At 37.5% G+C, this 42,213-nt stretch carries 39 protein-coding genes (1 of these 39 cut by a window edge); 35 read left to right on the forward strand and 4 right to left on the reverse strand.

From position 1 onward, the window contains the following. The 11 genes from I2484_RS09200 to I2484_RS09240 all read left to right on the forward strand — a co-directional run. On the forward strand, positions 1 to 1,830 hold the 3' portion of the coding sequence (locus I2484_RS09200; protein ID WP_207150743.1) for an ADP-ribosylglycohydrolase family protein. It extends 270 nt beyond the left edge of the window; the window shows 1,830 of its 2,100 coding nt (coding positions 271-2,100); its start codon lies beyond the left edge, outside the window; it ends in the stop codon at positions 1,828 to 1,830. Between the two features lie 251 nt (positions 1,831 to 2,081). After that, positions 2,082 to 2,840, forward strand: coding sequence for a Cof-type HAD-IIB family hydrolase (locus I2484_RS09205; protein ID WP_207150744.1), 759 nt, complete (start codon positions 2,082 to 2,084; stop codon positions 2,838 to 2,840). A gap of 114 nt (positions 2,841 to 2,954) precedes the next feature. Next, entirely contained in the window at positions 2,955 to 3,083 is a 129-nt protein-coding gene (locus tag I2484_RS21470) for a hypothetical protein (RefSeq protein WP_255551259.1), read from the forward strand. Positions 3,084 to 3,246: 163 nt separating this feature from the next. Then, on the forward strand, positions 3,247 to 3,960 hold the full coding sequence (locus I2484_RS09210) for a ZinT family metal-binding protein (protein ID WP_207150745.1): 714 nt from the start codon (positions 3,247 to 3,249) through the stop codon (positions 3,958 to 3,960). A 774-nt stretch (positions 3,961 to 4,734) separates the two neighbouring features. Continuing rightward, the gene (locus tag I2484_RS09215) at positions 4,735 to 6,330 is read left to right on the forward strand and encodes an aspartate:alanine exchanger family transporter (protein ID WP_207150746.1); all 1,596 of its coding nucleotides are present in this window, start codon (positions 4,735 to 4,737) and stop codon (positions 6,328 to 6,330) included. 215 nt (positions 6,331 to 6,545) lie between these two features. Beyond that, positions 6,546 to 6,848 carry an ArsR/SmtB family transcription factor gene (locus tag I2484_RS09220; protein WP_207150747.1) on the forward strand — a complete coding sequence of 101 codons (303 nt, stop codon included), beginning with the start codon at positions 6,546 to 6,548 and terminating at the stop codon, positions 6,846 to 6,848. Positions 6,849 to 7,294: 446 nt separating this feature from the next. Beyond that, the gene (locus I2484_RS09225) at positions 7,295 to 8,314 is read left to right on the forward strand and encodes an aldo/keto reductase (RefSeq protein WP_207150748.1); all 1,020 of its coding nucleotides are present in this window, start codon (positions 7,295 to 7,297) and stop codon (positions 8,312 to 8,314) included. Position 8,315: 1 nt separating this feature from the next. Further along, positions 8,316 to 8,735 carry an SRPBCC family protein gene (locus tag I2484_RS09230; RefSeq protein WP_207150749.1) on the forward strand — a complete coding sequence of 140 codons (420 nt, stop codon included), beginning with the start codon at positions 8,316 to 8,318 and terminating at the stop codon, positions 8,733 to 8,735. A 525-nt stretch (positions 8,736 to 9,260) separates the two neighbouring features. Further along, the gene (locus I2484_RS21825; protein WP_346014173.1) at positions 9,261 to 9,431 is read left to right on the forward strand and encodes a hypothetical protein; all 171 of its coding nucleotides are present in this window, start codon (positions 9,261 to 9,263) and stop codon (positions 9,429 to 9,431) included. Next, entirely contained in the window at positions 9,361 to 10,638 is a 1,278-nt protein-coding gene (locus I2484_RS09235) for a PepSY-associated TM helix domain-containing protein (RefSeq protein WP_346014172.1), read from the forward strand. The genes I2484_RS21825 and I2484_RS09235 overlap by 71 nt, the downstream gene beginning before the upstream one ends. A gap of 27 nt (positions 10,639 to 10,665) precedes the next feature. Continuing rightward, complete coding sequence (locus I2484_RS09240; RefSeq protein ID WP_207150750.1) at positions 10,666 to 11,136, forward strand: FixH family protein; 471 nt, start codon at positions 10,666 to 10,668, stop codon at positions 11,134 to 11,136. 87 nt (positions 11,137 to 11,223) lie between these two features. Here I2484_RS09240 and I2484_RS09245 read toward each other — a convergent pair whose 3' ends face one another. Together I2484_RS09245 and I2484_RS09250 are read right to left on the reverse strand one after the other, a co-directional pair. Then, positions 11,224 to 11,391 (reverse strand): hypothetical protein, encoded by a 168-nt coding sequence (locus tag I2484_RS09245; RefSeq protein ID WP_207150751.1) that lies wholly within the window; start codon positions 11,389 to 11,391, stop codon positions 11,224 to 11,226. 165 nt (positions 11,392 to 11,556) lie between these two features. After that, on the reverse strand, positions 11,557 to 12,774 hold the full coding sequence (locus tag I2484_RS09250; protein WP_207150752.1) for an eIF2A family protein: 1,218 nt from the start codon (positions 12,772 to 12,774) through the stop codon (positions 11,557 to 11,559). A 387-nt stretch (positions 12,775 to 13,161) separates the two neighbouring features. Between I2484_RS09250 and I2484_RS09255 the strand changes: the two genes are divergently transcribed. The 3 genes from I2484_RS09255 (at position 13,162) to I2484_RS09265 (ending at position 14,802) form a co-directional block, all read left to right on the forward strand. Continuing rightward, on the forward strand, positions 13,162 to 13,611 hold the full coding sequence (locus I2484_RS09255) for a hypothetical protein (protein WP_207150753.1): 450 nt from the start codon (positions 13,162 to 13,164) through the stop codon (positions 13,609 to 13,611). Between the two features lie 190 nt (positions 13,612 to 13,801). Beyond that, positions 13,802 to 14,539 (forward strand): hypothetical protein, encoded by a 738-nt coding sequence (locus I2484_RS09260; protein ID WP_207150754.1) that lies wholly within the window; start codon positions 13,802 to 13,804, stop codon positions 14,537 to 14,539. A gap of 80 nt (positions 14,540 to 14,619) precedes the next feature. Continuing rightward, on the forward strand, positions 14,620 to 14,802 hold the full coding sequence (locus I2484_RS09265; RefSeq protein WP_207150755.1) for a hypothetical protein: 183 nt from the start codon (positions 14,620 to 14,622) through the stop codon (positions 14,800 to 14,802). A gap of 388 nt (positions 14,803 to 15,190) precedes the next feature. Here I2484_RS09265 and I2484_RS09270 read toward each other — a convergent pair whose 3' ends face one another. Next, the gene (locus I2484_RS09270) at positions 15,191 to 16,129 is read right to left on the reverse strand and encodes a catalase family peroxidase (protein WP_207150756.1); all 939 of its coding nucleotides are present in this window, start codon (positions 16,127 to 16,129) and stop codon (positions 15,191 to 15,193) included. A 414-nt stretch (positions 16,130 to 16,543) separates the two neighbouring features. On the opposite strand from I2484_RS09270, the gene I2484_RS09275 reads away from it, so the two are divergent. From I2484_RS09275 to I2484_RS09335, 13 genes are all read left to right on the forward strand, one after another. Next, complete coding sequence (locus tag I2484_RS09275) at positions 16,544 to 17,632, forward strand: endospore germination permease (RefSeq protein WP_207150757.1); 1,089 nt, start codon at positions 16,544 to 16,546, stop codon at positions 17,630 to 17,632. A gap of 33 nt (positions 17,633 to 17,665) precedes the next feature. Next, positions 17,666 to 19,123, forward strand: a complete 1,458-nt coding sequence (locus I2484_RS09280; RefSeq protein ID WP_207150758.1) for a spore germination protein — start codon at positions 17,666 to 17,668, stop codon at positions 19,121 to 19,123. Further along, positions 19,116 to 20,267: a Ger(x)C family spore germination protein gene (locus I2484_RS09285; protein WP_207150759.1), complete on the forward strand. Its 1,152-nt coding sequence runs from the start codon at positions 19,116 to 19,118 to the stop codon at positions 20,265 to 20,267. Before I2484_RS09280 ends, I2484_RS09285 begins: the two co-directional genes overlap by 8 nt. A 265-nt stretch (positions 20,268 to 20,532) precedes the next feature. Further along, positions 20,533 to 21,684 carry a Ger(x)C family spore germination protein gene (locus I2484_RS09290; protein ID WP_207150760.1) on the forward strand — a complete coding sequence of 384 codons (1,152 nt, stop codon included), beginning with the start codon at positions 20,533 to 20,535 and terminating at the stop codon, positions 21,682 to 21,684. Positions 21,685 to 21,956: 272 nt separating this feature from the next. Beyond that, entirely contained in the window at positions 21,957 to 22,322 is a 366-nt protein-coding gene (locus tag I2484_RS09295) for a hypothetical protein (RefSeq protein WP_207150761.1), read from the forward strand. 182 nt (positions 22,323 to 22,504) lie between these two features. After that, positions 22,505 to 22,957, forward strand: a complete 453-nt coding sequence (locus I2484_RS09300; protein WP_207150762.1) for an SRPBCC family protein — start codon at positions 22,505 to 22,507, stop codon at positions 22,955 to 22,957. A gap of 972 nt (positions 22,958 to 23,929) precedes the next feature. Further along, positions 23,930 to 25,168: an ABC transporter substrate-binding protein gene (locus I2484_RS09305; protein ID WP_207150763.1), complete on the forward strand. Its 1,239-nt coding sequence runs from the start codon at positions 23,930 to 23,932 to the stop codon at positions 25,166 to 25,168. Between the two features lie 77 nt (positions 25,169 to 25,245). Beyond that, complete coding sequence (locus I2484_RS09310) at positions 25,246 to 26,208, forward strand: carbohydrate ABC transporter permease (RefSeq protein WP_207150764.1); 963 nt, start codon at positions 25,246 to 25,248, stop codon at positions 26,206 to 26,208. Then, positions 26,186 to 27,007 carry a carbohydrate ABC transporter permease gene (locus tag I2484_RS09315; RefSeq protein ID WP_207150765.1) on the forward strand — a complete coding sequence of 274 codons (822 nt, stop codon included), beginning with the start codon at positions 26,186 to 26,188 and terminating at the stop codon, positions 27,005 to 27,007. The genes I2484_RS09310 and I2484_RS09315 overlap by 23 nt, the downstream gene beginning before the upstream one ends. Before the next feature lie 44 nt (positions 27,008 to 27,051). Next, entirely contained in the window at positions 27,052 to 30,108 is a 3,057-nt protein-coding gene (locus tag I2484_RS09320; protein WP_207150766.1) for a glycoside hydrolase family 2 TIM barrel-domain containing protein, read from the forward strand. Between the two features lie 57 nt (positions 30,109 to 30,165). Then, positions 30,166 to 31,830, forward strand: coding sequence for an amylo-alpha-1,6-glucosidase (locus tag I2484_RS09325; protein WP_207150767.1), 1,665 nt, complete (start codon positions 30,166 to 30,168; stop codon positions 31,828 to 31,830). A 12-nt stretch (positions 31,831 to 31,842) separates the two neighbouring features. Beyond that, positions 31,843 to 32,721: a DMT family transporter gene (locus I2484_RS09330; RefSeq protein ID WP_207150768.1), complete on the forward strand. Its 879-nt coding sequence runs from the start codon at positions 31,843 to 31,845 to the stop codon at positions 32,719 to 32,721. Between the two features lie 115 nt (positions 32,722 to 32,836). Beyond that, positions 32,837 to 33,835 carry a LacI family DNA-binding transcriptional regulator gene (locus I2484_RS09335; RefSeq protein WP_207150769.1) on the forward strand — a complete coding sequence of 333 codons (999 nt, stop codon included), beginning with the start codon at positions 32,837 to 32,839 and terminating at the stop codon, positions 33,833 to 33,835. Between the two features lie 361 nt (positions 33,836 to 34,196). Here the strand turns inward: I2484_RS09335 and I2484_RS09340 are convergent, their stop codons facing one another. Next, positions 34,197 to 35,174, reverse strand: coding sequence for a tRNA dihydrouridine synthase (locus I2484_RS09340; protein WP_207150770.1), 978 nt, complete (start codon positions 35,172 to 35,174; stop codon positions 34,197 to 34,199). A 250-nt stretch (positions 35,175 to 35,424) separates the two neighbouring features. Here I2484_RS09340 and I2484_RS09345 point away from each other — a divergent pair, with 250 nt between their 5' ends. From I2484_RS09345 to I2484_RS09380, 8 genes are all read left to right on the forward strand, one after another. Further along, on the forward strand, positions 35,425 to 35,796 hold the full coding sequence (locus tag I2484_RS09345) for an ArsR/SmtB family transcription factor (protein ID WP_255551261.1): 372 nt from the start codon (positions 35,425 to 35,427) through the stop codon (positions 35,794 to 35,796). 20 nt (positions 35,797 to 35,816) lie between these two features. Beyond that, positions 35,817 to 36,314 (forward strand): SRPBCC family protein, encoded by a 498-nt coding sequence (locus tag I2484_RS09350; protein ID WP_207150771.1) that lies wholly within the window; start codon positions 35,817 to 35,819, stop codon positions 36,312 to 36,314. 70 nt (positions 36,315 to 36,384) lie between these two features. Beyond that, entirely contained in the window at positions 36,385 to 36,783 is a 399-nt protein-coding gene (locus I2484_RS09355) for a VOC family protein (RefSeq protein ID WP_207150772.1), read from the forward strand. A 434-nt stretch (positions 36,784 to 37,217) separates the two neighbouring features. Beyond that, on the forward strand, positions 37,218 to 37,925 hold the full coding sequence (locus I2484_RS09360; RefSeq protein WP_207150773.1) for a hypothetical protein: 708 nt from the start codon (positions 37,218 to 37,220) through the stop codon (positions 37,923 to 37,925). 787 nt (positions 37,926 to 38,712) lie between these two features. Next, positions 38,713 to 39,354, forward strand: coding sequence for an HD domain-containing protein (locus I2484_RS09365; protein WP_186673401.1), 642 nt, complete (start codon positions 38,713 to 38,715; stop codon positions 39,352 to 39,354). Positions 39,355 to 39,528: 174 nt separating this feature from the next. Then, positions 39,529 to 40,038 (forward strand): YfiT family bacillithiol transferase, encoded by a 510-nt coding sequence (locus I2484_RS09370; RefSeq protein WP_207150774.1) that lies wholly within the window; start codon positions 39,529 to 39,531, stop codon positions 40,036 to 40,038. 226 nt (positions 40,039 to 40,264) lie between these two features. Continuing rightward, positions 40,265 to 40,972 carry a hypothetical protein gene (locus I2484_RS09375; protein WP_207150775.1) on the forward strand — a complete coding sequence of 236 codons (708 nt, stop codon included), beginning with the start codon at positions 40,265 to 40,267 and terminating at the stop codon, positions 40,970 to 40,972. A gap of 701 nt (positions 40,973 to 41,673) precedes the next feature. Continuing rightward, entirely contained in the window at positions 41,674 to 42,183 is a 510-nt protein-coding gene (locus I2484_RS09380; protein WP_207150776.1) for a sigma-70 family RNA polymerase sigma factor, read from the forward strand. Positions 42,184 to 42,213 lie beyond the last annotated feature (30 nt).

Consider the following 42,213-nt stretch of genomic DNA (forward strand, 5'->3'; position numbering starts at 1 on the left):
TATTCTCGTGAAGGAATTGGGATGTTTTGGTGGGGCGGCGAGGGAATTAGCACTGAACATACAGCATACTTAAACCTAGAAAAGGGGATTCCAGCTCCCCTTTCTGGTTCTTCTGAAACGAACGGACTTGTGATGTCTGAACAAATTGGTGGACAGATATTCATCGATACTTGGGGGCTGTTATTCCCGAATAACCCAAGTAAGGCGGCAGATTATGCTGAAATTGCCGCAAGTGTATCACATGATAAAAATGGTTTATATGGTGCCAGGTTTATTGCAGCATGTATAGCTAGTGCTTTTTCAGCTACCACTATAGCAACAATTATTGAGGAAGGGTTAAACGTAATTCCTCAGGACTCAACCTATGCCGCCGTCGTTCGAAAAGTTCAAGAATTTCACGGTGAATATCCGAATGATTTTTTGAAGTGTAGAAATTATCTAGAGCAAGAATGGGGATATGATAAATATACTGGCGTATGTCATATCATTCCTAACGCGGGTGTATGTGTATTATCGCTTCTCTACGGGAATGGCAATCTTGCACGTACAATAGAAATTGCAACAATGTGTGGATGGGACACTGATTGCAATGCGGGAAATGTAGGAACTGTTGTAGGTGTTTTTGTAGGCATAAATGAAATTCCTGATAACTACCGAAAACCTATAAATGATTTTATTGCTACCTCTAGTGCCTCAGGTTATTTAAATATAGTAGATATTCCTACTTTCGTAAAATCACTCGCTTTATTAGGCTATAGCCAAGCAAAAGAGCAAGCTCCAGCATCTTTAGTAAGCAGTTATAAAGAAGAAGAAGTATATTTTGATTTTTCTCTCCCTGGATCTACACATGGATTTAAAACTAATTATTCATTTAAAACCTTTTTGAAACACAATTCGAGACAAGGTTATAAGACGCCTGGGGTATTAGAAATATTTTTAGACCGAATGATTAAAGGCGAAAAAAGTAGAGTGTATTATAAGACATTTTACCGTAGAGAAGATTTTAATGATGAAAAATATAAACCAACATTTGCTCCTATAGCATATAGTGGTCAAACTGTTTCAGCGAAGGTTTTAACTGAACGTTTTCGAGGAGAAGAAATTCAGATAACACCATATGTGCGTAATACCTATACAAAGGAAATAATAGAACTAAATAAAATGGTTCTAATCGATAATGAATGGCAAACAATTGAATTTATAATACCTAAAACAGATGGGACTTTTGTGGATGAAGTAGGGTTTATTTTTGAAAGTCCTTCCACGCTAACAAATAGAGCATTTGGCAAAGTCTATTTAGATGAATTTCATATATATGGTACACCAGACTATTCAATTAACTTTTCAAAGCAATCCATAGAATTCTTAAGTGTAACTCCTTTTTCTCATCATAGAGGGAATTGGGGATTGCAGGATGATGCGATGGTGGTTGAAAGTGAGACAGACTGTGCTTCCTTTACAGGCCATTATTATATGAGAGATGCTACTATTCGAGCAACATTAACTCCGACTAAAGGTTACCATCATGCATTAATTTTTCGTGCAGAAGGTGTGAAGAGATATTATCAAATTGGGTTTGATGGAAAGGGGAAAGTATCTCTTTATGTACAGGACTTCGGACTATCTTTATTAAAGAGTGCTTCATATAACTGGGAATTAGGAGAAAGCTATAGATTTGAACTAACGTGTCGAGGAAATGATATAGGATTTTCCATAAACAGTAAGGAAGTCATGAATCATAGTGATTCAAGATATTCTCATGGCATGTTTGGATTTTCTCTGACTGAAAAAGGCGCAACTTCTTTTAAGAACATCGTGGTGAATCCTTAAAGTACTATTCTCTTATAAAGAGGTTGTTGATAAATTCAAGAGTTGTGAGGAATAAAGAACGTAGGTAAGTTGAACAAATCAATATCTATATGAAATGGGAAGAAGCATCTTTCAAGGAATTATTAATTCCGAATTTATAATTTACTTTTATTTAGTTTTTAGTAGGAGGATGAAAAAAGAGGCTAGAATGGTAATGTTCATAGAAAATATGTTTGAAATTCCAATGCCTCGTGGAGAAGGGATAAGATAGTATGGTGAATTATCGTTTGTTAGTTTTGGATTTAGATGGAACAGTACTGACTCGAGATGGTCAAATCACTGATGAATCAAAATTATGGATATCCCGAGCAATAGCAGCCGGGGTTGTAGTGATTCTTGCTACTGGTCGAGGTCTGCATCAAGAAATTGAAGCTTTCCGTGAAGCATTAGATTTAGATACCCCTATGGTATTGGCTAATGGAGGGGAAATTTGGGAGGGAACTGGAAAGATTTTAGAGCGATACTATATTAGTAAAGAAGATATTCGCATGTTGCACAGTATATCAATCGAAGCGAAGGCCGAATTTGGTGGTTACAGCGTTGAAAAAGGACCTGATGAAAAGGATATATGGACCGATGAAATGTTTGATTTTGATTGGATAACATTTAGTATTCGTCATGAAAATCCGAATGCATTAGACCATCTAAAAAAGCACGTTGAAAATTCAGCTACGTTGGAAGTCATTAGTTCTGCATCTGCCAATATGGATTTCTCATTAAAAGGGATCTCCAAAGAATCAGGTGTAAGAAGGGTTTGTGAGTATCTAAATATCGAGATGGAAAGTGTTATGGCAATAGGAGATAACCTTAATGACTTCAAATTAATTCAGTCTGCTGGATTAGGCATTGCTATGGGAAATGCTGATGATAAGCTAAAACAAGTAGCAGATCAGGTAACAGCTTCGAATGAAGAAGATGGAGTTGCGAAGGCAATTAAACGTTATTTATTCGAAGAAAAAGATGCGGTGTAATAGAAGAAGCTACTAAAAGTAACATGTGCAGGTTGATAAGAAACATAAAGATTAAAATGAGTCAAAAGTAATTCCGCCCATTGTAATAGAAATTACAATGGGGGGAATTTTAGTGTGCCCGGAAATTTTTTGATACAACAGGTAACTGAAATTAAAGCAACACAATACTTGAGCACTAAACAGTATGAATGGATACAAAAACCAAGCATTGCTGCATCTTTAAGTGAACGGATGGCGACGTAAAGTAGCATCGATTAAGTCATGGCTGAAACTAATCGCAGAGGAACTTAGCCATAATATACGTATTTTTTTAATAGTAATCATTACGATTTATATTGACGACAGCAAAAGTTGGATATATAATCGTAAAGCGGAATGATTACTATTTAGAGAAGAGGTATGAGGAATGAAGAGTACAACAGTAAAATGGGTAAGTATACTAACAGTGAGCTCGATACTTGTAGGGTGTCAAGCTGTAGATTCGAAAGAAGAGATTACTAGTAGCGAAGCGTTAACGACAACGCAAGACGTTGATAGTCATTCACATGAAAGTGAGCACAATCACGCACACGATGAAGAAACAGAAAAAATTCACGCTGGGTATTTTGAAGATAGCCAAGTACATGAGCGTTCGCTTTCTGATTGGGAAGGGGACTGGCAATCTGTGTATCCATATTTACTAGACGGAACGTTAGATGAGGTATTTGCTCATAAAGTGCAACAGAATGAAGCTATGACAGCACAAGAATATAAATCGTATTACGACGTAGGATATAAAACCGATACTGAGCGTATCGTTATTCAAGGAAATACTGTGACGTTTTTCAACAATGGAGAGGCTAATACAGGTGAGTATCAATCCGATGGATACGAAATTCTCACATATGAAGCAGGGAATAAAGGGGTAAGGTATATATTTAAATTGGTAGAACCAACGAAAGGGATCCCTCAGTATATTCAATTTAGTGATCATAGTATCTCACCAAATGATGCGGATCATTATCATTTGTATTGGGGTGATGATCGCAAAGATTTAGTAGAGGAAGTAATTAATTGGCCTACATTTTACCCGTCAGAATTGGATGGGCATGCGATTGCACATGAGATGATGGCACATTAATTTTACCGTTCATGGCAGTAGTCCATTTTAAAAGTATGTTTGAATCCTCAAAACATTGTACCGTAAAATAAAGACAGTTGATCCTACTGGACGCAGTGAATTACTTTTCACTGCGTAAATTCGGACAAAATATGCTGCGTAGTAAACAAAAGACATGGAAATTAATCATCGATTTTAGAAATGCTAAACGATCGTTTTGGTACTGCATTCACGCATACGTAAGTAGACTCTAGGATCCGCTGGAGGCCGCCCCTCTTTTTATAAAGAGGCTTTATTTTTTCCTCAACAATGGAATCGTCCATGTGATTGATACAATCAATGAGATCCACATTAATAGGTGCTGCCTGTGCGTGGGTTAATTAAGGTACAACTCAGAATTAATTCGAATTATGTGCTTTACAGGTAACTGGGATGAAACTATCGGTTCGCCGTGAACGGTGATATTGACCACTTAGCTATCCCGATTTCTTAACGGAACATACTAGACTTTATTATAGGTACAAGTTTCAAAATAGTATCCATCCCATTCTTTTAGGGTAGACTTTGTTTGAAATACAGAAAGCCATTGATAAGACGCGTGGATTTGCATCAATGATAAAACAAGCATCACCAGGATTTATCTATACTTTCCAAACCCCTTGAAATTACTAACTTCATATCCATTTCTATACCAAGCCTTCGTAATTCTGATTAAATCAAGTCCCTGAATCTAATTTCTCATAACAACAGCCTCCTGTTGTAAACAGGGGGTTAGGTCTTTTGGAGGTGCATGTCATGGAGTTCATACAATCATTGCTCGGCGAACCACTGATCCTACTGTTCGCTATTCTTTTCTTAGGTTCATGGTTCGGTATGCTCACCATACGCGGTCTTAGCCTTGGTGCAGCTGGTGTTTTGTTGGTTGCAATGATATTCGGACATTTCGGTTATGCAGTGTCGCCTATTGTGCAAAATCTTGGATTGAGTCTGTTCATTGTGGCAATTGGTTTACAAGCAGGGCCACGGTTTTTCCGGATGATGCGATCAAGCGGCCTGATTTTTGGTATTTTATCGCTTGTCATTATACTAATTTCCGTTGTGACAACCATTGTTGTCGCCAAAGTATTTCAGTTGTCTCCCGCGCTTAGCGTAGGGTTGATGACGGGTGCATTGACAAGTACACCTGGTCTTGCTGCAGCGTTACAGGCAACGCATGATCCACTTGCATCGGTAGGATACGGAATTGCTTATCCGTTCGGTGTTTTGGCGGTTGTGTTATTCGTGCAGCTATTACCGCGGATCGTCAAGGTTGATTTACACAAAGACTTGGAGGAAACGACGAATCCAATCAGGACAGTCGATTCCCCTGTTGTCAAGACGATTAACGTGACGAACCCTGTACTCCATAAGCGAATCCTAGGTGAGCTTGACTTCAGCGAGCATGCAGCCGTTGTAAGTCGTGTAATTCGCGGAAGCCATACGATGATTGCAATGAGCGATACAGTCGTTTTGTTAGGCGATCATCTGGTCGTAGTCGGTAACGTGTCTAAAATGGACGGTGTCATCGCATATGTAGGTAATTCAGTCGAGACAGATCTTGAAAATCCGGATAATATCCACTTGCGTAAAGTGACGGTTGACTCGGATGACGTCATCGGTAAAAGTTTAAGGGATATGCGATTAAGGAAGAACTATGGAACGACTGTGACACGAATTGTACGCGATGGCATTGAATTGAATCAGAACCCAAACTTGCCGTTATTACGGGGGGATGTACTGACGATTGTTAGTACAGAAAGACGTCTTGAGGAAGTGGAAAAACTGTTCACACGCAAAAAACATGCAGTGACGAACATTGATATCTTTTCGATTAGCATCACGTTATTGCTTGGAATCCTAGTCGGGATGGTGCCAATCCACCTTCCCGGACTTGGCACCATTAAACTAGGGGTTGCGGGCGGACCGCTTTTCGTAGCTTTAATCATCGGGCATTTCGGCAAACTTGGTCCAGTCCATGTGCGCTATTACGGGCCATCCAATCATGTCATAAGGGAACTGGGACTTGTTTTATTCCTAGCTGGCGCGGGTACAACTGCGGGCGCAGGCATCGTGGAAGTCATTCGGACGGAAGGTGTGAAGTTGCTGTTAGGCGGCACACTCATCACGATTATACCAATCTTTGTTGGTTACTTTTTCGCACGTAAGTTGTTCAAACTTAGCATCGTGCATTCACTTGGAGGATTATGCGGAGGTATGACAAGTACACCGGGACTTGGTGCGCTAAACCAACTGATTGATTCCGAGGATCCGGCGATTGCTTATGCCGCAGCCTACCCATTTGCCTTGATTTTTGTCGCAATTGCTTCACAGCTCATCGTTTTCTTCTTGTAGCATCCATGACTTCTACTATTCATAATCCCCTATCTATTTTATTCATAGGTGTTACCTGTGCATGGCGTAATTCAAACACAATTCAGAGTTAGTTGGCATTGCGTGGTACACAGTAAACGGGGATTGAAGGTCGTTCTCATGAAGACGAAGCTAGCTAGAAAATAAGTTAATTAAATACAACTTGACATATCGCGATATGACGATATAATAAGAGTATGAAACCAATTGATGTGTTTAAAGCATTGTCTAATGAAACAAGGTTGCAAATATTAGAATGGTTAAAAGAGCCCGAGAAACATTTTACGTCTCAGGAAGTAAATGATTTTCAAAATGTCGGAGTGTGTGTAACACAGTTCCATGAAAAATTAAAAGTTACACAATCAACGGCATCTCAGCATCTTTCCATTCTACATCGAGCTGGCCTTGTGATCACAAGTCGTCGTGGGAAATGGACATATTATAAGAGGAATGAAGAAGCTTTTCATCAACTTAAAGAGATGATTGGACATGAAATATAGGAGTTAATGGAGATCTCTATACGTATGTTAAGGATTTCTATTTTACTATCATATCGCATGTTCAATATCTCTTCTGTCCTTTATCTATTATGATTGCTGACTATAATTAGCGGTTTTCAATTCGGTTTTTTTTGCAACAACATATCGTCATTACCTTAAGTGACGATGTATACAATAGAGAGGTCTTCTTTTTTTGTGACGTCACATCGTCATTTCGCGTAATGTGTTAATGAGGATGTAAACTAGCTTGATCACGGAAACCTTTTTATTATTATTATGAAGTTTAAGGAAGTGAGCGATATGTAACGATATAAAAGAATTAAATCGACAAAGACTAGGTAATATTGAAAACCATTATTTCATGCGATTAAATGATATTTGTTCATTTAACAAGTGATCTTCTGAATTAATTCATACTATACAAATAGATTTAAGGAGGATTTTATATGAGAAATGTACTACAAGGGAAATTAGGTTTTGGTACTGCACCACTGGGCAATATGTTCCGCAATATTCCGGAAGAAGAGGCTATGGCAACTGTCGATGCTGCTTGGGAGAATGGGATTCGTTACTTTGATACCGCCCCCTTCTATGGAGCCGGTTTAGCAGAGATTCGCCTTGGAGAAGCATTGTCAAAACGTAATCGTGATGAATATGTGTTGAGTACAAAGGTAGGGCGAATCATTTTAGATGAAATGGAAGACCCAGCTGCGCGAGACTTGGGAGAAAAGGGAGGACTTTTCGAATTTGGCCGCAAGAATAAAATTATTAATGACTATAGTGCCGATGCAACCCTTCGTTCTATTGAGCAGAGCTTGAAACGTTTAAAAACAGATCGTCTAGACTTTGTTTATATTCATGATATCGCGCAGGACTTTTATGGTGACGAATGGCTTTCACAATTTGAAATCGCTCGAACGGGGGCATTCCGTGTGCTTACACGTTTACGTGAAGAAGGAGTGATTAAGTCTTGGGGGCTCGGAGTGAATCGCGTAGAACCGATTGAACTTATGCTAGATCTAGAAGAAGCGAAGCCAGATGTATCCTTACTAGCCGGTCGCTATACATTATTAGATCATGAGCATGCACTTCAACGAGTGATGCCTGCTGCATTAAAAAACAATGTCGACATCGTTGTTGGTGGTCCGTACAGCTCAGGTATCCTTGCTGGAGGTACCCACTTTGAGTATCAGAAAGCATCTCCTGAAATCATTTCAAAAGTCGAGAAAATCAAGGGTATTGCACAGCGTCATGGAATTAGCATCAAGGCAGCTGCCTTACAATTTTCGCTGGCTAATCCAGCAGTCGCTGCGGTCATTCCCGGTGCTAGCCGTCCTGAGCGAATCGCAGAAGACCAGGCAGCGTTAAATACCGTTATTCCCGACGCATTTTGGCAGGAAATGCGTGAACAAAAACTGGTGGCAGCTAATGCACCACTACCAATGAATTTGAAAGGGAGTAATTAATATGGCATATACTACGACAACAATTGAAATCCCAGCTTCACCTGATAAAGTATGGGGATTAATCGGAGGATTCGACTCGCTTCCCGATTGGCTTCCTTATATACCTAGCAGTGAACTAAGCCAAGGTGGACGCGTGCGTCATCTAGCTAATCCTGATGGCAATGCGATTGTAGAACGTTTGGAAGTATTCAACAACAAAGAGCGCTACTACACCTATTCCATTATGGAAGCACCATTTCCGATCACTGATTATCTATCTACAATCCACGTTCGCGAAATTGATGGTGACAGCAAAACAGCATTAGTAGAGTGGTCCGGTAGTTTCACACCTGTAGGGGTTAGTGACGAAGAGGCGATAAATCTATTCCATGGCATCTACGCAGATGGCTTAAAGGCATTAAAACAAACGTTTCCGAAATAAACCATTCGAACAAATTTGCTCTAGATCACTGATCTAGAGTTTTTTTGTTCGAACGGTTAGCGAAATAAGAAAGTTGTTTCATTTTGCAGGACGAATGATTGTGGGGTACCTATGCGTCACGCAAAGACAAGCAATTCTCACATTTGAATAAACACACAAAAAAAGCAGACGTTCTTCAGTTATTATTATAGTGGATTAGCTGACTAGTTCCACGCACAAGTACCTGAAATTAATAATCATCTTGACCATCAATGACTGCAATACGCCTATTTTCACCTCAACTCACACGGTAATTTGGTCCTTTCTTCGGCAACCCGTAACGAAGTAGTTTATTCAATAATAGCTCATATTTATTATAGGGGTCATTATCTTCTAAATTAATAATGACCTGAAGCCTTTGCTCTATTTATCTTTTTTGCTGTAACGCCTAAACTTCATTGAATTTACACAAGTCGCATATATTATCAAATAGTTATGATAGGAGAAATAATGGGACTATTCAATAGGAAAAGGGGTCATGCCTTAATGGAAGAAGTTAACGTAAAAGCTGCTAAGAAAAACCAAAAACAAACAAACAAACAGCTCACTGTACAAAACAGTGTGGAGATGGCATCTTTATGCTGGAATAATTTTTGCTCCGTTCCTTTTTATTCTAGCTGTTACTGGTTCAATCTATTTATTCAAACCACAGATTGAACAAATGATTTATCAAGACTACTATGAAGTGACTCCACAAGGCGAGAAAGTAGCTGCATCTGCGCAAATTGAGGAAGTGAAGAACTTATATCCTGATGCTATTATCAATAAATATCGTCCTGGAGAAAATACCATGCGTTCGAGTGAGGTAAGTATTACAGCTAACGATGAGTCCCTAACCATCTTTATAGATCCTTATACCGGTGAATTTATTGGAGAGCAAAATAGTAAAGACAAAATAATGAATAAAATTGAAGAAATACATGGCGAACTAATGGCAGGCACACTAGGTGATCGAATTGTGGAGTTAGCTGCTTGTTGGGCAGTTGTGTTAATTGTTACTGGTCTTTATCTATGGTTTCCCAAAAAGAATCAGAGGCTGTCTGGAGTCCTTTATCCCAGATTTAATAAAGGGAAAAAGATACTTAGAAGAGATTTGCATGCAGTACCAGCCTTTTGGGTAACAGCAGGAATGTTATTTTTAATAATGACAGGTTTGCCCTGGTCTGGATTTTGGGGCAGTAATTTTCAATCGATAGCGACTAATTCGGGTGCAGGATATCCACCATCTATTTGGTCGGGTGATGCTCCAACTTCCATAATTAAAACAAAAGACATAGCAGAAGTTCCCTGGGCCGCAGAAAACTTAGATGTACCCCTTTCGAAAATTCAAGGTTACATCCCTTTGCCAATTGATGATGTCGTAGCGATTGCCAATCGCGAGGGGCTACATCCAAGTTATACTGTATCCATTCCGCAAGATACAGTTGGCGTCTATACATTGTCTGCTTATCCACCGAAAGCACAAGATGAAGTGACCATGCATATTGATCAATATTCTGGTGCAGTTCTAGCTGATTATCGTTATCAAAATTATGGTTTAGTCGGAAAATCTGTCGCTTGGGGAATTACCTTACATAAAGGAACACAATTTGGTTTGATTAACCAATTAGTTAGCCTTCTTATTTGTTTGGGAATTATTCTTGTTACAGTTAGCGGTTTTTATTTATGGTGGAAACGAAAACCGAAAAAAGGATCAGGTGCTCCAAAAGCTCCTAGTCTAAAGAAAATGAAGTTTTTCCTAGTTCTGTTAATTGGTTTAGGGATTTTGTTTCCATTGGTTGGCTTATCGCTTATTGTTGTGTGGCTAATTGACTGGCTAATTATTCAAAGAATAGCAGTAGTAAAGAAATTTTTGAATGCATAATTCGAAATGTAAAGGATGGATTTTGCTGTGAAAAAAAGTATAGGTATTTCTTTGATTTTGATTTTTAGCCTATTGCTAGGTGCATGTTCGCTTAAACAGGATGTCGCTAATTTATACAAACAAGAAACACCACTTGAATCAGAAATAATTATACCAGAATCCATATCAGCTAATAAACAAGAGACGATTAAGGTTATTCTTACCCAAGATGGTAAGAAGGTCGAAGGTGCAGACTATGTTCAATTTGAAATATGGAAACAAGATGGATCTGTGAAATTTGATATGGAGCAAGCTGAAGATGAGGGAAACGGTACGTACAGTTTAAGTAAAAAAATTGATAGTGAAGGTCTTTATTATATTAAAGTGCATGCGAGTAACCATGGTTCTATAATCATGCCCCAAAAACAATTTGTTATAGGGGAGCTTTCTGAAAACGAGAAAAAATTCTTGCGAAAAGGAAAACCAAAACAACAGGAAAGTCATGAAAATCATCATTAAACACGAAAAATAAATTTCTTGATTCGCCTAGAAACCTTAGCCCTTTAAATTGCAAAGTTGCTAAGGTTTCTAGTTGAATGTGTTAATTTATTTTGGCGTACGCTGTGCGTGGCGTAAAGACAAGATATTCAGACGCATGGTACAAATATTTTCATCTTCTATAAATTCTAAATTTGAAGCACAAGGTTTTGAAGTTGTTAAAGAGTTTGATAATGAATTCGATTGCCTTATTATAAAAACCTTCATTTTATCCATTTCTAGTATCCTCCTTACCATTCATTTTGAGTATCAGGTTCTCAAATTATTATCCACTTCCAATTAGTCAATTATTGGGCAAGTTTGTGGGAAATCATAAGCCTAATTCCTCGTTCAAGATAGGGAGGGAAAAGGCTTATGATAATCAACATATTCTTAAGGGCTTTACTCCGGTGTAAAAAATGTTGGAGCGTAATCTACATTTTCAAGCCATATATACTCTTGACCATTTAATGTGTTTTTTACCCATACATCACCTTTCGTGTGCCCAGCCATCTTTCGAAACCAAGTAAGGTAAGGTCCAATAACTTGAGGATCTTCTTCAAGTTCATTCTTTCCCGGAAATGAGATTTGTTTTTGCGCTCCTGTTCTTATATTTATAGCGTAAAGTGATGTGAACATAGTCGGTGTAGGTCCTTCTTTCCACTCCGTGTTTTCTTTCGCACGAGCCACAATTACCAAATCCTTAGAGTACCATTCCAAATCAAGGTCTACAAATCCTTTAGGTGTGTATTCTTCCTGTTGTTTAAATGTTGGTATTTCGGCAATCGTCGTTTTCTTGTTTTTAACAAAAAATCTTCCTTCTCCAGAAATATAAGCCAATTGATTGGTAGAAGGAGCCCACTTAAACCAGTCTTGATACCCTAACATTTTTCCCACTGCTTGAAAGTGTTTTCCTTGTGATGATAAAACACTTAACGTATTGCTATCCATGGACCAAGAAAGGGTAGGAATAACTAAAAAGCTAACCCACTTCCCATCAGAACTCCACTTAAAATAATCAGCATCAGTCCCAAACAAGTCAGGTACTTTAGTTTGAATCGTATAAAAAGGCTGCATTTTATCTTTGGCGAGATTTGCATCTACCGGAATTCTATAAAGTGGGATAGGACTCCATCCTGTTGGGAGTAAGTTGGATTCTGAGGAAACAATAAATTCTTTTCCGTTTGGAAACCATTCAAAACCACTAACACCTAATGAAACATTTTCAAATCCTTGCGGCCGGCCATTCCTGATTTTTGTCACATTTAATACACCCCGATTAGTATAGGCCAACTGATTTTTGTTCGGGGACCATTTAAAGTCAGATGTTTCGACCCTTACGTAAGGTTGGTAGCTTTCTTTTTCCTTCGTATCATAAACGAATAGGTCTGATTTTTCTCCCTTCTCATCACCGTTAATATATCCAATGAAACGACCGTCATATGACCATTTCGTAGAATACACATATTGGTTCTTCGTAATTTGTATTTCTTGACCATCCTTTTTGAGCCATAACTGATTGTCACGGATAAACACAGCTGTTAGTGGGGCTTCTGCACTTGCTATCGAAGAAAAATGAAAACAGATGAGCGTAAGTAGTAATAAAATCCGAATTCTCACGTCAATCCCTCCTACTTAAAAGAGTTACCAAATCATATTTTGCCCAAATGACTAACAACTATCCTTATTCAACGATATGGCCAGTTTCCGGAAGATTTGATTTTGGGGTACCTATAATGTGTGTCGGAAAAAGACGAACAATTCACACACCCTCAATGAGCATATAAAAAAGTAGCCATTCGCCAATTTGCCTGATTTCCATTCTATTAGTATATAATTGTAGTGAGTTAACTAATTAGTTCCGTGCACAGATACCTAAAATTAAAGACCCTTTTTTGGATGGGGATTCATTTCGCAGGAAATATATTTTTGCGTAGGATAGACTAACAAGTTTTTTCCAATGAGAGGAGTTTTATTATCGAAATTATCACTAGTAGAACATTGTCATTGTCCCTTCTTATTTATGCTTCATTGGTCGTCATCCTCTTACTTTTTACAGCGAAAACCAATTTTAATTTAACTGGTTATTCGTATGACTGGAACGAAGAAACTATGGTTTTGACGATTGAAGAGGGCTTTTGGAAGAAGAAATCCTATGATGTGGAGATTAAAGATGTCGATTCAAAACAACTATTACAACCACTACGTGATGTGATGTTACCAATTAATCAAGCCCAAAGTATGTGGAAACGTGACATTCATATTATTTCTCTTTTTATTGCAGGACTTTTTGGCTTGTTTTATTCATCATTGAGACAACTGAAAAACGTTAAGCGGTATGTGACAGTATATATTCTGATTTTCGCCCTTTTAATTAGTTGGGAGATAAAAGCTTATCAGAATCTTTATGAAGATCTCCGTATATTGTCGGATTATACGAATAGTTTAAAGGGCTGAGATTTATAAAATTCAGCCCTTTTTTTATGAGTCACTTAATTATAAGAAAAGTTTGCAACTTTAGAAATCAGTGAATCGTCTAGATAACAGATCAAACAGCGTAAGCGGAGTTTAAATAAGGGTTTTAGATAATTATGGATAAAGTGATGGAATGCAATCCTTTAAAATACATTTTTGAGAGGTGAAAGATATGGCTCTAGCTATCATTATGACACTATCGTTAGTACTTGGAGCGGCGGTAGTATTGATTTGTGGGAAAGGTAATTTCAAGGGGATGACTGCACTGTTACTTATGCTATGGGCAGGCGATTTCTTGTTTCTGTATGCGAAATTTGTAGTGGGTGACCCCTTCTTAACGTCAATTATTTATTTACCTGCGATGGTTCTGGTTGGAATTCCCGTAATTGGATTGATTATTATTGTGGTGAAAAGTAATGGAGAAAAGGATAGCGAGAAAATAGTTCGTGCGATTGTATTTTCATTAACAATGACACTGATCATTGTTTTTGTCCCTTCCTTAAAGGCAGAAGGTAAATACAAATTATATCAAAATGATTTTAATGCTGTATCAGATGTGATTTTTCAAGCGTACGATGATGGTAAAGTGTCAGTTGGAGATCATTTTTCTTCATGGTCATCTAACACAAGTAATTTTGATAATCCGGATTCTATTTATTCTAGCAATGAAATTGTGAAGAAAATGGAGAAATTAGAAAAGTCCGCTGGCGTATATGGTTATGATTTGGTAGATAAAGATGTCATCTATTTCAGTTTCGGTGCTGTTTTCCAATCAATTAGCGGAATTGCGATATCTAGAAACGGTAAGGATCTTTCTACAGATGAAACACTGGAAACGAGACCCTATGATGGTGTTCCTACGTATAGGTATATAACGGATGGTGTCTATCATTTCACCGATGGATTATAAGCAGTTATTTTTTTGATGAATACTGGTCTTGTTTTTTTGACTATTTATTCGTTCTACTAAAAGTTAGGGGGGTTTTTTGTATGGAATTATTTTGGATTGTACTAGGGGCATTATTGGGAACAAGTGGTTACGTGTGTCAGTTGACGTATATGAAAAATTTACACGAAGGAAAGGATATAAAAAAACCAAGGTTGTTAGGGATTCTATCTGTATTTTTTGCCCTTGTCATCTTTATGATGTTTATTGTATTCGGGGTGATGTGATTAGTGACAAGATAGTTATCAAACTGGTAGTTATTGTTAACTATCAACTTAAACGTAACTGACCTTTAATTTTAAAATGAAAAGGGCTTTTAGCATTGTTCCGGTAATACACCCGGTAGTTAAGTACCTTTATTTGACTTTCTGTTTAAACATTCGTCACGAAATGGCGAATCGGGTTTTCAGCCTTTCGACATACCTAACAACCTCCTGATATTAGATGCAGTAACCACTCACCCCTATATAAATTCAATGCTTATTATAATCTTTCCTTCTTGTTTGGAAATAGTAGGTACTTGCCTGTGCGTGCTGCAATTCAGACGCAATTCAAAGTCAACCAGAACTGTGTGGTGAACAGGCGATACTGGTTTATTCTTATGAGTAATTTTGTTCACTCATCCATTATTTCGACAAAATGATGTCTTCGTTTTGCTGATTCCGCATAGGCTGCCCCGCGAAAGCGAAGGACAGGATCGTCTGAACATTGAATACCGTCAGGCACGACAGTTGGATCGAATACATGAGGTTCGGCATTATCAGTTCGTCTTTCAAGTATGGATAGTGAACCAATACAAATCTTTTCGCGATTGTCTGGCCATTCTTGTGTAGAGTCATTAATAGAATCTCCTGGTTGTGCCAGTTGTATCATTAAATTGAAACGAATTGGGCCATTCTTCAAGCGTTTCACTAGCTCATCCTCCATTGGATTTCCAGTATTAGATAGAGACTTGATACGGGGAGGGGCATTACTGCTATCTATAGGCTCCCATTCGAATTTTACCGCTTGGCGTTGGTTGTTTTCAGTGATCAAATAATATGCGTGAATGCTATAGTAGCGTGCTGTTGCAAAGCTTTTCGGTGGTATACTATTTTTTAAGATTTTCGCCGCTGCATGGAAATTCGGATTATTTTTTAGAGTGAAAAGTTTCTCGGTGAATGATAGTTTATCACCCTTAACGGCTTGCAGTAATTGTATGAAATCCTCAGGCGTTTTTGTAATGAAAACCGGTACGGTGGCCATTGTAAGATTGGTGACTTTCCCTTCTGGTAATTGAAATTGAACGGACATGCCTTTTACGGGTACTAATTGTTCAGTAGTGTTGGGATTTGGTGTGCTATGTGAAAATCGTACGATTGCGGTAGTTTTTTGCTGTAGTAGATGGATAGCCGTTGTGTATGGGGCGGCACAACCATTAGGAGAGAATGTTGCATCAAATCCAATGCCTTTTGCATGTGCCCGCCGATAGGCAGGAAATAGCCCTGCTACCTCTTCAATAGTATCAATGGCCTCTACGGATGTAAGGGGACAGTTTTTTTGAACTTCGGACATGGGTAAATCACTCCTATTCATGTAAGGGTTAGAATACCCGTTTATGGTCTTTTTAAGCTGGACACATCTAAATAATTTTGGGATACCACTGTGCGAAACACAAGTCAAACAATTCACACGCCTGAATAAATATACAGAAAAGCAGACATTCGCTAATTTGTCTGCTTTTTAATTTATTATTATTAATTTATAGTGGATTTCTTGATTAGTATTACACACAGCCTACCTGAAGTTCTAGTGGATTGACGACCGATAGAGTGGAAACTGGTAGTGGTTTTGAACTTCGCTTTTTACATCTTTCTTTGAGGCTGCTGGGTTACCTACATTCAATTCTTCATGACTAGTATTCCTTGCGAATAATTCCGCGTATTTTTGTCAAGGCTGAGCAATATTAAATAGTTAGAGGGTTTTCATGTGAATAAAGCCGGGTCTATAAGTGTTCTACATGTTATTTTCTTGTCGATGACAGTGATTGGTTTGAAAAATCACGTAACCATTATTCCATCGCTGTTAACTGGCGCGGGCAGAGATGGTTGGATATCTATTCTTATAGCTACAGCTGCTATTTTCCCTTGGGTCTTTCTGTTAATTTACATTCATAAGAAATCAAATCAAGAGCATCTTACAGATTGGTTGAAATTAAAAATCGGGAAGGTTGCATCTACAATTGTCCGTTATGTGATAGCCGTCTTTTTACTCATCCTTGCTGCATTTACAATGGCCGAGACATTGCAATGGGTGTCGTCAACATTCTTACCGACAACACCTATAGTGCTACTGTTAATTGTTTACACAGTTCTTTGCATCCTACTTGTCTCAACAAACTTACAAACAATTGCAATGGTTAACGTACTCATTCTTTTTATGGTAACATTCCTTGGTTTTTTTATTGCATTTACAAATTTACAAGTAAAAGATTATAGATTACTGCGTCCCTTTTTAGAACATGGTCTTCAGCCAGTTCTAACATCGGCAGTGTTTCCAGCATCCGGGTTTGTCGAGATACTGTTATTCCTTTTCATTCAACATAAAGTTAAAAGTCGCTTTAAATGGTACCACTTTGCAATTATGCTATTCATACTAATGGGGTTAACAATAGGTCCCACTATGGGAGCTATTACGGAGTTTGGTCCAGTTGAAGCTGCAAAACAAAGATATCCCGCCTATGAAGAATGGGGACTTGGGTCGATCGGAGAGTTTATTGAACACTTTGACTTTCTATCGATTTATCAATGGCTCTCGGGTGCGTTTATAAGAGTTGGCCTTTTGTTATTCATAGCGGCAGATTTATTGAATATGAACGGAGATAGAAAACGTATTAGGAGAATACTTGGTCCTGCCCTTTTCTTTATGACATTGCCGCTATTTCTTCTGAATGACCATCTATTTCTAAAAATTAAAGGAGATTATTTATTGGTAGGTACCTTTCTTTTCATGTTCTTACTATCACTACTTTTAGGTATAGTTGCCTTCGTTTCGGGAAAAACATCTAAGAAGGTCTAAGCATAAAATCTATACAGAAAATGGTGAAGAGATATGGAGTCAGCTGAAAAGGAAATGGATATAAACTCCTTAAAACAACTATTTCAAAAGTCCGCAGATGTTCAATTTCAACTGTATACATTTAATCAACATAAGATCGTATTCATTACGTGTGATGCAATGATTGACCAACAGCTATTAAATGAAGTCATTGTTCAACGCGTTCAACTTTTTATAGATAATTTGAAAGACGAACCTATAGACGAAGCGCTAGTAGAGCAATTACACATTCCAAGCTTGAAAAAAGTGGAGGAACTAAAGGACGTTATTGCACTCGTGTACACCGGCAATTTGCTGCTCTATTTTGAGAATGCAGGGCTACTGTTTTCAAGTAATATTGCTAAAAAGCCCAATCGAAATCCCGAGGAGACAAATATAGGAGTGCCCATAAGAGGGCCAAGGGATAATTTCATTGAGGATATTTCCGTTAATATCGCTTTAATTCGAAAGCGATTACCTACTAATTCTTTATGCGTGGAAAAATTCGAGATAGGTGAACGATCAAAAACAGCGGTAGCTCTTCTTTACTTTGATGATATTGCTAGCAAAAAGACTTTGAATACTATAAAAAAACAACTCGAAAAGATAGATGTAGATATAGTTTCCAGCGGAGACTTATTGATGGAGAGAGTAAACAAAAGTGCAAAGCTTTTCCCAAGAACTGATTATACGGGGAGACCGGATTTCGCTATTCAAGCGCTTGTAAGTGGACGGTTTCTAATTCTCGTTGATGGGGTAGCATATGCGATTGTTACACCAGTGAATTTGCTTTTACTGTTAAAAACAAGCGAAGATAATGAGACCCCCGTCATTTATAGTTCGTTTGAACGGTTATTACGTCTTTTTGGTATGGTAATTGGTTTGCTATTGCCGGCATTCTGGCTAGCCTTAACAACGTTTCATCAAGACCAGTTGCCATTACAATTATTAGCTACAATTGTACAAGCGAATACAGGGCTTCCGTTTCCTTCTTCACTTGAAATGTTACTCATGCTAATTATGTTTGAGTTATTTCGCGAAGCTGGATTACGTCTTCCATCTGCACTGGGAGGAACGATTGGTGTTGTTGGTGGGTTAATTATCGGTGATGCCGCCATTCGGGCGGGTATTACAAGTCCGGCTATGATTGTAATTATTGCTACTTCAACGATTGCGACTTTTACATTGGTCAACCAATCACTTGTGACGGCAGTAAGTATACTCCGTATTTGTTTCATTATCGCCACGTCTTTTCTGGGCTTGTTCGGATTCTTTATGTCCATCTACTTTACAGTTCTATATTTATCTAATATCAGAATATTTGGCGTTCCATACTTGAATATTGCATCGGATTTAAGTTGGAAGACAATCAAAAAAAACCTTCTACGTCTGCCAGCTGACCAATATAAAGAGCGTCCCGATATGTTGAACCCTACGGATAAGACGCGAAGTAAAGAGGAAAAAGATGAATAATAAAATACTTATTTTGCTGATGCTGCTAACAACAACTTTAACGGGGTGTTGGGATGTGAGTGAACCTGAAAGGATGCTTTATATCAATGCAATCGGTATAGACTTTAAAGATGGTGAATACGAGGTATACGCCCAAATTATTAATTTTGCAAATATCGCAAGATCCGATCAGCCCACTACTGATCAACCGCAGGCTGAAATTGGATTTGCTAAGGGGAAAACTGAGGATGAAGCACTTTCTAATTTGTATCGTTCTATCGACCAAAAGGTTTTTTGGGGACATTTTTCTTATATGGTTATATCGGAAGAAGCGATGAAAAACGTGAAATTTAGTCCAGTCATCGATAGTTTTATCCGTTACAGAGAAACACGGTATAAAATTTGGGTGTACGCTACAAAAGACCCAGTGCAAGAAGTTCTGTTAGTAAGACCAGTCCTCAATAAAGCCATTACGTTGTCCAAGCTAGGTGATCCAGAGAACTCCTTTAAACAGGAGTCATTTATTGAGCCACTAAATTTTCGCGAGTTAATTATCAGAATGGATGAACCAAGTCACGAAGCGATGATACCTTTAATTACCGTCGAAGAAAATTGGGAATCAATGAATGAGTCCATTAAAGCCCCGGTTATATCGGGTGTAGGGGTGGTTACGCCAAATGGCTTTAAGGGATTCATTTCAGGGGACAAAGCACGGGGGATTCAGTGGATGACGAATAAAACGAAAAGGGGAGAAGTCACATTTGAATCGGATGGGGGAGATTATGTCACGATGGTTATTGAAAAGGTGGAGGTGAAAGTGGATCCGATTGTCGATAAAGGGGGAGTAAAGTTCGACATTGATGTAAGGTTGAATGCGGCCGTTAGTACCGTTGAAGGAAAGGTGACGTATGATAGCCTTGCCAAGGGTATAAAAAAAGAAGTAGAAAAAGAAATTATGGTCACCTATGAAGAAGCGTTAAAAAAGGATATTGATATCTATCATTTATCAGAACAACTATATCGGAAGAATGTGAAAGCGTGGAAGAAATATCATATAGATGGGAAAGTAGAATTGACCAACGATTCAATTCGAAAACTTACTGTGCATATCGAGAAGTTGGATTCGGATAGAAAATCAATAAAAGAGGCAATTAAAAAGAAGTGAATTTCCGCCTAAAGAGTGTAAAGCGATAATAAGGGAAGAATAAACCTTTAGAAAATCAGTAGTTTTGGTTTCCTAACGTCAATCTACTTCACGGTTCTTTATTTATCAAGTATCCGAAAAGTTGGTGTTTCCTACATGAATATCGCAACGGATTTAAGCTGGAAGACAATCAAAAAACTCTTCTACGCCCACGGACGAAACAATATAAAGATTGTCCCAATATGTTAAATCCTATGGATAAGACGCAAAGCAAAGAGGGAGAAAAATGAATCAGACAAAACTTATTTTTCTGATGCTGATAACGACAATACTCACGGGGTGTTGGGATGCGAATGAGCCTGAAAGGATGCTTTATATCAATGGAATCGGTGCGGACTATAAGGATGGACAATATGAGGTATATGCCCAAATTATTAGTTTCACGAATATTGCGAAATCCGATCAACCCACTACTGATCAACCACAGGCCGAAATAGGCCATGCTAAAGGGAAGACATTGGATGAAGCAATCCATGAATTGTATCATTCAGTTGATCAAAGTATACTTTGGGGGAATTTAAATTACGTGGTTGTGTCGGAAGAATTGATGAAAAATGGGAAATTTAGTCCAGTTGTCGATATGTTTACCCGTTTTAGGCAAACACGGTATCGAATTTGGACATATGTTACAAAAGACCCTGTGAAAGACGTTCTATTAGTAAAACCGGTCCTCAATAAAGCTATTACATTGTCTAAGCTAAGTGATCCCAAGAACTCCTACAATCAGGAATCTTTTGTTGAGCCACTAAACTTTCGTGAGTTAATTATCGGGTTGGATGAACCAAGCTATGAAGTGATGATACCTTTAATTACCGTCGAAGAAAATTGGGAATCAATGAATGAGTCTATTAAAGCCCCTGTTTTATCCGGAGTAGGGGTGGTTACACCAAAAGGCTTTAAGGGATTCATTTCAGGGGAGAAAGCACGGGGGATTCAGTGGATGACGAATGAAACGAAAAAGGGGGAGGTCACATTTGAATCGGATGGGGGAGATTATGTCACGATGACTATTAACAAAGTGAACGTGAAAGTGGAACCGATTGTCGAAAAAGGCGAAGTGAAGTTCGACATTGATGTAAGGTTGGATGCGGCCGTTAGTACCGTTGAAGGAAAGGTGACGTATGATAGCCTTGCCAAGGGTATAAAAAAAGAAGTAGAAAAAGAAATTATGGACACCTATGAAGAAGCGATAAAAAAGGATATTGATATCTATCATTTATCAGAACAACTGTATCGAAAAAATGTGAAAGCGTGGAAGAAATATCATAAAGATGGGCAAGTAGAACTGACCGAGGATTCAATTCGAAAACTTACTGTGCATATTGAAAAATTGGAATCGGATAGAAAATCAATAAAACAGACAATTAAAAGAAGGTGAATGATGTACAAATGAATCACAACTAGTGAGAGGTACCTGTGTCGGGAAGAGGCGAACAATTCGCACATCTGGATAGACATAAAAAAAGCAGACATTCGCTAAAATGTCTGCTTTTTATTCTGTAATTAGTCAATTTTAATGAATTAATTGATTAGTGCCACGAACAGCGTACCTGAAATTATGTTAAAGTATTGCGAGTGAAGTCAGGTTCTTAACGAATTTATCAAGCATCAAGCAAAATAATTCAGAGACGAAGAGAGGGTAGTATGCACATGGAAAACATATCAAATGTAGTCAAATTGGAATCAATAAAATCCTTTCAATCGACAATCAGTAAATCCGAAAAGGCCTTGGCTTCGATGACCCAAAAAGGCGCAAATACAACCTTATTAAACAAACGACTCAAAGCTATTTACATCGGCTTAGCCATTTTGGAAAACGTTTGGAATAAAAAAACGCATCATTACACCTTGGAAGATTTAGCTGAAGCCCGCGATGTTCTTACTGGTTTATTTCCTTCAATTGAGAACACTTATGTTAAGTCAAAGGCAGGTAGTCCTCAAAGAACGCTTTTAGAAAGAAGAATTAAAGCATTGGAACTAGCTGTTCAAGCGATTGACGATTTTGCCGATGAATAATTTATCTCACTAAATAAATAGGTAAATGGTACTCATTGGATTCTGAATTAATTTAGAACCTGGAAATCGTTTTTCAACTTCTTTCGGAAAGGGTATTAAATGTGAATCTGTATAGTTAAAATGCTATTATGTTAGTGGTAGATTCACATTATTAATACATAAAGAAGGAAGTAGTGAAACGTATGGCAATAGCATCGCATGCTGTAATCATTCCAGCATCTGTTGAGAACGTATGGGAATACGTTAGTCAAATTGAAAACTGGGCAATAATGGTTCCTGCCTATAAGGAGCATGACCAAATTGATGAACAAAAGTCAGTTTGGACATTCGAAGGGAATAGTAAAGGATTTAAAAAGACTGTGAAAATGGAGTTAAACGTCACTGAATTTCATGAGCCATCGATGATTCGGTTCGAGTTAAAAGGGTTAACGGACAACTTTACAGGTAGTGGCAAGTTTACTGCTGAAGAAACGGCAGGGCAAACAACGATGACAGGGACAATTGAAGTAAATGCAGGCGGCTTAACAGGCGCTTTGTTGACACCAGTTATTAAAATGGTGTTGCCGAAAGTGACAACACGCTTAACAGAGAAAATTGCACGCCAAGTTAAACAGGAAAAGGTGCCAGTTCGCTAAAGAAGGTTTTGCTTATTGAGGTGACGGGCATTCCTGCAATCGTGAAAGTTTGAACAAACATGTTTGTTGGAGTGCCTGTGCTTTTATATAAAAGAGTTATTGTAGGAGAAGTTGAAGTGAGTGGTGCGCAGGTACTACCACAATTCGACTGGCGTGAATTGTGTCAATGCGAGGTACCGTTTAACCAATACCATGGAGAAAAATCAGGCATCAAACTACTGTAATAAAGCACATTATTCCAGCCGCTCATTTTCACTCTAATCCAGTGAAATAGCTGAAGTAATGTGCTTATTCTTTCGCACCTTGGTAAATCAAGTACGGAGATGCCACTAATAGCGCTACGGTCTTGCCAAAAAATTGCGTCGACAGTATTATGGCTGAATCCCCACCAGACCCTGCACAATTCCGGCATTTTGTTTTATATAATGTTTGGGTACCTGAAATTTTATTTGGCGGTCCTATTGGTATTGGACGATATTGATAGCACTGTTCATGGTGCAAATGATTCATTACACCTTACCGCAATGCAAAAGATTTTTGCCTAAGGTCATTGATGAACAAGATATATATGTTTTGCTTTAGTATTTTTTCTAAGCACGGGCTACTCTGCCGTGCTTTTTTTATTGCCCTTTCAAAGGTTTATAGTGTGTAAAGAACGAATGGACTGGCTATTTTAGTAAAACTGAATATCGGTGGACAATTCGAAACACTGAGCGTAACTCTTTTTCTGTTGACGAAGTAGAAAAACCCATACTTCAAATGAGGTGGTTGATTTCCGGTGGGATTTTAACGCTGGTGATCATACATAAAAAAAACAGTATCCATTATACGGATACTGTTTCTTTTGTGAAATAACGGCCACTGTAATCTGTCTTTAAAATCACGTACTTTACTAAAAATGACGAAAAAACAGTTTACTTTTAGTAAAATGCAGAATACAATGAAAGTGTTCGAAAAAAAGGGGGGTATATTATGAAGTTTGTAGAGTTTAAATCTGTTTTCTTTTTACTTATTGCAGTTATGTTGCTTTTAGTGGGTTGTAGTTCATCAGCTGGCGAGAAAAGCGATACCACGAAAGATGGGAAAGTTAAACTACGTTTTGCAACTTGGGACGTTGGGGATGACGTTACATTGCAACAAGATATGATTGACAAATTCAATGAGTCACACGACGACATCGAAGTCGTTTTAGAGTCTTACGGAAGTGAATATGATACAAAAATTACAGCCGGTATGGGTGCAAAGGATGCTCCAGACATTATGTATATGTGGAACTATCCGCAATATAAGGATGCACTAGAGCCACTCGATTCTTATCTTGAAAAAGAAGGCGATGCGTACAAAGATAATTTCTATGAAACACTGTGGAACTATAACTCAGCAGATGATGAAATTCTAGGATTACCAGTTGGCTACACGACACATGTTGTTTACTACAACAAAGCATTGTTTGATGAAGCAGGTGTCGACTATCCGAAATCGGGTTGGTCATGGGAAGATTTGCAAGACACTGCTAAGAAAGTAGCAAACAAAGATTCAAAAGTAAGCGGTTTCGCGTTCTCAGGAAAACCGGATCCATACGATTTCGAAATGTTCCTATGGAGCAATGGTACATCTTATGTGGATAAAGAAGGGAATTTGAAAGGTAACTTAAACTCAGAGAAATCAGTAGAAGTATTTGAAATGTTCCAGAACATGGCGAAAGATGGCTATGCTATTACGACAGAAGGCTCTGGAACAACAGAAATGAAATCTGGTAAAGTTGCGATGTTCGTCTACGGGGCATGGGGATTAACGCCGTTAAAAGAAGCGGGAATTGACTACGGTGTCGTAGAATTGCCAGCATTTAAAAGTGGGAAAAGCGTCAGTATCTTAAGTTCTTCTGGTATCTCAATCTCTAAAAACTCAAAACATAAAGATGAAGCATTCGAATTTATCAAATTCTGGACAAATGAAGATGCGAATAAGGAAAGAATTGGTTTCGAACTACCTGTTTTGAAATCAGTCGTAGAAAGCGAACAACTTGAACAAGATGAAGTGAAAAGTGTGTTCTATTCTATGCTTGAACAGAGTGATGGCTATACGCCAGCATCGTTCATCGTTGAAGACTGGAGTAAAGTATCCGAGAATTTGCAATATACGTTTGAATCGATGTTAAATCCAAGTACATTAATGAACCCGAAAGAGGCATTAAATAGTGCTGTCGAGTAAAAATAGTAATTTTTAATGCGGTAAAGCACTTTTTAAGTGCTTTACCCTATTTTCTAATCTGATGATGGGGGCATTTTATGCGAAATATAACAACGAAGAAAACGAAAAGCTATCAGTTAGTAAATAGAAAAGTGCCCTATTTATTTATTTTACCGTGGATAATTGGTTTTTTGGTATTCACCCTGGGACCACTGATTCTCTCATTAATTATGAGCTTTTATAATTGGCCAATTACAAGTGAACCAACATTTGTGGGGATCGATAATTACAAAACAATGTTCACTGCAGATCCGCAGTTTTATAAATCTATAATTATTACCCTTAAATTTGCTGCAATATTTGTACCCTTAAACTTAGCAATTGCATTAATTTTAGCGCTTCTCATTACTCAACCATTAAAAGGAATGAAATTTTTCCGTACGATTTTCTACTTACCTGCGGTTGTTTCAGGTGTTGCCATTTCGATTATTTGGGGTTGGATTTTCAACTCAGAGTACGGAATTTTAAATTACTTACTATCATTTCTTGGCATTGAAGGTCCAAGATGGCTTGTAGATCCGAAGTGGGCACTTCTCACAATTGTCATTGCGAGTGCTTGGGGCGTCGGAATTATGATGCTAATCTTTTATACCAATATAAAAGGGATCCCAGCTGAATTATATGAGGCGGCAGCGATTGACGGTGCTGGCCCGTTCCGTCAGTTTTTCAGTATTACGATTCCTAGTATTACGCCGACTATTCTGTTTAACGTCATTACATCAGTCATCGGAGCACTGCAGCAGCTGACCTTGGTCTTACTGTTAACCGGCGGTGGCCCCTTAAAGTCCACCTATTTCTATGGTTTGTACGTGTATAACAACGCTTTCAAACACCATCAACTGGGATATGCAAGTGCAAACGCATGGTTTATGTTCATCGTGATATTAGTCTTAACAATGTTAATCTTTAAGACATCATCTACATGGGTGTTCTACGAAAATGAAGTGAAAAAAGAAGGGAAGAAAGGGAGGAGAAAAAATGAAAATATCAAAAGGATATAAAATCATCATGTACAGCCTTCTAGGACTATTTTCACTTTACTTCGTATTACCATTTGTGTGGGTAATCCTTTCTGCATTAAAAACAGAAACCGAAGTGTTTAGCTATCCTCCAAAGATTTTTCCAGAAGTACTTCAGTGGAAAAACTTTGTTGATGCTTGGTCTAGTCAACCATTCGGCGTCTATTTAAAGAACTCCGTCATCGTTACAGTGATGACAACGATAGGTCAGCTACTATCCTGTTCATTAATTGCCTATGGATTTGCTAGATTTGATTTTAAATTTAAAAACACTCTTTTCGTCTTGATGCTTGCGACAATGATGATTCCTTGGGACGTCACAATGATTCCGTTATATATGGAATTCAAAATGTTTGGTTGGATTAACACATTAAAGCCATTGATTGTCCCATCATTTTTTGGATCGGCGTACTATATCTTTTTGTTAAGACAATTCCTTATGGGTATACCGAAGGATCTTGAAAGTGCAGCAAGAATCGATGGGGCAAATGAATTCCAAATCTTCTATAAAATATTCATACCGATTATGAAAGCTCCACTGATCTTAATCGCGGTGCTCAATATGTTATCAGTATGGAATGACTACCTGGGTCCATTAATCTATCTGCAAGATCAATCGAAATATACATTAGCACTAGGATTAGCAGCATTTAAAGGAGTTCATGATCTCCAAATCCTACCAATTATGTCGATTACTTTAGTCATGATCGTTCCACCAGTTGTGATATTCCTATTTGCACAGAAGTACATTGTTGAAGGAATCAGTGGTTCTGTTAAGTAAGAAATACCGAAATACCAATATAGTATTATATGGGGGAAGATAATATGCGTCGCGAAATGAAGAGGTGGGAAGATATCAGGATAACGGGTATCAATAGACTTCCCGCTCATGCTGATTTTTATAGATATGAAACGAAAGAAAATGCACAAACATTTACGAAAGAAAATAGTATAGGCTATACATTACTAGATGGCGTATGGAAGTTCTTATTTTTAGATGCACCTGAGCTTTCACCGAAAGGTTTTGAAAAAGAGGACTTTAGCATCGATAGTTTAGACGATATGGAAGTTCCTTCAAGTTGGCAAATTAAGGGCTACGGCAACATGCATTACACAGATGTTTTATATCCGTTTGCTATCAATCCACCGTTTGTACCACAGGAAAATCCAATGGGCATCTATTTTAGAGAGCTTGTTGTTTCTGACTTAGCAGATGGTGAAGCACTTATTTTAAAATTCAATGGCGTAGATTCTGCATTTGATTTATATGTCAATGGACAGCATGCTGGTTTTAGTAAAGTTTCAAGATTACCGTCTGAATTCGATATCACGGAATTCGTGAAAGTTGGCAGTAATCGTCTCACTGTTAGAGTCTACCAATTTTCTGATGGAACTTATATAGAAGATCAGGATATGTGGTGGCTGTCTGGTATTTTTAGAAGTGTTGAACTGTTTAAAATCAACAAAGAGACGCTTTGGGATGTCCATATTGAAACACTTCCCGATGAAAACTATGAGAATTTCACATTAAAAATAAGCGGGGCATTTTTAACAGACCAAGTAACAGATGTAGTTGCTACGCTTTACCATCACGACAATCAAGTCAACCAGTTTGACGTGGAAGTCGTTGACGGGAAATTCGAAGTGAGTAAAGTCCAGGAAAAACCGCTGCAATGGAATGCAGAGGAACCAAACCTCTATACACTTCACCTCGAGTATAGCTTGTTGGGTGATAAGGAAGTTGTGCCACTGCGCATAGGGTTCCGTGCCATTGAGGTGATTGACAATGAAATCCGTGTCAACGGAAAACGCGTTTTCTTTAATGGTGTGAATCGCCACGACGCACATGCGAAGACTGGTAGAACTGTTAACTACGAGGATATGCTTCAGGATATTAAAATGATGAAACAGTTCAATATCAATGCTGTTCGTACAGCGCATTATCCAAATAATGATGTATTCTATGATTTGTGTGATGAATATGGTCTTTACGTCATTGACGAAGCAGATCTTGAATGTCATGGTTTTGAAAATACCGGAAATTACAATTGGATTTCTGACAATGAACTATGGGAAAAGCAATATGTAGATCGAGCAGTTCGTATGGTACAAAGAGACCGTAACCATCCAAGTATCATCATGTGGTCACTCGGAAATGAATCAGGTGCTGGTAGAAACTTTACGGCTATGTACAATGCCATCAAGGCGATTGATTCTACTAGATTAGTTCATTATGAGGGAGACAGAAATGCTGCATACAGTGATGTGTACACAACGATGTACACTCGCTTAAACAAACTCGAAGAAATCGGTAAGGATACAGAAGGCAAGAAGCCTCATATTTTATGTGAATATGGACATGCAATGGGGACTGGCCCTGGAGGCTTAACGGAATATCAACAACTGATGAGAAAATACCCTAGATTGCAAGGTGGCTTCATCTGGGAATGGTGTGACCATGGCATTGAAACCACAAATAAAAATGGTGAAATCCTTTATTTATATGGTGGAGATTACGGCGACTTCCCGACAAACACCAACTTCTGTATTGATGGGCTTGTGTTCCCGGATAGAACGCCGTCACCAGGACTTTGGGAATATAAAAAAGTAATTGAACCAATTGTCACGGAGGAAGTAAACCTAGCTGAAGGTGAAATTCGTATTAACAATCTATACGATTTTAGAAACTTAAGCGGAGTAACCCTACGTATTGAAGTAAAATCAATTGGTACACTGATTGAATCACGAGACATGCAGTTACCAAGTATCGGAGCACATGAATCGTTGGTTATTACACTTCCAGTAGATGTAGTAAAAGCTGCCCAGCATGACGATGTTCGGATCTACTTAAGCTATCTGGAGACTGAAGATACTCTCTATGCGGGTAAAAATCATGAGATTACAAAAGAAAGCTTCTTATTAGCATCTACAAAAATTGAAAAAGAAGTGCGGTCTATCACTTCATTAGGATCTGACTTTGTCATTAAGGATGAAGGTGCTCTACTGATAGTTGAAAACGACCAGTTCGAGGCTGTTTTCTCAACTGTGTATGGCACACTAGAATCATTCAAATCTGAAGGGGAAGAAATTATTAACAAAGGACCTGAAGTAACCCTTTGGAGAGCGATTATCGACAATGATATGTACAAAAAGGACGACTGGGTTAATAAGTACTTCCTTAAAAATACCAAAGAACAATTAGCAGAAGTGACGTACGAAGTGACAGCAGATTATGTGGATATCATGATCACGAAGTTTTTATCTACTGTCAACCAAGCATGGGGCTTCCACCTAACATATCACTATCGTATGACGAAAAATGGTGCCTTAAACATTGATTTACAAGGTGAAAAAGTATTACGAGGTCATGAAATTCCGGAAATGCTGCCGCGCATCGGCGTAACTATGCATTTGAACGAGGATTACAACAAAGTTAGCTGGTATGGTCGCGGTGATTCTGAATCGTATCAGGATACAAAACGCAGCCAACCAATTGGTTTATACACTAAAACCATTCAAGACATGCATACCGATTATGTATACCCGCAGGAAAATGGTTCACGCTGTGATAGTTCTTTCCTAGCTGTAGCAAATGATGAGCAAGCATACTTGATTAATTTTAAAGAAACGTATGATTTTACAATCCATAATTACGAAACAAGTGCGCTTGAAGAGGCGAAACACCGCGGTAATATTAAGAAGTCGCCATTTACAGTGTTGACGATTGATTACAAGCAAAGTGGTGTGGGAAGTAATAGTTGCGGTGAGGAGCAGTTACCTCCATACAGAACAGTGATTGAGGACTTCCATCTTCAATTTGAAATTAGAAAAATAGACAAGAGCAGCCTAGTGGAAGAAAGTAAATTTTTCACGGTCCAGTAAGAAGTAAGCAGGGGAAACCCTGCTTCTTATTTCGTTAAAGAAAAGGAGCGGAATTCAATGAAATTAAATATAAAAGAAATCCCTTTTTCTCGATTTGGTTCTTATTTTTGTGTATTAAAGGAAAACGATACAAACGAAGTTTATATACGTGATGTTCATGGTGGAGATGATGCGCCATCAAAATTATTTAAATTGGAATTGTTACAGGATGGCGTTGAACAAGAATTTGACATCGCCGCTACAGAAACGTCCTTGCGCTTTTTTTTAGTAAAAGATACAGAGAAATATGCAGAAATCATTATTCCGGAGGAGGATGAACTTCATATTGAGGCAAAGGGGGTTGAAGTTCGTTTACAAGCTAATAAAGTGAAATACGATACCCTACACGAATATGAGGATGGCATGTATGAATATCATATCTATCCGAAGGAATTAAAGCTGATGATTAGCAAGCTTTCAGGCGAGATGACTGTTGACGCACCGTGGAATGTGATTGGCAATGACTATATCGACATTCGTATGAGTAATGGCCACTTTGTCATTGAAAGCTATCGCACTGTGTTTAAACCGAAAGAGTATGCAAGCTTTCAAGCTGGAAAAGAAAAGGTTGAGCAACTCTATCAGGAGTGGGTAGAAAATAATACGGAGAAAAATGAAGTATACCAAGCTTCAATTGATCGTGCGGCGTATATTACTTGGTCAAGCATTGTTCACCCGGATGGATTATTAAAAAATTATGCCATGTATATGTCAAAGCTTTGGATGTATAACATCTGGTCTTGGGACAATTGCTTTAATGCGTTACATATTGGTGCGAAGTATCCGGAGTTGTCCTATTCTCAGCTGAAGATCTTTATGGACACGCAGGATGAATCTGGCGCATATCCAGACTTTGTGAATGATAAATACGTGTCTTATAACTGTATTAAACCACCGGTCTTCGCATACGCATATGAAAAATTGATGGAAGTGAATGACTACTTTAAGGAAGAAAGTCGCCTGAGAGAAGTGTACGAGTCTACTAAAAAAGTAATGCTTTATTTCGATTTATACCGGACGTACGAAGGTCGACTTCCACATTATAAGCACGGTAATGACTCAGGTTGGGATAATTCCTCTTTGTTCCATAGCGGAATGCCGGTCGAGGCACCGGATCTTGCTAGCTTTTTAATTCGAACATATGATATTTTAACGAAATTTGCTGGTCTTCTTGGCGAAGAGGAAGAAGCAAAGCAATTTACTAAAAAAGCAGACACACTTTTCGCCTTATTAATGGAGCGCCTTCATGATGAAGATGGTTTCTTTGGTCGTGTTGGTAAGGATGCTAAGAAAATTGACATACGCTCCAGTCTAATTTTACGTTTACCGGTTTTAATCGGATATCGCTTAGAGAAACAAATCATGGACCAACTTGTAGATGACCTTGTGGAAAACTTTGAAACGAAATATGGATTTGCAACGGAAATGCCTTCAAGTCCATTATATAAGGAAAATGGTTACTGGCTCGGACCGATTTGGGCCCCTGTTACTTATCTTTTCATTGATTCATTAAAGAGTTTTGGCTACGGTGAGGTTGGAGAACGAATTAAAGAAAAATACCTAAATCTTACGCTTGTCGGTGGTATGGCAGAAAACTTTGATCCGCATAGTGGAAAAGGGCTCGTCGATACTTCCTTTACGTGGACATCAAGTGTGTTCCTATCGTTAATCGAAAGTAAGTAGGTGGAGGATAGTATGCGGAAATATTTTGGAGAACTAGGGCTTGCGGTTGTTGCAATTATTTGGGGAAGTGGGTTTGTTGCAAGTGCAGTGTCACTCGAGCACTTTACACCCTATCAAATACTTGCAATCCGTTTTCTTATTGGTATCATTTTGTTAAGTCTTGTCTTTTTTAAGAAACTAAAGAATATTAAAAAGAGTACAATTATTAATGGTTCCATCATTGGAATCTTTTTATACTTGGCATTTGCTCTACAAACGGTTGGACTGGTATATACGACACCTTCGAAAAATGCTTTTTTAACCGCTGTCAATGTAGTCATTGTACCATTTATTGCGTTTTTCATTTTTAAACGAAAAATGGACAAGTTTGAGTTGTTTGGCGCATTACTTGCGATCATTGGCATCGGTGTGTTATCACTAAAGCTTTCGGGTGGCATCAATTTTGGGGATGTACTTACATTATTATGTGCCGTAGCATTTGCGTTCCATATTTTTTACACAGCGCAGTTTGTAAAGAACGAAGACCCCGTACTGTTAACGGTGGTTCAAATGGCAGCTGCAACAGTGTTAGGTTTAATTGTAGTAATATTCAAAGGAGAAACGAATTTTACGGCAAATATTGAAGGAGTATCGGCTGTTTTATATTTGGGTGTATTCTCCACCACGATTGCATTTTTACTGCAGACAGTCGCGCAAAAGTTCACAAGCGAAACAAAGGCGGCAATCATTTTGTCGACAGAGGCATTCTGGGGAATGGTTTTCTCCGTCATTATTTTAAGCGAGGTTTTAACCGCCAAAATGGCTATCGGAGCGATACTAATCCTTGTAGCTATTATTATTTCGGAAACAAAGCTGAAATTCCTGAAAAAATACCGTAAAAAAGCAGTGTAGAAAAAGTCGTCATGAAGAACGGCTTTTGCGAACCAAAATGAAGTGTTGAAAGCAAGTCCGAGGAAATTGAAATTGATTTACATATAGAAGTAAAAAAACAAAGTAGGTATAAAAAATGGCGACGATTAAAGATATAGCATACTTAGCGCAGGTTTCTATGTCAACGGTTTCTCGAGTGTTAAATTATGATGAGACACTTAATGTGACCCCAGAGACAAGAAGACGAGTTTTCGAAGCGGCAGAGGAATTAAACTATGTTATCACCTCGAAACAGAAGAAGGCGAAAAAGAAAGGAAATATTGGGCTCTACTATTCGTATTCACTTGAAGAGGAATTGGTTGATACCTATTATCTTTCGATTCGGGTAGCGCTAGAAAAAAAGCTTAAGAGTATGGGGATGGACTATTTTAAAATTACCAAAGATGACACTAAAAGAAGTCTTCCGAAATTAGACGGGATCATCTGTCTAGGAACTTTTAAAAAAGTAGATATTGAATTGATAAAAAGCTTTGATAAACCATCTGTATTTGTAGACGCAAACCCCGATGAAAATTATTTTGACGCAGTAGTGATTAATTTTAATTCGGCAACGAAAAATGCGCTCAACTATTTAGTAGATTTAGGTCATGAAAATATCGGTTTTATCGGTGGCATAGAGACTGATATGTTTGGTAACCGATTCAAGGACTTACGACAGGACGTCTTTGAAGCCTATTTAATAGAAAAAGGAATTTTTAAAGAGGAATTCGTTAAAATTGGAGGCTACAATCCAAAGGATGGCTACCAGATTTTAAAGGAAATGCTTAGTCAAAATGAAAAACCAACAGCTTTATTTGTTGCAAATGATTCAATTGCAATCGGGTGCTACAAAGCGGCCTACGAACTGGGTGTTAAAATTCCAGAGGATCTCAGTATCGTTGGTTTCAATGATGTTGCATCTGCGCAATACATGGTCCCACCGCTTACCACAGTGAAGCTGTACACGGAAATCATGGGAGAATCCGCAGTCGACTTACTGCTAGAGCGCATTGCAACGAAACGGGAAATATGTAAGAAAATAACGATTCACACGAAGCTGATTGAAAGAGACAGTGCAACGAGAGTGAAGAAATAATCCAGAGAATCACGAGACATAAGTTTCGTGGTTTTTTTTGCGTATTTAATAAAAGTTTGCTAATGGTTTCATCAAAAAAAAAGTAACTTTAGATGATTTTTAAAGAATAGGGCGCGATTGTGAAGTAAACGTCATTCCTTTTATTCAACAAACGTAGGTTTTCGTTCAAGGAAAACCACAAAGTGGTAAACAAAAAAACGCTCAGAAGGAGCGTTTTTACTTGCCAATTAACTTGCTAATTTGCTATCTGAATCTATGCTGATTAGGGTGTTATTTACATTGTTTTCAGCATTTATCTCCCCATCACACGAACCCGTTATTTAACAACAAGTCTTATTAATCATGCATAGGTGGGTATGCCTCAATCTAATTCGTTATCTAAAACCTGATTTACTAAATGACGGACTTCATCAGTTGAATTTGTATTCATTAATTGGTTTCTTACCTCAGCTGCGCCTTCAAATCCACGAACATAGATTTTGAAAAAGCGATGAAGTTGCTTAAATGCACGCGGTTCGATTTCATTTGAATACTTATCGTGAAGATCTAAATGTAAATGTAATAAAGCGAGAAACTCTTTCACACTATGCTCTTTAGGTTCTTTTTCAAAAGCAAATGGATTCGTGAAAACGCCGCGGCCAATCATTACGCCATCAACGCCGTATTGTTCTACTAATTTTAAACCTGTTGCTCGGTCAGGAATATCTCCGTTAATTGTTAATAATGTATTTGGAGCGATTTCATCTCGAAGTTTTTTGATTTCAGGGATTAGTTCCCAGTGTGCATCTACTTTACTCATCTCTTTTTTGGTACGAAGGTGAATGGAAAGATTCGCGATATCTTGTTTCAATACATGTCCTAGCCAATCCAGCCACTCGTCAACAGATGTGTAACCCAATCTTGTTTTAACACTAACTGGTAAGCCACCTGCTTTTGCTGCTTGAATAATTTCTGCTGCATTTTCAGGATTTCGTATTAACCCGGCGCCTTTACCATTGGCTGCGACGTTTTGTACTGGGCATCCCATGTTTAAATCGATACCTTTAAACCCGAGTTTTTTCATATCAATACTCATCTGTTCAAAAAATGCTGGTTTATTGCCCCAAATATGAGCGACAATCGGTTGCTCATCTTCTGTGAACGTTAACCGACCACGTAGACTTTCTCTTCCTTCAGGGTGACAATAACTTTCTGTATTTGTGAACTCAGTGAAAAGTACGTCTGGTTTTGCTGCTTCACTAATAACGTGGCGAAACACAACGTCTGTGACATCTTCCATTGGTGCTAATATGAAAAATGGCTTCGGTAAATCAAGCCAAAAATTATGTTCGTTATTCATTCTATATCCTCCTATTGCAACATATAAAAACACTAATTTTCTATTGCAAAATCATTTACTCATCATACATAGTATCATTTCTTGTAGTTGGTTGCACTGATACACTTCCCAAATATGAAACCAAAAGAGAAGTCGTTTTTCAAATGGTGTTACAGTGTGCCGATCATGCTTATTGAAAGAAACGGCGACGTAGAGGGGTTAGCCGCTGTAATCAGTTGTATATTCATATCATTTAACTATATGGTTGAATATGAAAGAAGAAACTGATATATTATACTACATGGGTAACCAAAATGAAAATCAATTAAATGAAATATTTCATGCTTTAGCTGATCCAACAAGAAGAGAAATCATTCATATGATGGCTCAAAAAGAAAGGACAGTTTCAGAGTTAGCAGAGCCTTTTGATATGTCTTTAGCAGCTATATCTAAACATATAAAGGTTCTTGAACGAGCAAATTTAGTAAAGAGGAACATAACCGGAAGAACGCATATCTGTAGCATAAATGCAGAGTCACTGTCTCGAGCTTCTGAATGGCTCCGTTTTTATGAGAAGTTTTGGAGTAATCGTTTTGATATTCTGGAAAGTGAGTTATTGAAAGCCAAGAATAGAGAACACTAAATCATTGGAAGGGGAATTGTATGAACAACATCTCAACTAGAACATTAATAATGAAAAGAGAATTTAATGTAAAGCGTGAACGAGTTTTCGACGCATGGCTGAACCCAGAAATGATGAGGAAATGGTTTTTTACATTGGAAAGCACGAATAAGGTGACGCAAAATAATCCTCAAGTAGGCGGTACATGGGAGATTGTTGATCATCGAGATGGACAAGATTACCGTGCGATTGGGGAGTACCTTGAAATTGATCCTCCGAAAAAAATCGTGTTCACTTTTAAGATGCCACAATTCAGCGAATTAGAAGATACGATTACAGTTGAGCTAAAAGAACTCCAGCAAAGCTGTGAAATGACGTTCACACAAGTGATCCATGTGCCTCAAGAAGAGAATTGGACAGAGTCCGATATCGAAAAAGCTCTAGGCGAAATGCATGATGGCACTGAACATGGCTGGAATTATATGTTTATGGGACTTAAGGAATTAGTTGAGACAGGAAAAGTTAGCTATACAGGTTGAAAATCGTTTGATTAATTAGTTGAAACAGCGAGACTACAATAAAATTTATGTGAAGAAGGGAAAGATAAATATGAAAAACGTAACACCATTTTTAATGTTTCAAGGCGGTATTGCCGAAGAAGCAATGGAATACTACACATCACTCATCGAGGATTCAGAAATTAAAAGCATTGCTCGTTACGGAGCTGAAGGACCCGGTGAAGAAGGTACAGTTATACAAGCTGTATTCTCGTTAAAGGGGCAGGAGTTCATGTGTATCGACAGCCATGTTAACCATGAGTTTACGTTTACCCCATCCTTTTCTATCTATCTTACGTGTGATACCGAAGAGGAAATTGACAGCCTTTATGATAAAATGATGGAAAATGGCACAGCACTCATGCCTATCAATAACTATGGATTTAGCAAGAAATTCGGATGGCTGAGTGACCAGTTTGGGATATCTTGGCAGTTGAACTTGCCAGAGTAATCTAGTTGTAAATGATATGTGAGGTATTTCACAAACGGGCATGATTGAAATGATTTTGTGTCAGAAACGGGCCAGAATGTGGTATTCCGCTTACAAGGAAATAGCGATTAGCAATAATTGTATTTGAGCCACAGAGTTATTTTATATAACTTTATGGCTTTTTTGTTTTATTGATATATCCATTTTCAGTAAATCTGAGTAGCAAAGAGGAATACCTTGATTTTTCTAAGGGTAAACAATAAAAATAGGAAGTTGCTTATTCAATAAAAGTACGCTTTAGCTAAAAAAAATGTGCCGGAATCGGACTAGATTCTAAAAGAATGATGAGAAAGTTATTTGGTTTTCCGTGATTAGAATAGTGCGATGAGAAAGACATCTTGGTATGTAACGAAATGCCAACAGTTTTCGTCTAATGGATAAAGGGAGCGATATCAATGAAAAAACGGAGACTATTTATTTTCGTTTTTATTTTGCTATTATTAACCGGTTGTCGGTCAACACCTTTTGATGGTCAAAGTATAATTGAGTGGGTTGATTTTATTAAGTTGGATGGAAAAGAATACAATGGAATCCATTCTGGGGTATTGGCCGACAAGGATTATATAGGAGCAAAGATTGGCACGGTTAAATTTAAAGTGGCAGACAATGTAACCAATCATAGATATAAAATCAGAAACGGTGATGCTGCTTTCCATGAGAAGGGAACTGAGATTTTTAGTATTAACGATCATCCAGATTTGATAGCCGTTAAGGATACTGATTCCATAAATGGATATAAAGTATACTTTTTAAGAGATGATATCGAATACCAATGGCATTTTAAAGATATGCCTATTGAAAAGGTCAAGGCTATTGAGATTTACCAAGCTAATCCACCAGAAGGTAATAAACTGATGTCTGAATTGACAAAGGATGAAGAAATCAAGAGCTTCCTTGAACTATTAGTAAATAGTGAAGAAAATCCCAGTTACCAGCCTAACATAGAAAAAGCAGATCCTATATTTTACGAAATGATTTTTTATACAGGAGACCCAATTGCCTACAAATATAACATGCAGTTCGATGGAGACACCTATTTTTGGCATCCTTGGGATACATCTATCTTATCTGATGATATAAAAATGTTTATTAGTGGGAATTAAAAATTTGATTTAAACATAAATTGCAAGTTGGGATTATGCGATGAATTATCAGTTGCTTTTTTCACTAGAATATTCTTACCGGAATAAAAATCTTTATATTGATCTTGAACAATAGGTCGCACGTATTGAATAAGTCAGTGTGCCTTTTTAAAATAAATTTATAATAAATTTTCTAAACGGGGGACTTGCAAAAATTAATGTTCTGTCTTGTAAATGCTGATCTGTTATTTGGTTGTTTTTTCTTAAATAACTTTCAATAAAATGGGATGAACGTTTGAAGGAAACGAAAAAAAAGCCACGACATTGAATCCTGAACAGACTTGCCCTTCCTGTGGAGAAAAACAATAGTAAACACAAATATCAAAAATAGAGGTTGGCCTTTTAGCTACTATTGTTTCAATAGTATTCCTTGAATCCTAGGGGCTGTTAATCTTCATGACGATAACGATTTATCGTCATGAAAATTAATGGTCTTGTTGTATTTATGAAAAGGAAACAATCCAGATGCCTCAGTTATTCATTTTATTGAGAAGTAGCTGTACGGACTACCGAAATACGTCAATGTGACTAAATTGAGTAATTAAATTCTTGGTTGTAAGATATTAATCCCTTTTCCGCATAATTTAGTGAGAACAAGGGAAAGTAAAGAAAGACAATGCTTATAGTGAACATAGCCCTGTTAAAAAAGCAGAAATAATCGTGTTATTTTAATCGTGAATATGTCTTGTTTGTATGACTAGGTTTTCTATACGATAGCCCCAAAAAATATAGAAAGGTGATGAATAGGATGGGTGTACATCAATATTTTAAAAGCTTATCTGATTTAGAACAAATTATTCGTTGTCCAGGAAAGTTCAAATACCAGGAGCATTCCGTCGCCAGTCATTCATTTAAGGTGACAAAAATTGCTCAATTTCTTGGAACAGTCGAAGAGGAATCTGGGCAGAAAGTGGATTGGAGAATCTTGTATGAAAAGGCATTGAACCATGATTACGCAGAACTATTTACAGGTGATATCAAGACGCCTGTAAAATATGCATCGAAAGAGTTGAAGCAACTATTCAGTGAAGTAGAGGAAGAAATGACAAGGAAGTTTGTGGAAAAGGAACTTCCGACTGAGTTTCAAGCCATTTATTTGGAGCGGCTTAAAGAAGGTAAAGATGAGACATTGGAGGGGCGCATTTTATCTGTTGCTGATAAAATTGATTTGCTATATGAAGCATTTGGTGAGATTCAAAAGGATAATCCAGAGCCATTGTTTTTAGAGATTTACGAAGAAGCATTAAGGACAATACTGCTGTTTCAAGATATGAACTGTGTAGAATACTTCCTAAAACATATTCTTACGGATATGCTTAGTGAACGATTTACTGAACATGGTGAGTTAACGGGTATTGCAATGCGGATAATTGAAGAATCTGGAGGTTAAAAGACATACACAAATATCCAGTTCTGAAGCAAACCAACGTATAATGCTAAACTTTCACAATCGGGTAATTTTCTGAAATACACTTAATAAGGGAATTAAATATTTAAATATAAAGATAATTATGAAATAATAAATGAGAAAGAGAAATAGCGAATAGGGAAAAGGGGATTGAAAATGAATGTAAGATATCCAATTGGGCAATTACAAGTTCCTGAGAAAGGTACAGTAGAAAATGTTCAAGAATGGCTAAAGGAAATCAAAACTTACACGATTCGATTAAGAGAAACTGTTGACTCATTAAGTGATGAGGAATTAAGCAGAACCTATCGTGATGGTAGCTGGACAGTTCGCCAACTTGTTCATCACATTGCAGATTCTCAGTTGAACATGTATCAACGTTTGAAGCTGGCTTTAACAGATGAGAATCCAACAGTACCATCCTTTGATGAGGAAAAGTGGGCTATTCAACCGGATACAAAACTTCCGATAGAAAGTTCTATTAAAATGCTAGAAGGGATAAATGAACGCATCGTAGCTTTAGGACATAGTTTAACTAAAGCGCAATTAGGTCGAGTTTTTACTCACCAGCAAAACGGTGAAATAATGGTTGCAACAAAAGTTGCAAAATTAGCTTGGCACGAAGAGCACCATTTAGCCCATATAAAAATCGCATTATCAAAATAATACAGTATGTATGGAATTGGCTTATCAAACTTGGTAAGCCAATTTTTTTTAGAAGTAAGGAATAATTTCATAAGTTTTATTCAACAAGCGAAGGTTCTTGTGGTCTTATCAGATTCTGAGTTGTTTTTATAACTTGGTACCCGAAATTAGTGCGATGAGAAAGACAAATTGGTATGGAACGAAATGCCAAGAGTATTCGTCTAATGGAAAAAAGGGGGGGATGTCAATGAAGAGACGGAGTATGTTTGCTTTTGTTTTTATATTGCTATTATTAACGGGTTGCCGGTCAACGCCTTTTGATGGTCAAAGTATAATTGAGTGGGTAGATTTTATTGTGTTGGATGGAAAAGAATACAATGGAATCCATTCTGGGGTTTTGGCCGACAAGCACTATGTAGGAGAAAAGATTGGTACGGTTAAATTTAAGGTGGCGGACAACGTAACCAATCATAGATATAAAATCAGAAACGGTGATGCTGCTTTCCATGAAAAGGGAACTGAGATTTTTGAAATTAAAGATCATCCTCATTTAATAGCCGTTAAGAATACTGATTCTATAAATGGATATAGTGTGTACTTTTCAAGAGATGATATTGAATACCAATGGCATTTTAAAGATATGCCTATTGAAAAAGTTAAGTTGATTGAGATTTACCAAGCTAATCCACCAGAAGGTAATAAAATGATTTCTGAATTGACAAAGAACGAAGAAGTCAAGAGCTTCATTCAACTATTAGTAAATAGTGAAGAAAACCCTAGTTTCCAGCCTAACACAGAAAAAGCAGATCCTATATTTTACGAAATGATTTTTTATACAGAAGACCCAATTGCCTACAAATATAATATGCAGTTCGATGGGGATACCTATTTTTGGCATCCTTGGGATACTTCTATCTTGGATGAAGATATAAAAATGTTTATTAGTGGAGATTAAATGTTGGGATTTTGCTATGAATTATCAGTGGTTTTTCTTTAACGGGCCATTTAATCGAACAAAAAATGATTAAATGAATTTAAAGTAAAGTGTCTAAATTGGGGAGAAAAACTTGCAAAATATAATCCTATGTTTTGTAAATGCTGGTATGTTATTTTGTAATTGTTTCTGTATTTCTTTAAACACAAGGGGATGAATGGCAGTCCTTATACACTCTAAATATGAACGAAATGGCTCCCTTCAATGTAGAAATATCTTGGATGATAGTTTCTATTTTTGTAGTAATCTCTTTAGTAAATCCTTTTTTTCTTGTGAAGATATACTCAGAAAAAAAGAAACTTTGATAACTTCGTCCTTCATCAATTAACGGGCGCGATAACGGAAGAAGTATGGTCCTTTTCAGGTTCATCGGACCATTTGGTTAAAGATCGCAGGTAGAAAACGCTAAATTTTAAAAGAATCCGTTTTGAACAAAGATTGTTCAAAACGGATTCTTTAGTTGTTCATGATGTCAGAAAACATATTTTTGCGCGGTTCAGTATGCGGTGAGAGCCAGATACCTTAATTGAATTGATAGTAGAAACCCCATTCATATCGTTTTTTTAATTTAAACGAAAATAGTTAAGCGTTTCTTGTAACGAAAATGAATTTCATTCTATTTATAAGTAGACAAGCCAACATTAAATGGAAGGAGGAGTTAAGTGGAGGATTTGAGCGATATTTATAAAACTTATGCAAATGAAGTAAAGCTTTTTCTTCTTTGTTTGACATCGAATATGGATTTAGCAGAAGAATTGACCCAAGAAACATTTTATCAAGCTGTAAAATCCATCGAACGTTACAATGGTGCGTGCAAAATATCAGTTTGGTTATGTCAAATTGCCAAACATAGCTATTATGATCACTTGAAAAAGGAGAAATATAGGAATCATGCAAGCATTGAACAACTAGCACAAACTGGTGTAGACTTTCAATCCAATGAAGATTCACCAGATGTCGCATTAATAAAAGAAGATACACAACAGTCAATTCATATGGAAATTCAAAAATTAAAAGAGCCCCATCGAGAAATTTTTTTACTTCGAACAAAGCTTGATTTAAATTACAAAGAAATTGGAGTTATCTTTGGAAAAACTGAAAACTGGGCGAGAGTTACATATTATCGTGCAAAGTGCACTTTAGCAGAAAGGGTGAATATGAATGAACTGTAATATTATTCAGGACTTATTACCTTCTTATAT

Source organism: Sporosarcina sp. E16_8, from assembly GCF_017347095.1.
Lineage (GTDB): Bacteria > Bacillota > Bacilli > Bacillales_A > Planococcaceae > Sporosarcina.

What these genes read in the sequence shown, in the direction of transcription:
- I2484_RS09315 (WP_207150765.1), top strand. Translation starts at nt 26,186, where the DNA reads ATGAAAATATCAAAAGGATATAAAATCATCATGTACAGCCTTCTAGGA.
- I2484_RS09225 (WP_207150748.1), top strand. Translation starts at nt 7,295, where the DNA reads ATGAGAAATGTACTACAAGGGAAATTAGGTTTTGGTACTGCACCACTG.
- I2484_RS09215 (WP_207150746.1), top strand. Translation starts at nt 4,735, where the DNA reads ATGGAGTTCATACAATCATTGCTCGGCGAACCACTGATCCTACTGTTC.
- I2484_RS09230 (WP_207150749.1), top strand. Translation starts at nt 8,316, where the DNA reads ATGGCATATACTACGACAACAATTGAAATCCCAGCTTCACCTGATAAA.
- I2484_RS09270 (WP_207150756.1), bottom strand. Translation starts at nt 16,129, where the DNA reads ATGTCCGAAGTTCAAAAAAACTGTCCCCTTACATCCGTAGAGGCCATT.
- I2484_RS09290 (WP_207150760.1), top strand. Translation starts at nt 20,533, where the DNA reads ATGAATCAGACAAAACTTATTTTTCTGATGCTGATAACGACAATACTC.
- I2484_RS09285 (WP_207150759.1), top strand. Translation starts at nt 19,116, where the DNA reads ATGAATAATAAAATACTTATTTTGCTGATGCTGCTAACAACAACTTTA.
- I2484_RS09280 (WP_207150758.1), top strand. Translation starts at nt 17,666, where the DNA reads ATGGAGTCAGCTGAAAAGGAAATGGATATAAACTCCTTAAAACAACTA.
- I2484_RS09360 (WP_207150773.1), top strand. Translation starts at nt 37,218, where the DNA reads ATGAAAAAACGGAGACTATTTATTTTCGTTTTTATTTTGCTATTATTA.
- I2484_RS09305 (WP_207150763.1), top strand. Translation starts at nt 23,930, where the DNA reads ATGAAGTTTGTAGAGTTTAAATCTGTTTTCTTTTTACTTATTGCAGTT.
- I2484_RS09370 (WP_207150774.1), top strand. Translation starts at nt 39,529, where the DNA reads ATGAATGTAAGATATCCAATTGGGCAATTACAAGTTCCTGAGAAAGGT.
- I2484_RS09265 (WP_207150755.1), top strand. Translation starts at nt 14,620, where the DNA reads ATGGAATTATTTTGGATTGTACTAGGGGCATTATTGGGAACAAGTGGT.
- I2484_RS21825 (WP_346014173.1), top strand. Translation starts at nt 9,261, where the DNA reads ATGGAAGAAGTTAACGTAAAAGCTGCTAAGAAAAACCAAAAACAAACA.
- I2484_RS09325 (WP_207150767.1), top strand. Translation starts at nt 30,166, where the DNA reads ATGAAATTAAATATAAAAGAAATCCCTTTTTCTCGATTTGGTTCTTAT.
- I2484_RS09300 (WP_207150762.1), top strand. Translation starts at nt 22,505, where the DNA reads ATGGCAATAGCATCGCATGCTGTAATCATTCCAGCATCTGTTGAGAAC.
- I2484_RS09355 (WP_207150772.1), top strand. Translation starts at nt 36,385, where the DNA reads ATGAAAAACGTAACACCATTTTTAATGTTTCAAGGCGGTATTGCCGAA.
- I2484_RS09350 (WP_207150771.1), top strand. Translation starts at nt 35,817, where the DNA reads ATGAACAACATCTCAACTAGAACATTAATAATGAAAAGAGAATTTAAT.
- I2484_RS09220 (WP_207150747.1), top strand. Translation starts at nt 6,546, where the DNA reads ATGAAACCAATTGATGTGTTTAAAGCATTGTCTAATGAAACAAGGTTG.
- I2484_RS09335 (WP_207150769.1), top strand. Translation starts at nt 32,837, where the DNA reads ATGGCGACGATTAAAGATATAGCATACTTAGCGCAGGTTTCTATGTCA.
- I2484_RS09330 (WP_207150768.1), top strand. Translation starts at nt 31,843, where the DNA reads ATGCGGAAATATTTTGGAGAACTAGGGCTTGCGGTTGTTGCAATTATT.
- I2484_RS09320 (WP_207150766.1), top strand. Translation starts at nt 27,052, where the DNA reads ATGCGTCGCGAAATGAAGAGGTGGGAAGATATCAGGATAACGGGTATC.
- I2484_RS09210 (WP_207150745.1), top strand. Translation starts at nt 3,247, where the DNA reads ATGAAGAGTACAACAGTAAAATGGGTAAGTATACTAACAGTGAGCTCG.
- I2484_RS09310 (WP_207150764.1), top strand. Translation starts at nt 25,246, where the DNA reads ATGCGAAATATAACAACGAAGAAAACGAAAAGCTATCAGTTAGTAAAT.
- I2484_RS09260 (WP_207150754.1), top strand. Translation starts at nt 13,802, where the DNA reads ATGGCTCTAGCTATCATTATGACACTATCGTTAGTACTTGGAGCGGCG.
- I2484_RS09295 (WP_207150761.1), top strand. Translation starts at nt 21,957, where the DNA reads ATGGAAAACATATCAAATGTAGTCAAATTGGAATCAATAAAATCCTTT.
- I2484_RS09205 (WP_207150744.1), top strand. Translation starts at nt 2,082, where the DNA reads ATGGTGAATTATCGTTTGTTAGTTTTGGATTTAGATGGAACAGTACTG.
- I2484_RS09365 (WP_186673401.1), top strand. Translation starts at nt 38,713, where the DNA reads ATGGGTGTACATCAATATTTTAAAAGCTTATCTGATTTAGAACAAATT.
- I2484_RS09345 (WP_255551261.1), top strand. Translation starts at nt 35,425, where the DNA reads ATGAAAGAAGAAACTGATATATTATACTACATGGGTAACCAAAATGAA.
- I2484_RS09340 (WP_207150770.1), bottom strand. Translation starts at nt 35,174, where the DNA reads ATGAATAACGAACATAATTTTTGGCTTGATTTACCGAAGCCATTTTTC.
- I2484_RS09245 (WP_207150751.1), bottom strand. Translation starts at nt 11,391, where the DNA reads ATGGATAAAATGAAGGTTTTTATAATAAGGCAATCGAATTCATTATCA.
- I2484_RS09375 (WP_207150775.1), top strand. Translation starts at nt 40,265, where the DNA reads ATGAAGAGACGGAGTATGTTTGCTTTTGTTTTTATATTGCTATTATTA.